Source organism: Hymenobacter sp., assembly GCF_036387835.1.
In the GTDB taxonomy this organism is placed as follows: Bacteria; Bacteroidota; Bacteroidia; order Cytophagales; family Hymenobacteraceae; genus Hymenobacter.
The window spans coordinates 1-57671 of sequence record NZ_DASVSY010000079.1 but is presented as its reverse complement, the minus strand read 5'-3'; the positions used below and the strand labels follow the sequence as shown (position 1 = coordinate 57671).

At 55.8% G+C, this 57671-nt stretch carries 40 protein-coding genes, 2 pseudogenes and 1 riboswitch (1 of these 43 running past the window's edge); of the genes and pseudogenes, 21 read left to right on the top strand and 21 right to left on the bottom strand.

Features of this window, described 5'->3' with window-relative positions:
- Together VF639_RS15445 and VF639_RS15440 are read right to left on the bottom strand one after the other, a co-directional pair.
- On the bottom strand, positions 1 to 3122 hold the 5' portion of the coding sequence (locus tag VF639_RS15445; protein ID WP_331146822.1) for a DUF7948 domain-containing protein. It extends 784 nt beyond the left edge of the window; only the first 3122 of its 3906 coding nucleotides appear in the window; its start codon is at positions 3120 to 3122; its stop codon lies off the left edge, out of view.
- Positions 3123 to 3240: 118 nt separating this feature from the next.
- Positions 3241 to 6759, bottom strand: coding sequence for a DUF7948 domain-containing protein (locus tag VF639_RS15440; protein ID WP_331146821.1), 3519 nt, complete (start codon positions 6757 to 6759; stop codon positions 3241 to 3243).
- Between the two features lie 182 nt (positions 6760 to 6941).
- Here VF639_RS15440 and VF639_RS15435 point away from each other — a divergent pair, with 182 nt between their 5' ends.
- From VF639_RS15435 to tssD, 5 genes are all read left to right on the top strand, one after another.
- The gene (locus tag VF639_RS15435) at positions 6942 to 8096 is read left to right on the top strand and encodes an endonuclease/exonuclease/phosphatase family protein (RefSeq protein ID WP_331146820.1); all 1155 of its coding nucleotides are present in this window, start codon (positions 6942 to 6944) and stop codon (positions 8094 to 8096) included.
- Between the two features lie 316 nt (positions 8097 to 8412).
- On the top strand, positions 8413 to 9918 hold the full coding sequence (gene cysS / locus VF639_RS15430; RefSeq protein ID WP_331146819.1) for a cysteine--tRNA ligase: 1506 nt from the start codon (positions 8413 to 8415) through the stop codon (positions 9916 to 9918).
- Positions 9919 to 10137: 219 nt separating this feature from the next.
- Positions 10138 to 11166: a M28 family peptidase gene (locus VF639_RS15425; RefSeq protein ID WP_331146818.1), complete on the top strand. Its 1029-nt coding sequence runs from the start codon at positions 10138 to 10140 to the stop codon at positions 11164 to 11166.
- A 74-nt stretch (positions 11167 to 11240) separates the two neighbouring features.
- Positions 11241 to 11636, top strand: a complete 396-nt coding sequence (locus VF639_RS15420; RefSeq protein ID WP_331146817.1) for a hypothetical protein — start codon at positions 11241 to 11243, stop codon at positions 11634 to 11636.
- Between the two features lie 64 nt (positions 11637 to 11700).
- Entirely contained in the window at positions 11701 to 12849 is a 1149-nt protein-coding gene (gene tssD, locus VF639_RS15415) for a type VI secretion system tube protein TssD (RefSeq protein WP_331146816.1), read from the top strand.
- A 629-nt stretch (positions 12850 to 13478) separates the two neighbouring features.
- On the opposite strand, the gene VF639_RS15410 is transcribed toward tssD, so the two are convergent.
- Both VF639_RS15410 and VF639_RS15405 read right to left on the bottom strand, forming a co-directional pair.
- Positions 13479 to 14384, bottom strand: coding sequence for a S66 peptidase family protein (locus VF639_RS15410; protein ID WP_331146815.1), 906 nt, complete (start codon positions 14382 to 14384; stop codon positions 13479 to 13481).
- A gap of 339 nt (positions 14385 to 14723) precedes the next feature.
- Positions 14724 to 15611: a hypothetical protein gene (locus tag VF639_RS15405; RefSeq protein WP_331146814.1), complete on the bottom strand. Its 888-nt coding sequence runs from the start codon at positions 15609 to 15611 to the stop codon at positions 14724 to 14726.
- A 586-nt stretch (positions 15612 to 16197) separates the two neighbouring features.
- Here VF639_RS15405 and VF639_RS15400 point away from each other — a divergent pair.
- Positions 16198 to 17442 carry an alpha/beta hydrolase fold domain-containing protein gene (locus VF639_RS15400; protein ID WP_331146813.1) on the top strand — a complete coding sequence of 415 codons (1245 nt, stop codon included), beginning with the start codon at positions 16198 to 16200 and terminating at the stop codon, positions 17440 to 17442.
- Between the two features lie 386 nt (positions 17443 to 17828).
- Here the strand turns inward: VF639_RS15400 and VF639_RS15395 are convergent, their stop codons facing one another.
- The 6 genes from VF639_RS15395 to VF639_RS15370 all read right to left on the bottom strand — a co-directional run bounded on the left by VF639_RS15395 (position 17829) and on the right by VF639_RS15370 (position 24853).
- Complete coding sequence (locus VF639_RS15395) at positions 17829 to 19067, bottom strand: homoserine dehydrogenase (protein ID WP_331146812.1); 1239 nt, start codon at positions 19065 to 19067, stop codon at positions 17829 to 17831.
- 103 nt (positions 19068 to 19170) lie between these two features.
- Complete coding sequence (locus VF639_RS15390; RefSeq protein ID WP_331146811.1) at positions 19171 to 19911, bottom strand: ABC transporter ATP-binding protein; 741 nt, start codon at positions 19909 to 19911, stop codon at positions 19171 to 19173.
- 102 nt (positions 19912 to 20013) lie between these two features.
- Positions 20014 to 20877, bottom strand: coding sequence for an ABC transporter permease (locus tag VF639_RS15385; RefSeq protein ID WP_331146810.1), 864 nt, complete (start codon positions 20875 to 20877; stop codon positions 20014 to 20016).
- A gap of 183 nt (positions 20878 to 21060) precedes the next feature.
- Positions 21061 to 22110 carry an aliphatic sulfonate ABC transporter substrate-binding protein gene (locus VF639_RS15380; protein ID WP_331146809.1) on the bottom strand — a complete coding sequence of 350 codons (1050 nt, stop codon included), beginning with the start codon at positions 22108 to 22110 and terminating at the stop codon, positions 21061 to 21063.
- Between the two features lie 55 nt (positions 22111 to 22165).
- Positions 22166 to 23197: a homoserine O-acetyltransferase MetX gene (gene metX, locus VF639_RS15375; protein WP_331146808.1), complete on the bottom strand. Its 1032-nt coding sequence runs from the start codon at positions 23195 to 23197 to the stop codon at positions 22166 to 22168.
- A 267-nt stretch (positions 23198 to 23464) separates the two neighbouring features.
- The gene (locus tag VF639_RS15370; RefSeq protein ID WP_331146807.1) at positions 23465 to 24853 is read right to left on the bottom strand and encodes an O-acetylhomoserine aminocarboxypropyltransferase/cysteine synthase family protein; all 1389 of its coding nucleotides are present in this window, start codon (positions 24851 to 24853) and stop codon (positions 23465 to 23467) included.
- A gap of 376 nt (positions 24854 to 25229) precedes the next feature.
- Positions 25230 to 25343: riboswitch (SAM riboswitch) on the bottom strand.
- Positions 25344 to 25424: 81 nt separating this feature from the next.
- On the opposite strand from VF639_RS15370, the gene VF639_RS15365 reads away from it, so the two are divergent.
- The gene (locus tag VF639_RS15365) at positions 25425 to 25703 is read left to right on the top strand and encodes a hypothetical protein (protein ID WP_331146806.1); all 279 of its coding nucleotides are present in this window, start codon (positions 25425 to 25427) and stop codon (positions 25701 to 25703) included.
- A 20-nt stretch (positions 25704 to 25723) separates the two neighbouring features.
- Here the strand turns inward: VF639_RS15365 and VF639_RS15360 are convergent, their stop codons facing one another.
- The gene (locus VF639_RS15360) at positions 25724 to 26032 is read right to left on the bottom strand and encodes a LysM peptidoglycan-binding domain-containing protein (protein WP_331146805.1); all 309 of its coding nucleotides are present in this window, start codon (positions 26030 to 26032) and stop codon (positions 25724 to 25726) included.
- Between the two features lie 225 nt (positions 26033 to 26257).
- Between VF639_RS15360 and VF639_RS15355 the strand changes: the two genes are divergently transcribed.
- The 3 genes from VF639_RS15355 (at position 26258) to VF639_RS15345 (ending at position 30041) form a co-directional block, all read left to right on the top strand.
- Positions 26258 to 26674, top strand: a complete 417-nt coding sequence (locus tag VF639_RS15355) for a lipocalin family protein (protein ID WP_331146804.1) — start codon at positions 26258 to 26260, stop codon at positions 26672 to 26674.
- A gap of 445 nt (positions 26675 to 27119) precedes the next feature.
- Complete coding sequence (locus VF639_RS15350) at positions 27120 to 28352, top strand: tRNA wybutosine-synthesizing protein 4 beta-propeller domain-containing protein (RefSeq protein WP_331146803.1); 1233 nt, start codon at positions 27120 to 27122, stop codon at positions 28350 to 28352.
- Positions 28353 to 28583: 231 nt separating this feature from the next.
- A complete protein-coding gene (locus tag VF639_RS15345) occupies positions 28584 to 30041 on the top strand; it encodes an aldehyde dehydrogenase family protein (protein ID WP_331146802.1) in 1458 nt (485 codons plus the stop codon).
- A 170-nt stretch (positions 30042 to 30211) separates the two neighbouring features.
- On the opposite strand, the gene VF639_RS15340 is transcribed toward VF639_RS15345, so the two are convergent.
- Entirely contained in the window at positions 30212 to 31300 is a 1089-nt protein-coding gene (locus VF639_RS15340; RefSeq protein ID WP_331146801.1) for a lysylphosphatidylglycerol synthase transmembrane domain-containing protein, read from the bottom strand.
- Between the two features lie 293 nt (positions 31301 to 31593).
- Here VF639_RS15340 and dxs point away from each other — a divergent pair, with 293 nt between their 5' ends.
- Together dxs and VF639_RS15330 are read left to right on the top strand one after the other, a co-directional pair.
- Positions 31594 to 33537 (top strand): 1-deoxy-D-xylulose-5-phosphate synthase, encoded by a 1944-nt coding sequence (gene dxs / locus VF639_RS15335; RefSeq protein ID WP_331146800.1) that lies wholly within the window; start codon positions 31594 to 31596, stop codon positions 33535 to 33537.
- A gap of 223 nt (positions 33538 to 33760) precedes the next feature.
- Complete coding sequence (locus tag VF639_RS15330; RefSeq protein WP_331146799.1) at positions 33761 to 34315, top strand: YceI family protein; 555 nt, start codon at positions 33761 to 33763, stop codon at positions 34313 to 34315.
- Positions 34316 to 34375: 60 nt separating this feature from the next.
- On the opposite strand, the gene VF639_RS15325 is transcribed toward VF639_RS15330, so the two are convergent.
- On the bottom strand, positions 34376 to 34507 hold the full coding sequence (locus VF639_RS15325) for a hypothetical protein (RefSeq protein ID WP_331146798.1): 132 nt from the start codon (positions 34505 to 34507) through the stop codon (positions 34376 to 34378).
- A gap of 134 nt (positions 34508 to 34641) precedes the next feature.
- Between VF639_RS15325 and VF639_RS15320 the strand changes: the two genes are divergently transcribed.
- Entirely contained in the window at positions 34642 to 35403 is a 762-nt protein-coding gene (locus VF639_RS15320; RefSeq protein ID WP_331146797.1) for an alpha/beta fold hydrolase, read from the top strand.
- A gap of 166 nt (positions 35404 to 35569) precedes the next feature.
- Here VF639_RS15320 and VF639_RS15315 read toward each other — a convergent pair.
- Positions 35570 to 36095: pseudogene (locus VF639_RS15315) on the bottom strand (Tn3 family transposase); the annotation flags it as partial.
- A gap of 180 nt (positions 36096 to 36275) precedes the next feature.
- A pseudogene (locus VF639_RS25395) lies at positions 36276 to 36470 on the bottom strand (DUF4158 domain-containing protein); the annotation flags it as partial.
- A 942-nt stretch (positions 36471 to 37412) separates the two neighbouring features.
- Here VF639_RS25395 and VF639_RS15310 point away from each other — a divergent pair.
- From VF639_RS15310 to VF639_RS15300, 3 genes are all read left to right on the top strand, one after another.
- Positions 37413 to 39050 carry a hypothetical protein gene (locus VF639_RS15310; protein WP_331146796.1) on the top strand — a complete coding sequence of 546 codons (1638 nt, stop codon included), beginning with the start codon at positions 37413 to 37415 and terminating at the stop codon, positions 39048 to 39050.
- 10 nt (positions 39051 to 39060) lie between these two features.
- Positions 39061 to 39690 (top strand): hypothetical protein, encoded by a 630-nt coding sequence (locus VF639_RS15305; RefSeq protein ID WP_331146795.1) that lies wholly within the window; start codon positions 39061 to 39063, stop codon positions 39688 to 39690.
- A gap of 158 nt (positions 39691 to 39848) precedes the next feature.
- Positions 39849 to 42047 (top strand): heparinase II/III domain-containing protein, encoded by a 2199-nt coding sequence (locus tag VF639_RS15300; protein WP_331146794.1) that lies wholly within the window; start codon positions 39849 to 39851, stop codon positions 42045 to 42047.
- Between the two features lie 534 nt (positions 42048 to 42581).
- On the opposite strand, the gene VF639_RS15295 is transcribed toward VF639_RS15300, so the two are convergent.
- Positions 42582 to 43730 carry a TonB family protein gene (locus VF639_RS15295; protein ID WP_331146793.1) on the bottom strand — a complete coding sequence of 383 codons (1149 nt, stop codon included), beginning with the start codon at positions 43728 to 43730 and terminating at the stop codon, positions 42582 to 42584.
- Between the two features lie 176 nt (positions 43731 to 43906).
- Entirely contained in the window at positions 43907 to 44920 is a 1014-nt protein-coding gene (locus VF639_RS15290) for an aspartate-semialdehyde dehydrogenase (protein WP_331146792.1), read from the bottom strand.
- A gap of 184 nt (positions 44921 to 45104) precedes the next feature.
- Here VF639_RS15290 and VF639_RS15285 point away from each other — a divergent pair, with 184 nt between their 5' ends.
- Positions 45105 to 47711 carry a lamin tail domain-containing protein gene (locus VF639_RS15285; RefSeq protein ID WP_331146791.1) on the top strand — a complete coding sequence of 869 codons (2607 nt, stop codon included), beginning with the start codon at positions 45105 to 45107 and terminating at the stop codon, positions 47709 to 47711.
- Positions 47712 to 47889: 178 nt separating this feature from the next.
- On the opposite strand, the gene VF639_RS15280 is transcribed toward VF639_RS15285, so the two are convergent.
- Positions 47890 to 48669 (bottom strand): DUF5672 family protein, encoded by a 780-nt coding sequence (locus VF639_RS15280; protein ID WP_331146790.1) that lies wholly within the window; start codon positions 48667 to 48669, stop codon positions 47890 to 47892.
- A gap of 120 nt (positions 48670 to 48789) precedes the next feature.
- On the opposite strand from VF639_RS15280, the gene VF639_RS15275 reads away from it, so the two are divergent.
- The 4 genes from VF639_RS15275 to VF639_RS15260 all read left to right on the top strand — a co-directional run bounded on the left by VF639_RS15275 (position 48790) and on the right by VF639_RS15260 (position 52830).
- Positions 48790 to 50355: a DUF1800 domain-containing protein gene (locus tag VF639_RS15275; RefSeq protein ID WP_331146789.1), complete on the top strand. Its 1566-nt coding sequence runs from the start codon at positions 48790 to 48792 to the stop codon at positions 50353 to 50355.
- A gap of 115 nt (positions 50356 to 50470) precedes the next feature.
- Positions 50471 to 51682 (top strand): DUF1501 domain-containing protein, encoded by a 1212-nt coding sequence (locus VF639_RS15270; RefSeq protein WP_331146788.1) that lies wholly within the window; start codon positions 50471 to 50473, stop codon positions 51680 to 51682.
- Between the two features lie 233 nt (positions 51683 to 51915).
- Positions 51916 to 52311 carry an SPW repeat domain-containing protein gene (locus VF639_RS15265; protein WP_331146787.1) on the top strand — a complete coding sequence of 132 codons (396 nt, stop codon included), beginning with the start codon at positions 51916 to 51918 and terminating at the stop codon, positions 52309 to 52311.
- Between the two features lie 141 nt (positions 52312 to 52452).
- Positions 52453 to 52830, top strand: coding sequence for an SPW repeat domain-containing protein (locus VF639_RS15260; protein ID WP_331146786.1), 378 nt, complete (start codon positions 52453 to 52455; stop codon positions 52828 to 52830).
- A gap of 152 nt (positions 52831 to 52982) precedes the next feature.
- On the opposite strand, the gene VF639_RS15255 is transcribed toward VF639_RS15260, so the two are convergent.
- The 3 genes from VF639_RS15255 to VF639_RS15245 all read right to left on the bottom strand — a co-directional run.
- On the bottom strand, positions 52983 to 53840 hold the full coding sequence (locus VF639_RS15255; RefSeq protein WP_331146785.1) for a transporter: 858 nt from the start codon (positions 53838 to 53840) through the stop codon (positions 52983 to 52985).
- A gap of 209 nt (positions 53841 to 54049) precedes the next feature.
- The gene (locus VF639_RS15250) at positions 54050 to 56644 is read right to left on the bottom strand and encodes a TonB-dependent receptor (protein ID WP_331146784.1); all 2595 of its coding nucleotides are present in this window, start codon (positions 56642 to 56644) and stop codon (positions 54050 to 54052) included.
- Between the two features lie 128 nt (positions 56645 to 56772).
- A partial coding sequence (locus VF639_RS15245; RefSeq protein WP_331146783.1) for an Nramp family divalent metal transporter occupies positions 56773 to 57671 on the bottom strand: 899 nt, incomplete at its 5' end.

Sequence of the window (57671 nt, the reverse complement as noted above, 5' to 3'; positions counted from 1 at the left end):
TAGCTCAGCACGAAAGAGCCAGCCCCGGCCAAGGACGGCGTGAATGTGAAGCCAGTGCCGGACGGACCGCGTACCCCCCGGCCACTCCACAGCACGCCGTTTGGCAAAGCTATAGGGGTGGTGGTAGTGGTGCAGTAAGCGGGTAGAGTTGGGGGCGTGAAGGTGGGATATTGTTGCACGGTGGCCGTGAGGGTGGCCGTGCTGGTGCAGCCGCTGGCTCCCGTAACAGTGTAGGTAAGCACCCGATTTCCTACCAGTACCGCCGTTGGTGTGAACACGAAGCCCGCTGCCACCGAGCCCGATACGCCCGGCCCCGTCCAGACGCCACCCGCTGGGGAACCTGTTAACGGTGTGGCCGCGCCATTGGAACAGACCGTGAAGGACGGGCTGGTAGAGGCTCGGATAACCGTCATCGTTTGCGTTGCCTGGAGCAGGCAGCCGCCGGCATTTACAGTGTAAGTCAGGGTATGGGAGCCGGGGCCAGCTACATTGGGATTGAACACGGTGCCCGTCATGCCCGGTCCGGAGAAGGTGCCGCCCGCTGGCGTAGCCGTCAGCGTGATGCTGGGCGCCGGAGTCGTGGGGTTCAAGCAAAACGAACTTTGGGTGGGCGCATTGAAAGTGGCAGTAGGCGAGGGCACTACCGTTAGGCGGAGTGTAGAGACGCCCCCGCACGGCCCGATGCCGGTAACGGTGTACGTAAGGGTCTGCACCCCGAGCAGGGCGGGAGTAGGCGTGAACACGAAGCCTGTGGCCACCGAGCCCGATACGCCCGGCCCCGTCCAGATACCACCCGCTGGTGACCCATTGAGTGGCTGGGGAGCCGAGGCTACGCACACGTTGCGGTCGGTGCCGGCCACTACGTTCACCGTTTCAAAATTGAGTTTGAAAGCGGCGTTGTTGCAATTCAGATTGCCGGATGTGACGGAATACGTGCCTGCGCCCGGCGGTATCGGGAAGCCGCTGCTGCCACCGCAGGCGCACACGGCCTGATACACTACTCCGCGTGGGTCGAAGCGCGAAGTGCCGCCGTCTACATGGTCGCCGCCACCGTTTCGTCCGAAGTACGTGGCATAATCAAGACGAGTGGCGTCGGGAGCCAACTGCATCAAATAAAAGTCATTGCCATCGGTGGTGCTTTGCACAGCGTTGGAGCTGACGGGCATAGTAAAGGTGTTGCCGTTGCCGAAAACACTGCTCTGGTTGTTGCTGCCGCCCCAACCGCTCACGTAAATACGGTTGCACTGATCGACCAGGAAAGCAGTGGGCGAAATGTCGATAGTGGGGCGGCCACTCCCGAACACAGTCGAGAAGTCGGTGATAGTAAGGTCGGGGTTGAGCTTGTGGATGAACTGCTTGCCGCCCGCATTTTGATAGCGTCCACTCGTGACGGGGTAATTACCCAAGGTCTGGCCTAGCACATACACTGCGCCGCTGCCATCGAGCTGCAGGAAATAGGTTTGATCGTAGGAATTAGTGCCTAGGTAAGTAGCGCGCTGCATCAGATTGCCAGCGCTGTTGATTTTTGCCACAAAGCCATCGACACCGCCCCTGGCCGTGGCATTAAGCGCGCCGGGAGTGGTGGGGAAGTTGGGGCTGGTGGTTCCGCCGCTCACGTAGAGACTACCAGCGGCATCAAGCTGTAAAGAATAGGCGGCATCGGCGCCGTTGCCGCCTACAAAACTGCTCCACACCAAGGTGCTGGCCGTAGGGTCGAGCTTGCACACCACGGCATCGTGGGTGCCGCCCCGGTAGGTGCCGCCAAGGCCGTTGACAGTGGGGAAATTGGTAGAGGTAGTGCTGGAGGCCAAGTAGATATTGCCGCTGGCGTCCAGCAGAATGTCGCCTCGAAAAGAGTCGCCGTAGTTGCGTACTAACGAGGTGAGGGCAATATCGAGCAGACCATCGTTGCCGGCGCCGCCCAGGTAAGTGGATCCTAGCAAGGTGCTGCCGTTGGCGCTGAGGCGCGTCACTACCAAGTCGGAGCCGCCGGGAATACTGCTGAAGCCTGAAGGAGCAATGGGAGTGCCCCCGTTGAAGCTCCGGTCGTAGGCTGCAGCGGAGGTAGGATAGTCGACAGAGGCTGTGGTGCCCAGCAAAGCTAATTCGCCTTGGCTGCTCACGACTAAACTGTGCGGAAAGTCAGCTTGCGAGCCACCCAAATAGGTGGCCCACACCCGGGCGGCCGGGCCGGTAGTAGTGGTGTTGTACTTGATGATACCAATGTCAATGATGCCGCCAAAGGTGGTGCGAAACGCGCCACTAGTAGCTGGATAGCCAGCCCCAAACACGATGCCGCCCGAGTACATATTGCCTTGCGCGTCGTAGGTGGCCGTGAAGCCCCAGTTGTCGGAGGTGGAGCCGGTATAGCTGGAAAATACCACCGTGGGGTCGATGGTGAGAGCTTGCTGCCGGTTGTAAGGGCCGAGCCGGAAATGTACGGTGCGGCCTTCGAGCACGTAGGCGCAGGGCACGGGCTGGCGGTGGCCAGCGGCATCGGTTTGCCAGGCTTTCGGAGCCAGCTCGCGTAGTACACCTACCGAAGTACGAATCTCCAAACTGCCTTCGGCGGTGAGTGTTAGCGCCTCGGCTCCGTCGTAGCGCAGTTGGATAGCGGCGGGGTTGGCCCCGGCGGCTAGCTCGAAGTCGTATTCCAGCTGTTGGCGTTTGTTTTCGTAGAAGTGAGCCCCGATGCCCGGCCATATTTCGGCGTAGCGCAACTGCCGAAACCCCGGCACGTTGTGCGCCCAGCGCTTGGGGTCGTTGCCACGGAGATAGTTGCGCACTTCGGTGGTCTGGGTTTCGGTACGCAGGGTGGGTTGTGCCGCGCCGCCTTCAAACAGCACCCGCAGCCCGTGCGCTTTTATTTCAGAGTCGGGCGCAGTTGACTCGGCCGCTTCCTGGGCGTGTGGGATGCCAGCCAGCAACGAATAAGTGAGGCCACCCGGCTCCAGAAACAACCGCCCACCCGGAATATCGGCCGTGTAGCGAACCAACTCAGGCCACTGCCCACGATTTTCCACAAACTCCAGACTCGGCGAAGCAGCCGATTCTGATTGTGCTTGAACCAAACGAGAAAGAGAGCCGCTAAGAGCCGCCAGAAGCAGTAGAGTTTTCCGCATATTACGCTATAGTGCTTGATAGAAATAAGGGCGCAAGTTAAGGTAAGGACGGCGCCTGCGATAAAGAAAAGCGCCCCGGTCCTGAAATAACTGGACCGGGGCGCTTACCGAAAACTTGCTACTGCTTTATCTCCAACCAGCCCTTGGCCCGTCGCTCGTCGGTGTCGCGCAGCAGGTAGTAGTACACGCCGTCGGGCAGGCCTTTGCCCCGCCAGTCGTTGTGGTAATCTTTGGTTTCATACACGAGCGTGCCCCAGCGGTTGAACACTTGCAGATGGGTAGGTTTGCAGCTGAAGCGGGGCTTGAACGAGTCGTTGAGAGAGTCGCCGTTGGGGGTAATGATGTTAGGAACGATCATGTCGCCGATTTCCACCGGGGCAAAACCCGTTTCCACCACGCAGTTAGCGTAGCGCGCTATCAGCTTCACCTTATAAGAGCCAGGGTGCTCGTAGAGGTGCGCTGGACCAGCTTCAGTGGAGTGCGCAGTGCCGTCGCCAAAATCCCAGTCGTAAGTGCCGCCGGCCAGCACCGGCTCGAACTGGCAATTGAACGGGGCCAAACCAGTGTAGCGCGGATTAGCCGAGCACTCGGGCAGGTTGAGCGGCGCATTAGCCGACGAAGCTGGAACCAGTACCACGGTGCAGGTGGCGGCGTTGGCGCAGCCATTTACCGAGTACGTGTAGCTCAATTGAAAAATACCGCCCCGGTTGTTGGTGCTAGGCGGTGTAAACAAGCCGCCGGCTGAAACTCCCGTACCGCTCCAGGTGCCGCCAGCCGGGGACATGCCGCGCATCTGGAATGCTCTGATTTGGTCGGCGCAAAGAGTGGTATCGGGGCTGGCTTTCACTTGTGGCAATACACTTACGGGCACCGTTTGTGTAATGGAACCGCAGCCGAGCGAGTCGGAGATAGAATACGTTAGGGTGTGGGTGCCGACCCCGGCCGTGAGCGGGTTAAAAGTGTTACCCGATACGCCCGGCCCGCTAAACGTGCCACCAGCAGGAGTCGCCGTCAGGGCAGTAGTGCCCGAGTTGAGACATCTTGACGCAACAGGCGCAAAGGTCATTTGCCGCTCGGGCGTTACGGTCATACGCAAAGGCCGGGAGCTAACGCAGGTGCCGGTAGCCGCCACCGAATACGTCAGAATAGTGACCCCGACCCGGGCCGGTGAAGGCGTAAACTGGTAGCCTCCGCCCGGCAGTGCCGACACGCCCAGTCCCGACCACGTACCCCCGGCCGGCGAACCACCCAATGTAATAGGCCCATTGTTTACGCATACATATCGGTTAGGACCAGGGTCGGCGGTAATGATGCCGAAGTCGATTTTAAACGCGGCGTTGTTGCAATTATCGCTGCGGTTGGTAGTTGAATAAGTGTTGGCGCCCGGTGGCACTGGAAAGCCAGAAGTGCCCCGACAGCCTCCGCACACAGCCTGATACACCACTCCTTTTTTGTCGAAGCGCGACGTGCCGCCGTCGACGTGCTCTCCGCTGCGGCCGCCCCGCTCACCGTAGAACGTGGCGTACTCCAAGGACTGCATGCCGGGCCGGAACTGCGCCAGGTAGAAGTCGGAGCCATCGGTAACCGACTGGATGGCATTGGCCGTGATGGGCAGCCCCGTAGTGCTTCCGTCCTGGTTGACCAAACCTCCCCAGCCACTAATGTAGATTCGCTCGCAGTCATCGACGAGGAAGGCAGTAAGCGAAATATCGGGGAAGAGCGTGCGCCCGCTGCCGATGCGGGTGCTGTAGAAACGGGTGTTGAGCGTAGGATTCAGCTTCTGAATAAACTGCCGGCCATTGGCTACGCCGTAGCAGCCGGCGCTGATAGGCATCTGGCCCTGGGTCTGGCCCAGTAGGTACACGTTGCTGGCCGCGTCAAGCTGCACAAAGAAAGCCTGATCGTAGGCACTGGTACCCACAAACGACGACTGCAGCAGCACGCTGCCCGTGTTGCTCAGGTGAGACACAAACCCATCAACGCCGCCCTGAAAACTGGCTTGTAAGCTTCCCGGAGTGGTAGGAAAATTGCTGCTCAGCGTACCACCGGCTACGTACACTCCACGGGTGGCATCAATTTGCAAGGAATACGCGGCTTCAGCGTTGCTTCCGCCCAGGTAGGTCGACCAGAGCAGGCCGCGCAGGTCGGCCGAGAGCTTCACTACTACGGCATCAAAAGCGCCCCCCTGAAAGCTGGTGCGGTAGCCGTTGGGCGTTGGAAAGTTGGGGCTATTAGTGACGGATGCCACGTAGATGTTGCCATCCCCGTCGGTTACCACGTCGCCCCGGAACTGGTCGCCATAGTTGATGACGGGCGAGCCGGGCAGGCCGTCAAGGGTAGCAGTGCCGCTTAGCCGCGATACTACGCCATCGGTACCGGAGCCGCCCAAAAGGGTGCTGCCGGTGAGTGTGCTGCCGTTGGCCGAGAGTTTAGCAACAAAGATATCGGCGCCGTTGTCGTACAGAAAAGGGTCGAATCCTTCGTCGGGAATAATGCGCGTCCCGCCATTGTGCGAGGTATCGTAGGCCCCGTTGGTAGTAGGAAAGTTCGTGGAGCCCGTAGACCCCATAATGACCAGTTCGCCCTGTGGATTTACCACCATGCTGTGCGGCGCATCCATGCTCCGGCCACCTATGTAAGTGGCATAAAGACGAGCGGCCGAGCCACTTACGGCAGTATTGTACTTGATAATACCAATGTCGGTAGTGCCATTGAACGAGGTGTCGAAGGCGCCGGGGCTGGTTGGGTAGCCCACATCAAACACAACGCCGCCCGAGTACATATTGCCCTGCGCGTCATAGGTGGCCGTAAAGCCCCAGTTGTCGGCCGTAGAACCCGTGAAGGACGAGAAGATAACCGTCGGGTCGATGGTGAGGGCATAGCGGGCGTCGTATTGGCCGGGCCGGAAGCTGACCGTACTGCCTTGTAGTTCAAAGGCGCAGGCCACGGGTACGCGCTGGCCTTTGATGTCTTGCCAAGCCTGGGGAGCCTGCTCGGTTACCTTGCCCACCGAGGTTTCAATGAGCAGGTTACCTTCCGAGGTAAGGGAAAGGCGGCTGGCGCCAGTGTAGCGGAGCCGAATAGCTGCCGGCTTGGCCCCGGGGTTCACCAGGAAGTCGTACTCCAAGTGTTGGCCGGCATTTTCATAAACCACGGCGCCGATGCCACGGTAAAGATTGGTGTAGCGCAGGCGCCGGAAGCCGTGGGCATTGCTGGCCCAGCGCTTGGGGTTGTTGCCCTGGAAATAGTTGTAGGGTGCGGGCGTACCTTCTTCCCCGGTTAAAACTGGGGCGCGGTTGGCACCCTCAAAAGTTACGGAGTAGGCATGGCCGTGCAGCACAGCAGAAGCGGGCGCTTGGGGAATGCCCTCGTCGTGGCCATGGTTTGAGCGATTACGCAGCGCCACCGGGTCAAGAAAGCTGTAGGTGAAACCAGTTAAACCCACAAACAAGCGGCCAGCCGGTAAGGAGGCCGCGTAGCGGGCCGAGCCATCCCATTGGCCCTTGTTTTCAACAAACTCCAGCGAGGCACTTTCCGAAGGCACTTGGCTGGCGGAAGGAGCAGCGGCTGCCAGTAGGCGCGGGGCCGTAAGCAGCAGTAAGCCGGAAAAGAAAAATCGTACTGTAAAAAGGAACATGTATTTGAATTGCTGATTGTTGAATTGCTGATTGTTGGATTGTTGAAGAATTGAAACGAGACCCTGACCCGGTTTTCAGCAATCAACAATTCAACAATCAGCTACCTGAAAGTACAACGAAATTCAAGCTTACTTCTTACGCCGTAAGCAAATCCGGGGCCTTGGGTGGTTACCCATTACCTTTGCTTGTCATTCGCGGCTCCGGAGCCGTATTTATTGCTGCTGTGCGTCGTTCGTTTGCTTTCACTTGCACCTTGCTTGTTATTGGGTGGCTGGTTGCAGCCATTGCTTGCGTGCAGGTACCCGCCTACACGTTCTGGCCCGCGGCTTTCGGGGCTCTTACGCTGCCCGTTGCCCTGCTGCTGAACCTGCTGGCGGTGCCATACTGGCTATTGCGCAACTGGCGGGTGGCGGCGCTGCCGTTGCTGGTGGCCGTGCTGACCTGGCCGCACTTGCAGCGCGGGGTGGCGCTGCACCCGTTGCGGGTGGCACCAACCGCCGATGCGCCGGGGCTGCGGGTGCGGGTGCTGTCGGCCAACGTGCGCATCTTCAATGTGTATCCGCAACTGCGCGACCCTGATTTGGAGTCGTCAAGGAAACTGATTCAATGGATAGCCGACAACCCGGCCGAACTTATTTGTTTACAAGAATTCTACAACGAGCCGCGCACGTCTACCAGCAAGGAAAAGGACGTTTTCAATAGCGTAGAGCGTATTGGGGTGCGTAGCGGCCGGCAAAGCTTTGTGTCACGGAGCCTGACCAACCGCGTGGGGGCCGAATTTGGAATGGCCATCTTCTCGCGCTATCCTATCCTGCGGCGGGGCACCATCAACTTTGGCAAGCTCACGCAGAACCACGCCATGTGGGCCGACCTGCGCCTGCCCAACAACGATACCGTTCGGGTATTCAATTTTCACTTGCAAAGCATGAGCCTCGATGAGCGTGACATCGTGGACAGCTACTCCAGCAAAGCCGGCTTCCGCAACAAAGCCCTCGGCTTGCTACGCCGCTTCAAGCGCGGCATGGTGTCGCGCAGCTGGCAGGTTGATACGCTCACCCGCCGCTTCGACCGGAGCCCGTATCCGCTGCTGCTCTGCGCCGACCTCAACGACCTGCCCTACAGCTACAGCTACGATCAGCTAGCCGACCGTTTTCAGAACGCCTGGGCTACCGTAGGCAACGGCGTTGGCCCAACCTACCATGGCCAGCTACCCTTTATTCGCATCGATAACCAATTCGCCAGCTCCCAATGGCTGGTTGATGATTTTTGGGTGCACTACGAAATTCCCTACTCCGATCATTACCCCACTACCGCCACCTACCGCCTTCAAAAGTGAAGCTGTGGAGAGCAACATTACCTGTTGGCCGTTTCATAAACGCACTCCGCTAATCAGGCCGAAGTGTACGTTGTTTTATACCTCAATTACAGTTTCTAAAACTACCAAATGAACTTTATATACTACTGACAAGAGGTTTTGTGCTTTTAGAGTCGAGTTATAGACTTAGTTGTGTGTGAAATCAGTTGATTTTCTAACGATTCGACCGTTGGAGCGCTTTTCTAACCTGCGCTGTTGCAGTTGATGCTTAAAGCGGAAACTCACGAAATCCGCGCAATCAAATAAAATCCGTTTAAATCCGTGATACTTTTGCCGAATGCTGCCTTCACTCTCGCTTTATAACACGCTTACCCGCCGCAAAGCTGCTTTTGAACCCCTGAACGCGCCTTTCGTGGGCGTCTACCTCTGCGGCCCAACCGTGTACAGCGAGGCGCACGTGGGCAATGCCCGGGGCCCGGTGGTTTTCGATGTACTAACGCGTTACCTGCGGCACTTAGGCTACACAGTCCGCTATGTCCGCAACATCACCGATGTTGGTCACCTGGAAAACGACGCCGACGAAGGGGAAGACAAAATATCGAGAAAAGCCCGGGCGCAGAAGTTGGAGCCCATGCAGGTAGCCGAACAATACGCCAACCTTTACCACCGCCACATGGAGGTGCTCGGCTGCTTGCCACCCGACATCGAGCCCCGCGCCAGCGGCCACATCACCGAGCAAATTCAGATGATTCAGGAAATCCTCGAAAATGGTTTTGCCTACGAGGTGAATGGGTCGGTTTACTTTGATGTGCCCGCCTACAACGCCGCTGGGCGCGGTTACGGTAAGCTGTCCAACCGCGTGGTGGAAGAGCTGCTAGCCGGCTCGCGCGACAACCTGGCCGGGCAGCAGGAAAAGCGCAGCCCCCTGGATTTCGCGCTTTGGAAACGGGCCGATGAGCGTCACCTCATGCGCTGGCCGTCGCCCTGGGGCGAAGGTTTTCCGGGCTGGCACCTGGAGTGCTCGGCCATGAGCCGCAAGTACCTCGGCGCGGAGTTTGATATCCACGGCGGCGGGCTGGATTTGATGTTTCCGCACCACGAGTGCGAAATAGCGCAAAGCCAGGCCTGCGCCCATCCCACCAACGAGGCGCAGGTGTGGATGCACAACAACATGATTACCGTGAACGGGGCCAAGATGAGCAAGTCGCTCGGCAACTTCATCACCATCACCGACTTGTTTGAGGGCCGCAACGCCACGCTGCCACAGGCCTACTCACCCATGACGGTGCGCTTCTTCCTGTTGCAGGCCCACTACCGCAGCACCATCGACATAACCGACGAAGCCCTGCAAGCCGCCCGCAAAGGCTACCGCAAGCTCATGAACGGCCTGCGTCAACTGGAAAAGCTAGCCCTGCCCGAAGGCACCGAGCGGGCCGCCGACACCGAAAAAACGGACGTGGAGCTGCGCAAGCTGGTAACGGACACCTTCATCGGCCTGAACGACGATCTGAACACGGCCCGCGCCATTGCCGGCTTGTTTAACCTGCTGCGCAAGTTTAATGGCTATGCCGCCAACCTAGCCACGCTGGCCCAAGTAAGCGAGGCTGCCCTGAGCGAAGCCATAACGGTCTACCGCACGTTGGTTGTAGATGTGTTAGGCCTCGTAGATGAGCCCCGCGCTAACGCCGAGCAGCTGCTGAATCTGACCTTGAACTTCTATTCCGAAGCCAAAGCCGCCAAGGCTTACGATAAGGTAGACGAAATCAGAGCCGCGCTCAAGGGCCAGGGTATCGTTATTAAAGATACCAAAGCCGGCGTCGAGTGGGCGTATAGTGAAGAGTAATGCAGCAGAAGCTTTAGCTTGTACCGCCAACTGTTGACTTTGCCAACGGTTGGCGGTACAAGTTTCGGCGAGTGTCTCGTTGAACAAGCGGAACTGTGCCCAACCAATACTTGTCGTTCACTTCAGCAACAACCCACTGAGCTAACGCTTCGTGGTACATCGTCTAACGAGGCGCGGAGTGGGAGCCACACGCCACTGCCTTACCTGTCTTTTCTTCGCATGAAACTCTTCCGTTTTGCTCCCGTCGTGCTGGCGGCTTTGCTGCTCACTGGCTGCTTCGACAACAAAAAAAGCACCACCGAAACTGCTTCGCCGGAGCAGGAAAAGCTACCTGCTGCCCCGGCCTTCAACGCCGACTCGGCCTATACCTACGTGGCCAAGCAAGTGGCTTTTGGTCCGCGGGTACCTAATTCGGCGGCGCACGTCAAGACCGGCGACTGGGTTATCGGCAAGTTCAAGCGCTACGGCCTGACGGTGCGCGAGCAGCCTTTCGAGGCGATGGCGTTTGATGGCAAGATGCTACGCAGCCGCAACATCATCGCGCAGTTTCAACCGCAAGCCGCCCGCCGCGTCACCGTCTTCACGCACTGGGACACACGCCCCTTCGCCGACAAAGACAAGGAAAAGAAGAACGCCCCTTTCGATGGTGCCTCCGACGGGGCTAGCGGAGTGGGTATAGCTCTGGAAATGGCCCGCATCCTGGCCGCCCAACCCGACAGCCTCACGCCGGCCGTGGGTGTCGACTTCATCTTGTTTGATTCCGAAGACTACGGTTACGATTCCAGCACGCAGTTCAACATCACCAACAAGCTGGCCAACCAAGAGGCGCAAGGTGGTTCGAGCTGGTGCTTGGGCTCGCAGTATTGGGCCAAGAACCTGATGCCGGCCAACTACAAATCCGAGTACGGCATCTTGCTTGATATGGTGGGGGCCAAAAACGGCAAGTTCAGCCGCGAAGATACGTCTCGCCAAAAAGCCCGCGACGTGGTAGATAAAGTTTGGAACGTGGCGGCCCAAATCGGTTACTCCGATTTCTTCTTGTTCCAGGATAGCCCCGGCATCACCGACGACCACGTTTTCACCAATAACGCGGGCGTGCGCACCATCGACATCATCGACCACCTGCCCGTCGGCGACGACTACTTCCCTGCTTACCACCACACCACCCAAGACAACCTGGCCAACATCGACAAACGTACACTGAAGGCAGTAGGCCAGGTGGTGTTGCAGACGATTTACGGCGAGTAGGTTCTTCGTGAAAAGGGAAGCCCGTTGTGATGATTCTAGCCAACCCCACGCCAAGGAAGGAAGTGGAGGAAGCTATGAAAAATGAATGGGATATGCTGGCGTACGTGCGCCAACAGCTAGCTGTGGGGGCCACGCTCGTAGAGTTTCGCTACGTCACGCCGGGGCTAACCGGGCCCGGCGGCCGCCCCGGCCGTGTAGCCAACGACAAAGGCACTGAATACGAAATAGGCCCCGACTTTCTGACGGGTGTCATTCCTGCCGTACGCGAGAATTATATTTCCTACTCCATCGACAACTGGAGTGGAGTGCTTGGCTTCGGCACCGAGCTGCGCCCCACGCCCACCAGCTATTTTATCAACGGTGAAGAAGTACCCGTCATCAATCTTACCCCCAATGGCCCCGTGCAACTGATCAGCCTGGACCTTAGGCCCGCTGACCCGCCACCACCCAAACCCGACGAAGAGGAATAGCCGCCAACCCACTCTATTGTTGACTGGAAAGCCGTAGTTTGCTAGTGCTTATCTCTATCCCTTTATGACTAAGGCTTCCTTCGATGGCACCTTGCACCTGCCTTCGCTGAATTTGCAGCTGCCAATTCAGCAAAGCCATTATCGGTGGCAGCAGCACCAGGACCATCGCGGCCGTCCCCGCAGTAAAGTGCGTTTCGGCTCGTTGCAAATCGAGGTGCTGGCTACCCAAGCGCAACTCACAGAACTCTCAGAACTAGCTGCTAATTCGTACGCCGTACTCGACGGCCACGCCGCCTACACCCACGCCGACGGCCAAGGTACATTCGTAACGGTCTGGTTCCGGCAGGCCCGCCTGCACCACTTCACCGAGCATTTCGACGCTACTGGTACCCGCGGCTCCGAGCCAAGTTGGGTGGTGCAGTTTGCTTTGGCACCGGAGGAAATGGGCCGCGAAAGTGGCACGTCCGGCGAGTTTGTGATGCCCGCACCCAGGGAGCATGGAAAGCCGGTGGCTGTTAGTAGAGTTGTCCCCAAACTTTTAGGCCAACTTGGTAGCGAGGCAGGAGATGCAGCTAAATCGGCTTCACAGACAGCGAGAGGATCTGTTTTTCCTGGTCCGCAGCGTTACAATAACTGTGGAGTACAATGTTGTCAACAGATTGTTCGTCAGGTGACAGGTATTAATTACGAAGAAGAGGAATTACTTGAAAAGGCCATTGCCAAGCCTGGTTGTTATGCATATGATGATAACATGGGGCCCTTTCACGGTTTAACGTCTGATGAGTCTATGCGAGATTTCCTGAATGTTCAGGGAATCCCTGCAACTGTATTCAAAACACCGACAAGGGTTAGTGTGGATGACAGGGCTGCAGGCAAAACTTTGAAGGAGTTCCAGATTACTAGTTTGACAAAAAAATTAACAGAAGCTTTAAAGGAGAATAAGGGGGTAATTGCCGCTGTAGACTCAGGCCAGCTTTGGCATAATTCGCCGACCGGAGATGGCCATGCAGTTTTGATTACTACAGGGTTGTTTGATGAAGAGGGACAATTAACTCATGTGCTACTTAATGACACAGCTGTTGCAAACATAGAGCACCAGCAAAATCGTCGTTTGTCTACCACAGAAATTCTATCAGCATTTACAGAGTTCAGAGATCTTGCTGGTAGAAATAACTCTTCTCTAATTATCACTAATGCGCCTATTTGGACGTGATTGGTAAAACTGATTTTCTTATATGACAGATTATTGGCTTGAAGAGGCGCTTGAAGATGCATTTGATGCTGTGCCTGCACATTTGCTATCTCCTCCTCGCATAAACACAGCAACTCTTACTACTTGTGTTATACCTCAAGTAATGGAAGAGCGCCAATACGTAGTAGTAGCCTATTGTGCTCGGGGGGGTGGTCGGGAGGGAGTGATACAAATGGTGTATCCACCTTTCGCAATTGTGCGTGTCTGCTATCCAGACAAGACGTACCAATGGGAGGATGTAACCTCTGAGACTCTGAACTTATCAGGGCTACCTCTTGACGAACAGCGTCGACCATACCTGGGAGAGTTGGAAAACTCGAAAGATTTTGGGACTCGGGGACGAAACGCTACTATCGAACTTTATAACCAGCTTGTTTCGCAGGTAATAGAACAAGAATGGTTGATAAAGTCGCATCACCCCACTGCTGAAGAGCAGGCTATAGCACGACAACTTCAAGATTGTGTTCGGCTTCTGTATATCAAACCATTGCTACCCTATTACCAGCACGTAGGGCGTGACTTCCTAGCTTGGATGGCCCACGCGGCACAGTAACCGTTGTTTGCGCGTGCATAAAGGAGGTGCAGGCTACCTACATATACGTCAGCTGTGCCCCTGCCTCGTGCACCGTCAGGCGTGCCTCACGTCCGCAAATCAGGGCCATATTCTGCGGCTCGTGCCCTACCGGGAAGTTGTGGGCAACCGGGAAGTTGTATTTGTTGGCGTAGTGCTGAATGATTTCGTTGGGCGTTTGGCCGTAAGGCACGGTGTTGTCCTGCGGGTTGGTGAAGTGGCCGACGAGCAGGCCCGCTAGATGACGCAGCTTGCCCGTGCGGTCGAGGTGCACCATCATCCGGTCGATGGAATAAAGATACTCGTCAATGTCTTCGAGGAAGAGGATGCGGCCGGCGGTGGGCACGTCGGAGTCGGTGCCGGTAAGGGTTTGGAGCAAACTCAGGTTGCCCCCGATTAGTTCGCCGGTGGCAGTGCCAGGGCGGTTGAGCGGATGTGGCGCCACCTCATACACAACCGGTTCGCCGAATAGCGCCCGGCGCAAACTTTCCAACGCTGCTTCCCCCCCTGGCTGGTGAAAGAGTAGCGGCATCACGCCATGAATGCTTTGATGGCCTAGCGCTAGCAAGTGGCAATTGAGGGCGGTAATGTCGGAGAAACCAGCTATCCATTTCGGGTCTTGGAGGAAGCGCGAAAAATCCAGCGAGTCGATGATGCGGGTGGTGCCGTAGCCGCCGCGGGCACTGAGGATAGCGCGGATGTTGGGGTTGTCGAGCTGTTGCTGCAAGTCGCGGCGGCGTAACTCGTCGTCGCCGCCGAATTGGTAATGCGTTACGTTGGTGCTTTCGCCTAGCACCACGCGCAGGCCCCAACTTTCGAGCACCGCCACGGCGGCGGCCAGTTCTTCGTGCGAGGCTTTACGGGCGGGACATACAACGGCAACTTGGTCGCCAGGACGGAGTGGCGCGGGGGCAGTGGTAGGCATACAGCGACTGATTCGGGAGGTGGCAAACTTAACGCTTGGCGAGATAAGTCCTTTAGATATTCTGCCCATTATGCTACTGCCGAAAAGGAACTCCGTAGACGCTGAAACCGCCAGTCAAGCGGCGCTTAACTGGCGGTTTCAGCGTCACGCATGAGGCTGTTCAATGCAGGCCATGTCATTCCGACATTCCGCGCCTCAAGCGGCGAGAGGAAGCTGGCTTACTTCGTTGAACAAGTTGATTCAGCTTCCTCTCGCCGCTTGAGGCGCGGAATGTCGGAATGACATGGCCTGCATTGCAGGTACTTGGTTTTTTTGAGTGCTGTGGGTGAATGATTCCGCTTACTTCAGCTTGGCTGCCAGCAGTTCCAGGGCCAGCTTCCACTGCTCACCTTCGCGCTGCCAAACGCGCAGGTAATGTCCTCGCTGCTGCTGAAAATCCAAATAGCCTAGGGTGTACCCCAACTCTCCCGAAGGAGCTACCGCCGTCTGAAAAGGCCGAAAAGCTACCGCCTGCGTTGATTCAGTGGCCAGGCGTTGCGCGGCAGGACCTACATACGGCACGGCTTCTTCGCGCAACAGGCGCAACTCGCTGCCTGACTTGGGCAGCACGGGTGCGTAAGCCTGCTGCAAACTGGTTTGCGCCCGCGCTGCAAAAGCTGTCTCGGTCTGCTGCAAAGCGTTGCGTAGAGCAACCGTATCAGCTAAAACCTGGAGCTTGGCCGGAAAAGTTTTGGGGTGAATGATTTCCGAGGCACTCGCAGGGGTGGCGTAGCTGATACCACCATCATATAGTACTTGCCAGGCACCAGCCGTATCCTTCTGCCACAGCGTTACAAAGTTGCCGTAGCCAACCGGCGGCTCGGCAGCGGTATTCGGATGAAATTCGGCCGGCCCTGTGGTCACGCCCCAATTGCCGCTGGCGGCTACGCGGGCGTAGGTGGGCCGCCAGGTCAGGCGGCCGGGCCGCTCCGATTGGGTTGCGTAAAATGGCCCGCCGCGCACGAATTTGTCTTCGCGGAATAAGTAAGCATCGGCCAGGAATTTACTGAAAGCATCCTTAACACTGTGCTGCCCGCCATAGGCTGCAAAGATGCGTTCTGCTTGTATGAGCGTGTGGTAATCGGTTGCTACGGTTTCCGAGCCAACAATTTGCGAGCCAGCAAGAGGCAGAACGCTACAAGTAACTGATAGCCATAAGACGGGCGAAAACCGAGAATGAAAGGGCATGATGAAATATAAAAATAGAAAGTCGGTTGAATATTACTTAAAAACTGGCTTCCATAAAAGAAGGTCTATCTAAATCAGCTGTGAATCCCTTTTGGGCTTGTTTTAAGCACATATTTAGAGCATTAAGTATAAACAAGGAGGCGTGATTAATTGCTTTTTAACGCCACTGCTTGTTTAAATTATTAGGAGTATGTAGAAACAGCTAAGCTCACTGGTGGAGACGCAAATGGAACCGCCGGGTACACTTGTAAGAAAACCCACCGACAAGCATACTGTTTTGCGAGTTAATCTTTCTAAGTGCGCGCTAGGGTCAAGGAATCAGCCCGTTGGTCGACTTTAACGCAGCACACTCTACCACTAGCCCTATCTTCGTTTACCGCCAGCGGGCACTCTACTGTTGTGCTGTCATACTTAGTGTAACAGTTAAGCGCAAGCCGGCTATAAGCTCTGAGCTGCGGGTGCTACGCCAGCAATAGTTTAGGAATCAATGAGTCATAAGGACAGATAAAGCAGACATAGTTCGGTAATAACTGTTCGATGAAGAAAGGCTTTCACTTAAATGCATGCAGCTTCAGGAACTCCGCGTATGAAAAAGCTTTGCCAAGTCACTGTAGTGCTGCTGCTGCTGCTAGCTCTCGGGCAGTCTGCCTTCGCCCAAATCGATACGACACGGGGCCGCTACTACCAGCCCATCTTTCCGAATGTCACCGTCACCAGCAGTGTGACCTATGGTTCGGCTGTCACGTTTTCAGGCGGCACCCAAACGCTGGCCATGGACATTTACCAACCAGCTGGCGACACGGTGAGCCGGCGCCCGGTTATTATTTTCGCGCACCAAGGTGGTTTCGTTTCCGGTTCGCGCACCGATCAATACATGGTTGATGTGTGCACCCGTCTGGCCCGTCTCGGCTACGTCACGGCTAGCATCGACTACCGCTTACTGTTCCTGCCTTACGACACTGTGAACATAGCCCGAGCAGCCGTTCGAGGTATGCAGGATATGCGGGCGGCCGTGCGTTTTTTCCGTCAAGATGCCGCTACCGTGCGTCTCTATCGTGTCAATCCGCGCTACATCGTGGTCGGGGGCTCGTCGGCTGGCGGCTTTATGGCGCTGCAAGTTGGCTACCTCGACAAAAACAGCGAGGTGCCCGGCTATGTTGATGTTGCCGCTTTGGGCGGGGTAGAAGGCGAAAGCGGCAACCCTGGCTACAGTAGTTCGGTGCTAGCCGTGCTCAACTTAAGCGGCGGCACCGAGAGTGAGAATTACATTGAGCCCGGCAACGCGCCCTTATGCAGCGTACACGGCACGGCCGATGCGGTAGTGCCGTATTTTAAAGGCAGAACAGGCGCTTCGCTGCCACCTAAGTACGTAGTGGGTAGTGGCTTGCTTAATCCGCGTGCTACTGCCGTAGGCGTCCGCAACACGCTTCGCACCCTACGCGGAGCCGGCCATATTCCGTTTGAAAGTACGGGTGCCAGCGGCCCGGCCTACGCGGATACTACTTTCTGGACAATCCGCGACTTTCTCCGACTTAGTCTGGGCCAGCCAGGTACCGTGCTAAGCACGGCAACTACCGCTGCGAATAGTAGTCGTGGCGGCACTGCTCCGCAGGTTTATCCAATGCCAGCCACCACCGAAATCTACCTCACTGTACCCGCCGGCATAGCGTTCAAGCCACAGCAGGCAGAACTATTAGACGCTACCGGGCGAGTGGTACGGCGTTTTCGGTGGGAAAGAGCCAACCAAGCAGTAACTCGCAACGACTTGAAGCCCGGTCTATATTTCCTGCGCAGTGAGAAGATGGGAAGCACCCGACTAGTATTCGAGTAGAAGAGTGCCCGCCGCCTAGCAGCGACGAGTTTTCAGATGCCTCTTATACCCATAATATCGTGTTAATTAAGGCGTTGAGGCGCAGAGAATCAGTTGAATTCCTCTAATTCGTCATGCCGAGCAAAGTTTGAGGCGGAGTCGATGCATCTCGCTAGTATGCTGATCACCACTCTATTGTCAGCACGCGAGATGCTTCGACTTTGGCTGCGCCTGCGCTTAGGATAACGGGCGACTAACTGCCTAAACGGCTTCCCTTCCTCAAGCTCTGCACCACAAACCTGGAGTTGTTAGGCAGTACTTCACAACTATCCTGATTCAAATAAAAAGCGCTACTGGAAGACCAACAGCGCTTTTGTTTCGCAAATAACTATTCCAATGCCGAGTTTCTACGCGCTGGCTTCGTGCGTCAGGGTAGAGGCCGTTGAGGTAAGGGGCCGTACTACGCCGGTGCGCACTACGAAGGCACCGAATTTGCGAATCAACTCTTTCACGCGCAGCAGGTTGGAAAGGGCCACGTAGCCTACCACGTAGCCATCTTCGTCGGCCTCCTCCGAGATTTCACTGAAATCCAGCGCATCAATCAGGCGGTCCTCGTCGGTGCGCAGGTAGATTTCCAGTTCCAGGTCGGTGGCGTAGGCAGGAGGGGAGACCGTGAGCTTTGGGTACTGGTAAGCGTAGCCCTGCCGGATAGCGGCCAAGTCGGCTAGCACGGCCGAGCCGGTCGGATGCCCACCCGCACCCCGGCCGCGCAGGAACTGCTCCCCGGCAAAGTCTGCCTCAATCAAGACGCCATTGAATTCGTGGTCGACAGAGTAGAGCGGCGACGAAGGTGCCACCAGCAGCGGCGTAACCAGGGCCGTAACGCGGCCATCGGGCAGACGCTGCAAGCCGGCTACCACCTTGATTTTGCGGCCTAATGTGGCGGCGAAGGCAATGTCAACGGCGTTGATGTCCTCGATGCCGAGGTTCAATACTTCCTCGGGTTGCAAGAAGGTGCCGTAGGCGTGCGCCGCCAGAATTACGGCCTTAGAGCGTGGGTCGAATGCGCCCATGTCCAAGGTAGGGTCGGTTTCGGCGAAGCCTTTGGCCTGCGCCTCCGCTAAGGCCGGCGCGTAGTCGGAGCCTTCCTCGCCCATGCGCGTCAGCACGTAGTTCGACGACCCGTTCAGAATACCCGTTACGCTCCGCAGCGGTTCCTCCGCGAAGTAAGCATCCAGGGTCCGGATAATCGGGATGCTGCCGCACACGGCCGCCTCGTACAGCAGCTTTCCATTGAATTCCTGCTGCAATTGCACCAACTCGGGCAAGTGGCGCGCCAGCATCGCCTTGTTGGCCGTGACTACGCGGCGGCCCTGGCGCAGGGCCTCACTCACCAGCCGAAAGGCTTCGGTCGGATCGTCAATCACTTCTACCAGCACGTCAAGCGTGGTATCTTGCAATAAGTCGTCGGCGTGGAAGTCGAACCGATTCAGGGGCAGGCTACGGGGCTTGGTAGGATTTTTTACGGCAATGCGTGCCACCTCGAACCCGGTTTCGGGGCGCTGTTCAAGTATATCGTAGAGGCCTTGCCCTACGCAGCCAAAACCAATTAGGCCAATGCGCAAGGTTTGTTTGTCAGCTGCCATTTCAGTTATGAGTTGTGAGTTGCGGGTTGCCAGTTGATAGTTTCTGTTGTTGGTCGTGCTTGATCTGGCGTTGGAAGGTGCCTGATGTTCTGACTTGCAACTATCAACTGGCAACCGGCAACTCATATGGGTCGAGTGCGTCGAGCAGGCGTTGTTTCCAGTGTTGAAAATCAGGGTCGGTGCGGCGGCGGGGGCGGGGCAGGTCCACCGTCAGCGTTTGGTGGATGCGGCCGGGGTGGCCGCGTAGCACCACCACCCGGTCGGAGAGAACCAGGGCTTCCTCGATATCGTGCGTCACCAGCAGCAGCGTGGGTTGGTCGTACGACCAGATTTCGAGCAGGTGGTCCTGGAGCTTCATCTTTGTGAAGGGGTCGAGGGCACTGAAGGGCTCATCGAGCAGCAGCAGCGACGGTTGCGCCACCAGGGCCCGCGCAATGGCTACCCGCTGCGCCATGCCACCGGAAAGCTGCCGGGGCAAAGCATCCGCAAATGACGTCAGACCCACTCGCTCCAGCACTGCCGCGGTGCGTTGTTCTTGCTCGGCGTTTGGCAAATCGGCAATGCCAAACCGCACGTTCTGGCGCACCGTCAGCCAGGGCATCAGGCGGGGCTCTTGAAAGATGACCCCCACGGCAGGGTGCGGCCCAGTAATGGGTTGATCGTCAATCAGCACCCGGCCCTGCGTCGGCGTATCCAGTCCCGCCACAATGCGCAGCAGTGTGCTTTTGCCGCAGCCGCTTGTGCCTACCAGCGTTACAATCTCGCCCGGCCGCACGTGCACATCAATGCCATCAAGCGCCACTACCGGCCCGAATTGCTTGCTTACGTGGTTGATACGGAGCATGTGGCGAATTTGTGAGGTGGTGAAGTTGTGAGATAGTAGATTTTGATTTCAGGAAGAGGTTCCTGGTACGAATGGCGCATAGTAGTTCACAACTTCACCACCTCACAAACTCACTCCGTGCGTGTCTTGCCAGCGGAGCAGGCGGCGGCTGAGGAGGGAAAGGAGGGCGTCGGTGAGTTGACCGAGCACGGCGAAGAGCAGGATGCTGGCCAAGATGGTTTGGGGGCGGCCGGTCATTTGGCCATCGACCAATAGAAAGCCAAGGCCTTTATTAGCTCCCATGATTTCGGCGGCCACCACAAACATCCACCCCAAGCCTAACCCGCTGCGCAAGCCCACGAAGTAGGCGGGTAATGTAGCCGGCATGAAGATGCGCCGCACCAGCTGCAACCCTGAGAGCCGGTACACCCGGCCCACTTCTATTAGCTTGCGGTCTACACCCTGAATGCCACTCATCAAGTTGAGGTACACCGGGAAAAACACGCCCACGGCAATCAGCACAACCTTCGACGTCTCGTAAATGCCCATCCACAAAATGAACAGCGGCACCCACGCCAACGATGGAATATTGCGGATGCCTTGCAGCAGCGGATCAAGCAATTGGTTTAGTGTGCGAGAATAGCCCGTCAGGGCTCCGAACACAGTAGCCAAAGCGCTGCCTAATAGGAAGCCAAGAGCCACGCGCCAGAGCGTGATACCCAAATGCTCCCACAACTCACCTGTAACCGCCATTTGCCAGATGGTAGCCAGCACGCGCGAAGGTGCCGGCAGCAGGTTAGGTGGCAATACGCCCACGTGGGCCAGCACTTCCCAAACCAGCAGCAACACCGCCGGTAGCACGGCCCCCCGCAGCCAGCCCCAACGGCCCGGCGTGCGCGACGCAACAGCTTGCTGCGTAGGCGCATCAACTACAGCTGGCGCTTGTGCGCTGCTGGACGAAGCGTAAATCGAAGATGATTCAAACATGGATCACTGATTTTTCGGATTAAACGCATTAGTCGGATTTTGTGGACGGCACGGGTTTGCACTGGCACGGACCATCGTGAGGTGGACTACGCTAGCGCGGAGCTTTAGCTTCGCGCACGAGTACAGCAATTATCTTCGAGGACCGTGCCGACTACAAAATCCGACCAATCCGGAAAATCCGCATTAATCCGTGAGCTTGGCGGTAGCTTTTGCTTTAGCCGTCGCGATTTTATCAGCAAACTGCGTGTCAATCAGGTTGCTGACGGTTTGGTTGATGTCTACGTTCTGGTCGACGGCGCCGCTCTTCTTGAGCACGTCGCCGGCAGCGGATATGGTGCTGCGTTGCTGAGGGCCGAAGCTGATGGTCGTGAAGTCGGTGCGCTCTAGTTGCTTGGCTGCTACGGCTTCGCTGAGCTTAGCCTCGGTGGCTAGCGTTTTCCTCAGTTCCTCGGGGTGCTCTACGGCCCACTGGCGGGCTTTTTCGTAGGCGGCCAGTACTTGGTCAACCAAAGCCGGGTTTTGCTTGGCAAACTCCTCGCGCACGTTCAGCACACCGTAGCTGTTGAAGTCGGCGTTGCGATAAAACAGTTTGGCGCCCGATTCTAGCTCGGCTTTGGCCATATGCGGATCGAGGCCGGCCCATGCGTCAACGTCGCCTTTTTCCAGGGCGGCGCGGCCGTCGGGATGTTGCAGCGGAATCAATTCGATGTCTTTCTCACTCAGCCCGGCCTGGTCGAGGGCACGCAGCAAGAAGATGTACGGGTCGGTGCCGCGGGTAGCTGCTACGCGCTTGCCTTTCAAATCGGCCACCGTCTTGATGCTAGATTTCGGCCCGGTGCACAGTGCCGTCCACTCTGGTTTCGAGTAGATATAGATGGATTTGAGGGGGTTGCCGTTGGCTTTGCCAATCAGGGCTGCCGCGCCGGCCGTAGAGCCGAAGTCGATGCTGCTGCCGTTCAGAAACTCCAGGGCCTTGTTGCTGCCCTGGCTGAGCACCCATTCTACCTTGATGTTTTGCTTGGCTAAATCCTGTTCCAGCCAGCCTTGCTGCTTCAGCACCAAACTCAAAGGGTTGTAATAAGCGTAGTCCAGACGGATGGTGTCTGGCTTTGTGTTTTTAGTCTCACTGCCAGCCCCTCCACATCCGGCCAGCAGCAAAAGCACCAACAACAGCGCCCCTACAAAGGAGTGCTGCCGGGTAGATAGAGGTGGATATGATGTGGTTGAGGTCATGATAAAGAGTTTGGTTTTAATGCTGTCAGCTAAAAGCTAACGGCTTTTGATGAGGTTAATGAGCGAAAGAGTAAGCGTGAAACCGTTCCAGAAAATGCGTGATATGCGCTGTTTCGATCAGAAAACCATCGTGGCCGAAGCGGGAATCCATTTCGGCGTACATGGCGCCCGGAATGTGGCGGGCCAGAAGTTGCTGCTCCGTAGGCGGAAACAGCACGTCCGAGGTGATGCCTAGTACTAGCGTGCGGGCACGCACCTGCTTTAAAGCTGCGGCCACCCCGCCCCGCCCGCGCCCTACGTTGTGCGAATCCATCGCTCGGGAAAGCGTCACGTAGGTGTAGGCATTGAAGCGGGCCACCAACTTGTCGCCTTGGTATTGCTGGTAAGCGCTGGCCCGGAAGTCGTCGATTTTGTCGTCGGTAGATTCCGCTTGGGTTTCGCCGTAGGCGCCGTAGCTGCGGTAGCTCAGCAAGGCCATAGCCCGCGCCGCCCGCAAACCCGTAGCGCCGCCCTCGGGCGTTGCTTGCTGGTAGGTAGGGTCGGCGAAGATGGCAAGCCGCTGCGCTTCGTTGAAGGCTATGCCCCACGGGGAGTGCTGCGCGTTGGTAGCCAGCAACACCAGATTCTCAAACACGGTTGGTTGCTGAATAGCCCATTCCAGCGCCTGTTGGCCGCCCAACGAGCCGCCAATCAGCGTGTGAATCTGCGTTAGACCGAGGTGTTGCCGCAGCGCTTCATGCGCCGTTACCAGGTCGCGAATAGTGAGCAGCGGAAACTGCTGGTACCAAGGCGTACCCGTTTCGGGTGCCACTGAAAGCGGGTTGGTGGAGCCGTAGCAGGAGCCAAGTACATTGGCGCACACCACAAACCAATCGACCGGATCGAAATAGCAGTCTGCCCCGAATAGGCCCGGCCACCAGCTCAGCACGTCGGAGTTAGCCGTCAGGGCATGGCATACCCACACCACATTGTCGCGGTCCGCGTTCAGCGTACCAAAGGTGTGGTAAGCTACCTCCGCGCCAGCTAGCACCTGCCCACTTTCCAGCGTGAGGGGTTCAGGTAGGAAGAAGCTTAGGTTGTCAGGCATTGATTAGTGGTAGTTGATTGCTAATTGTAAGTAGAACCATCATGCTGAGCGAGAGGCTTCGATTACGCCTGCACTCAGCCTGACGGTTAGATGAGGTTTAGTCGGTATAAACAGCCAACGGGCTGAGCCGGCGAACCAACTCAACCCGTGCTTGTGTGGGAAAAGCGGCTCCCTCTCTCACAAAAAAACCGCCTTTACCCACGAGCTGCACTTGCTGAAAGCAGCCCGGCCGCCCCTCTCACCGACCGGCCGGGCTAAGCTCTTTACCTATACTTCCAGCACGGCAGCGTGTTCAACTTCCTGCTCGGGCAGCGCCTCGCCGCTCGTTTCATCTGATTGCAGCGGTGCGGCGTTGCGCACGGCCTCAAACGCTTGTTGCAAGTCGGCCTGAATATCTTCGAAGTGCTCGATGCCTATCGACAAACGCAGCAGCGTAGGCGTTACGCCGGCAGCACGCTGCTCTGCTTCGGAAAGTTGCTGGTGCGTAGTAGCCGCCGGTTGAATAATCAGCGTTTTGGCATCACCTACGTTAGCCAAGTGGCTGACCAGCTTCAGGTTATCAATAAATTGCGTAGCCGTATCCTTGCTGCCTTTGATGGCGAAGGTTAAGACCCCACCGGCGCCGCGCTTCAGGTATTTCTGCGCCAAGGCGTTATAGGGGCTGCTCTTCAGGCCAGGATAGTTCACAGCTTCCACCTGCGGATGCTGCTCCAGCCAAGTGGCAATGCGCAAGGCATTTTCCACGGTGCGCTCCACGCGCAAGCTCAGCGTTTCGAGGCCTTGCAGCAGCAAGAAAGAGTTGAAAGGGCTCTGCGAAGGACCAAAGTCGCGCAACCCTTCCACCCGGGCCCGGATGATGAAGGCGATGTTGCCGAACGGCCCACCTACGCCGAATACGTCGTTGAACACGAGGCCGTGGTAGCCTTCGCTCGGCTCCGTGAACTGCGGGAACTTGCCGTTGCCGAAGTCGTACTTGCCGCCGTCCACAATCACGCCGCCGATGCTGGTGCCGTGGCCGCCAATCCACTTCGTGGCTGATTCCACTACGATGTGCGCGCCGTGCTCCAGGGGCCGGAACAAGTAACCGCCCGCCCCAAAGGTGTTATCCACTACCAGCGGCAAGTCGTGCTTTTCAGCAATAGCGGCAATCTTTTCGAAGTCCGGAATGCTGAAGCTCGGGTTGCCAATGGTTTCCAGGTAAATAGCCTTGGTCTTGTCGTCGATGAGGGTTTCGAAGCTTTCTGGCTGGTCGCCATCGACGAAGCGGGCCTCAATGCCCAAACGCTTGAAGGCTACCTTGAATTGGTTGTAGGTGCCGCCATACAAGTGTGCAGTGCTCACGAAGTTGTCGCCGGCTTGCAGGATGTTGTTGAGGGCAATGAACTGGGCCGCCTGTCCCGACGATACCGCCAGGGCGGCCACGCCACCTTCGAGGGCCGCAATGCGCTGCTCGAATACGTCGGTGGTGGGGTTCATCAAACGGGTATAGATGTTGCCGAACTCCTTAAGGGCAAACAAGTTGGCACCGTGCTCTGCGTTCTTGAAAACGTAGGAAGTGGTCTGATGAATCGGGACGGCACGCGAGCCGGTGGTGGGGTCAGGCTGTTGGCCGGCGTGGAGTTGAAGCGTCTCGAAGTGATGGGTTGAAGCAGACATGGTGCGACTGAGTTAAGGAATGTATGTGGGAAGAAAGAGTGTAGGTTGCTGTAAGCGAGGCCACAAGAAGTTGTGGCAGGTTGCGCCCGACGCCGGCCGGAACTCGGCGGTGCAGGTGGCGCGACACTCAGCGCGGGTGCCTAAGGCGTACCGGAGCAACTGAGCAGCAATAAGGGAAGGAGGAAAGAGAGTGCCGGAGCCGTCAGGGGGCTAACAACAGCAACAACAGGCGCTACAACAGCAGCGCATTCGCATTTGGGCGGCCGGAGCGGCAACAGTCGAAACGCGGAAACCCATCAGCAAACCAGCACGCGGCGAAGCGGCTAGAGCAGATGGGGAAGGAAAAGCAGAATTCAGGTTATTTTTCATGGTACTCAACTTATCTCTCCCGCCGATAAATATCGGAGCGGGTAGGAATTGGCACCTTTCGCGTCAACGAAGGTTGCCAGTGGGTCACGGAGCCTGTTCTCTCGCCACTTCTGTATAAATTCTGAAAAACTGTCCCACCGTAAGCGGGGAGTACCGGGTTGGTGATGCAAATGTAAAACCGGTTTTGATATTAGCAATACAAATGAAAAATATTTTTTGTTTTTGGGTAAAGCCACAAATTTTTTGTGGTGGTAGCAACAGCGTTGCTAACGGAGGCTTTTATAAGTATATGATATATATAGACTTAAGTCGTAGATATATACAAATATACATAGCACTATTCCATCGTTTAAGTTCAGAAAAAACTTGTCGAGCAGCTTCTATTGGTTCAATGATAGTAGTACCACAACCAAAAAAGCAGCGGCACCACTGCGGGTACGGCACGAAAAAAGCCGCCTCTGGTGTAGGGCGGCTTTTATAACGTTTTCAAGAGAAACCACTTTAGACGGTCGGCAGGGTCAACACTTGACCAACTTCAATGTGGTCGGGGTTAGAGCCAATGGTGGCTTTGTTGGCATCGTAAATCCGGTGCCACTTAGCGGCGTCGCCGTAGTGGTTTTTAGCAATTTTGGAAAGCGAGTCGCCGCTTACTACGGTGTAGCTCTGGCCTTGCGTAGCAGCGGGCTGCGTTGGCTGCGCGGGGTTGCCAAAAAAATCGGTGGCCCCACCGGCAGCAGCTGGGTTAGCAGCGGGTTGTGCCGGCTTTTTTTCGCCTTCGTTCGAGAGGAAATCAAACAGTCCCATGGTCATGCGTTGGTTTAGGGTGAAAGCAAAACGCAGCTCATCTCCATACTGTTGATGGCCACGGTGTCAGGCCTCATACGCTGACGTCGGTAAGAAGTTCAGCTATCAAAGGTCAACAGTAGAGAAGTTGAACATCTTGCGGAAGCCCGTCGTAAGAGGCGCATACTGTTGGGGCGTATGGCTGCCGGCGGTAACGTACTCTCTCCCATCTTCACATAATCTGTACATCTCATGAAAACGATGCCCGCTCCCTTTCGCTATGTAGCCAGCCTGCTCGTGCTGTTGGTATTGTTCACTTCTGCCTGTGGTAGCAAGGAAGGCAAAGTAGAAGGAGTTAATATGCTGTATGGCGCTCAAAGCAAGGTTTGGAAAACAGATAAAGAACTTAGCTCTGCCGGCGACAAAGTGAAGCAAACCGATGCTCAGGAAGACGAGCGTATCACCTTCTTCGCCAATGGCCAGTACAACATGACGGCCTCGGCCGGCGCCGTAAACGGTAAATACACGTTCGACCAGGCCGGCAAGAAAATCACGATGACGCCCGACGGTGCCCCCCAAAGCAACACCTTCGACGTGGTGACGCTGACGGATGATAAGCTGACCCTCAAGAGCCCCGAAGGTGCCGAGCTGCGCCTTGAAAAGGAATAACCAACTACCCCCTCTCAAATACCGGAAAGCTCTGCCCGTTAAACGGCAGGGCTTTTTTGTGTAGTACTTTCGGTCGTCATAGCCAAGGCAGAGCACGTAAGACTTCTCCCACAGCGAGTTGATGCTTTTATCAGAAGGGTCTGTCTGCAAGTAGGTATATGACAGTTTCTGGAACGGGGTAGAAACGCGCCACTTGGCTGCGCCGACCGTCGGTTCGCGTCTCCTCGTTGAACAACTGCGGCAAATGGCCCGGACGCGCAGATGCGAACCGACGGTTGGCGTAGCCAAGTTGTAGCATCTATGTACGCTGCGTGTATGGTTTGTGAAACTGCTATAATAGGCTGGTGGAATTTCAGTTATAACCTTAAAAAATAATATTAAGAATAACTAATATTAAACGAGGTGAAGTATCTTCCGCAGGTATCCAATCTTAGAGCGGCAGATCATGAAAACAACTTTACACTTTGTTATTCGGGCGGGCCTTGGGTGCGCCCTAAGTTTACTAGCCGAAGGTGTGCTAGGGCAGAATTCGCTCACCTTTGTCTCTCGTGCGGCGCTGCCCGTTGCGCACTATGGCATGGGCTACTGCAACGACCAGCAGAACATATATCAGGCCGGAGGCGGCAACCTGACGGCGGCCTACACCAGTGATGTATACCGCTACGAGTTGGCAACTAATACGTGGACGGTAGGGGCGGCGATGGTGACGCCGCAGCGGTTGGGTACGGCCGCCCTTCTGCCCTCCGGCAGCGGTACCAGCTTGGCGTACGTACTCAATGGCAGCGGGGCCAATGGCTTGAATATTCCAGTGCCGCAACTGGAATCGGTGCTGGCCGTGAGTGGCCAAAGTGGCCCTTCGTTCGCCAATCCACTCCCGACGGTTTCGGCCGGCGTGGCAGTCTGGAACGGGCTGCTCTACAGCTACGGCGGCATCAATGGTACCACGTACTCCAATGCGCTACGGTCCTGTAACCCTAATACCAATGCTTGGACTACGCTGGCGCCCATGCCCGTGGCCCGCACCATTGCCGGGGCCGCCGTAAACGGGAAAATCTATGTTTTCGGGGGGTACGATGGCGTAGTGAACTATAGCCGGGTGGACGCTTACGATATTGCTTCCAACCAGTGGCAGGCCCTGCCCGACCTGCCTACCACGGTTTCCAACCAGGCCGTAGCGGTGCAGGGCGAGTGGATTTGGCTGGTAGGCGACTTCACCAATCAAAACTATCTAGCTGCTTACAATACCCGCACCGCGCAACTGCGAACTTTCACGTCGAACTTGCCGCCGCGGCGCAATGCTGGCGCGGCCATTATCAACAACCAATTGTACGTGTGGGGTGGCAACACGGCGGCCGCCAACTCCTCGGCCTTAGCAGATATGTGGCGGGCCGATATTAGCTTTCTGGTGATGAGTGCCACCGCAGCCGCCCGGAAAAAGGTGCTTCAGGCGTACCCAAATCCATCGGTTTCGGGACGGTTTCGGGTGCTGCTGCCCGGCGCCAAAGATACCCGCCTGATTGTGCGTGATGCGCACGGGCGCGAAGTGCGCAACTTGCTCGTGCCACGCGGCCATGCGGCATACGAGCTGGATTTAGAGAACCAGCCAGTGGGATTGTATCTGGTTGAGGCACAAGAAGGCGGTCAGCCAGCTGGCCAGTGTCGGTTGGTGCGGCAGTAGGCAACACGCAGCGCTGAGCTTGGGCGAGGCAAACCAACGAGCGGCACCTCGGAGCTAAAAATTAACTGTTTAAAAAAGCCTTGTCAGAGCTCTGGCAAGGCTTTTTAAACTTTATGCAGCTCCTCAGGAAGGAAAGTTTTGCGGTAAATCCCGTTAAAGGAAGACAGTTTTCTTCTACCTGCGCCTAGCAGGGCAACTACCGTTCTGCTTTTCCGCACCCTTTCTCAATCCATGACACCCTACCAAGACCTCGACAAACAGTACATCAACGGCCGCTGGCAAGACGGCCGCGAAGACGACACCATCCAAGACATCAACCCCTTCGACAATTCGGTGCTGCTCGATATTAAGTGCGGCGGCCTGGCCGAACTAAACGAAGCCTACGACGCGGCCCATCAGGCCGCTAAAAGTTGGGGCGTCACGCTGCCTCAAGAGCGCCGGGATATTCTGCTGAAAGCGGCAACCATCTTGCTGGAGCGCAAAGACGAGTTTGCGGAGTGGATTGCCAAAGAAGCCGGCGGTGCCCACGCCAAAGGGGAGGTAGAGGTAATGCTGGCCCACGAAGTATTGCTGGAGGCCTCGTCTTTCCCGAACCGGCTGCACGGCAGCATTCTCAACTCCAGCACGCCGGGCAAGGAAAGCCGGGTGTACCGCAAGCCTTTGGGCGTAATCGGGATTATCAGCCCCTGGAACTTCCCGGTGCACCTTTCTATGCGCTCCATTGCGCCGGCTCTGGCCTGTGGCAACACCATCGTGGTGAAGCCCGCCTCCCAAACGCCCGCTACCGGCGGCACGCTGCTAGCCAAGCTGTTCGAGGAAGCGGGCCTGCCAGCCGGCGTGTTCAATGTAATCATGGGCAAGTCGTCGGTCATTGGCGACCCTTTCGTGAGCCACCCCATTCCGAAGATGATTTCCTTCACGGGCTCCACGCCCGTAGGCAAAGGCATCGGCAAGCTGGCCGGTGAAAACCTTAAGAAAGTAGCCCTGGAACTTGGCGGCAACAACGTGTTTATTGTGCTCGAAGACGCCGACATCGACCGCGCCGTGGCGGCTGGTATGATGGGCAAATTCATGCACCAAGGGCAGATCTGCATGGCCATCAACCGTTTCCTCGTCCACGAAAACGTCTACGACGAGTTCTGTGGCAAGCTGGTGGAGCGCACCAAAGCTCTGAAAGTCGGCAACCCGTTGGATCGGGAAACCGACATTGGACCGCTCATCGATGAAAAGCAGGTGCAGCGTATTCAAAAAGACATCGAAGAAAGTGTAGCTCAGGGTGCCAAAATCGAGTTTGGCGGCCAGGCCGAAGGTGCTGTGCAGTACCCCACGGTACTAACCAACGTCCGCAACGACATGCCCATCGCGCACAACGAGATTTTCGGTCCGGTTGCCTGTCTGATTCCCTTCAAAGACGACGCTGAAATGCTGCGCCTAGCCAACGAGCTGGATTTCGGCCTCAGCGGCGCCCTCCATACCCGCAACGTGGAACGCGGCGTACAACTCGCCCGCGAAGTGGAAACCGGCATGATTCACGTAAACGACCAAAGCGTAAACGACGAGCCCAATGCCCCTTTCGGCGGCGAAAAAGAATCAGGCATGGGCCGCTTCGGCGGCGAGTGGGTGATGGAGGAAATGACCCGCGTACAGTGGGTAAGCGTGCAGCACACCCCCCGCGAGTACCCGATATAGCGGGGCCGGCCGCTTTGGGAGAAGAGTGAATTTGTGAGAGGTGAAGTTGTGAGCAAATACCTACTCACTTTCAGCTGACACCTCTTTCTCGGGGCGGAGGCAATAATAACAAGGCTCATCCCAAGCGGGGTGAGCCTTGTTGTTTCATAGAGCTTAAGAAGGAAAATCTGCTAGGAATGCATAACTGCGGTTGCCTTGCGCGGACCGAATATCCGGGCTATCCAGCGGGGTAGGAAGATGGCGCCGAGTACCAGATACATATAATAAGTGACGAGGCGGTAAAGCAATACCATGAAGTTGGTCATGGTGGGCGTGCCGATGAACTTGCCGAAGAAAGTAGGGAAAGCACCCTCCGCAATGCCCGCGCCGCCGGGCGTAATAGCAATTAGCAGGATAACTTTGTAAGTGAGGTTACGGCCAAAAATCAGGCAGAATTCCGGCCACGTGACATCGATAAACGCAGAAATCAGACAGCCGATTACCAGGTAGCGGGCCGTCCAGACGAAGGCGGTGCTGAGGGAAGCGCGCAGCCAATAAACCCACCCGTTCCCGCGCAACTCGGCGGAAGCCAGCACCATTTCGTTGCCCATTTTGTAGGCTTTGCCGCGCAGGCGCCGCAGTCCACGCATCGAAAACAGCCGCACTAGCAGCCGCTTCACCGACCGTGGATTGATGAAGATGGCGTATAGCATGAGCAGTGCATAGATGGTCACGAACACGTAGCTCGCAATAAAGCCGATGCGCAACGTGGCCACCAAACCGCCCTGCAACGCCTCGTGCGGATACAGCGCATCACCTCCAATAAGCACTACCAGCGGCACCGCCAACACATAATACAAGTTGTCGAGCATGGCCGTGGCCATGATGTAAGCCACCGATTTGCCGAGCGGAATACCTTCTTTGTGGAGCAGAACGGGAGCTACAGCTGTGCCGCCCACTGCTGAGGGCAGCACGCACGACGAAAACTCCCAAATCATGATGACGTCGAGGGAGGCGCGCCAGGTGAGCACTTTTTGAGTGAGGTAGCGGATGCGGTAAACGTAGCCGGCGTCGCGGGCGACGAGCACGACTAGCATCAGCAGCAGCCAAAGCGGCTTGGCGTTGGCTAGGGGGGCCAGGTCGCCAGGCTTGTAGCTCCGCCAAAACATAAAACCAACAACACTCAGCCCAATCAGCACCGGCAAAACTATGCGCGAAGGCCGGAGCTTGTCCAGTAGTTGCTGGTCTTCAGTTTGTTGATCGGCAGAGGTCTGAGGCATGGGAATGCGCGGGTGGCGTAAATCAAAAGTAGGCATTCTGGCAGGTCAGGGCGTAAAAAAAGCGTTAATTAACAACGATTCAGATCGGGTACTTCGGCCCTGCACTGCCGGGGTGGTTACGGTTTTGGCTTGTTAATTGTGGAGAGGCGCCGGCTTACAAACGAGCTTTTCTCTGAACCGCCCGAACAGAAAACCCGTAACTTTGGGTGTCGTACGCAGCGGGCGACCAAGAGGTATAGTAACCTTTTCGGCCATTTAGCTGTTGCCTTTATCCCCATCTGCCTCTATTATACATGATTGTCGAACCCGGTGAATTGCTGGCGGCCATAGACTCGCCCGACGACCTGAAAAAGCTCAGCCAGGATCAATTGGTACAACTGAGCCAGGAGCTACGTCAGTTCATTATTGATACGGTTTCGATATACGGGGGGCACTTTGGCGCTTCACTTGGCGTCGTGGAACTGACGGTGGCGCTGCACTATGTCTTCAACACGCCCTACGACCAGCTGGTGTGGGATGTGGGTCACCAAGCGTACGGTCACAAGATTCTGACCGGCCGCCGCGACCGGTTCCCGACCAACCGCCGCTACAATGGCATGTCGGGCTTTCCGAAGCGCAAAGAAAGCGAGTACGACGCCTTCGGGGTAGGGCACAGCAGTACCAGCATCGGGGCCGCGCTCGGCATGGCCGTAGCGTCGGACTACAAAGGCGAGTTCGACCGGCAGCACATTGCCGTTATCGGCGATGGTGCTATGACGGCCGGTATGGCTTTCGAAGCCCTCAACCACGCCGGCGTTACGAACTCTAATCTGCTGGTTGTCTTGAATGATAACTGCATGAGCATCGACCCCAACGTGGGTGCGCTCAAGGAATACCTCACCGACATTACCACTTCCCGCACCTATAATAAAGTGCGCGACGAACTGTGGAACGTGCTAGGCAAGCTCTCGAAGTTTGGCCCCAACCCGCAGCAGATTGCCCGCAAAGTAGAGTCGGCCATGAAGGCGACCCTGCTCAAGCAAAGTAATCTGTTTGAGGCGCTGAAATTCCGTTATTTCGGCCCCGTAGATGGGCATGATGTGCAGCACCTGGCCACCATCCTCAACGACCTGAAAAGCATTCCGGGCCCCAAAATCCTGCACTGCGTGACGGTGAAGGGCAAAGGCTACGCGCTGGCCGAGAAAGACCAGACCCTGTGGCACGCTCCGGGCCTGTTCGACAAGGTAACCGGCGAAATCAGCAAGAAAACTTACTCTACCCCGCAGCCGCCCAAGTACCAGGATGTGTTCGGCCACACCATCATTGAGCTGGCCGAGTTGAACGACAAAATCATGGGCGTGACGCCGGCCATGCCCTCGGGTTCGTCGCTGAACTTGATGATGGCCGCCATGCCCAAGCGCGCTTTTGACGTGGGTATTGCCGAGCAGCATGCGGTGGTATTCTCGGCGGGCCTGGCTACGCAGGGACTGATTCCGTTCTGCAACATCTACTCCTCGTTTATGCAGCGCGCCTACGACCAGGTGCTGCACGATGTGGCGCTGCAAAACCTGCACGTAGTATTCTGCCTCGACCGCGCCGGTTTTGCCGGTGCCGACGGCCCCACCCACCACGGCTGCTACGACCTGGCCTACATGCGCTGCATCCCGAACATGGTGGTTTCGGCCCCGATGAACGAGGAGGAGTTGCGCAACCTGATGTACTCGGCCACGCTGCCCGAAAACGCCGGCCCATTTAGCATCCGCTACCCTCGGGGCGAGGGCGTGATGCCGGAGTGGCGCAAACCCCTCAAGAAAATCACGGTGGGCAAGGGCCGCGTGGTGCGCGCCGGTGAAGGTGTGGCGGTGCTCAGCATCGGCCACATCGGTAACTATGCCACCAAGGCCACCCAAAAACTAGCCACCGAAGGCCTCAACCCCGGCCACTACGACATGCGCTTCTGCAAGCCGCTGGACGAAGAGCTCCTCCATACCATCTGCCAGCAATACCAAGCCCTGGTAACCGTAGAAGACGGCTGCCTGCAAGGCGGCTTCGGCTCGGCGGTGCTGGAATTCATGGCCGACCATGGCTACCACCTCCCGGTCCGCCGCCTCGGCATCCCCGACCGAATAGTGGAGCACGGCACCCAAGACGAGTTATACAGAGAATGTGGTTTCGACGCCGACGGCATTGCCGCCGCCATGCGGGAATTAAGCGGCAAAGTAGTAGCCCAAGTTGCTATAGAAACGGTATTGCTGTAATTAGAAGCCGCAGTTCAAAGCTTATTTCATTGGAAGCCGGAGTAGCTAATGCTGCTTCGGCTTTCGTGTTTCTGCAGGTTTTAAACGGGTAGTATAGGGCAGGAAAAATATTTATTGATGTACGTACATCATTGTGAATAATGTTGCTACATTTGTTGCGTCATCTGAAAGGGCCGGAAGCCTATAAGGTGTATTCAAACTAACCCTATCAACGCTTACAATCATGGCAGCTACTCAATGGGTCCTCGACCCCATGCACTCCGAAGTACAGTTCAAAATCAAGCACCTCGTCATTTCGACGGTGACGGGTTCCTTCAAGAAATTTGCGGGCACCATTGAAGCAGATGGCGACTCGTTCGAGAATGCCAAAGTGCACATCACGCTCGACGTGAACAGTATCGATACCAACCAGGAGCAGCGCGACCAGCACTTGAAAGCGGACGACTTTTTCGCTGCCGCTACCTATCCCAATATCACGTTCGACTCAACCTCGTTTGTTAAAACGGGCAGCGATACGTACAAGGTCACGGGTAATATGACAATCAAAGATGTAACCAAACCCGTGACGTTGGATGTGGAATACGGTGGCTCAGCCGCCGACTTCTACGGCAACACCAAAGCCGGCTTCGAAATCAGCGGCAAAATCAACCGCAAAGAGTTTGGCCTGACGTGGGAAGGCATCACCGAAGCCGGCTCTATTGTGGTAGGTGAAGAAGTGAAGCTGTTAGCCAGCGTGCAGTTTGCCCAAGTGGTAGAAGCCCAGGCGCAAGAAGCTTAGAAAGCCCTATTTCGCTGGAAAAGAGCAAGCTCCTGTGATGGGGGGCTTGCTTTTTCTGTTTCAGGGTAGCATAGCTTGGTTCACTGCTGTTTCACAGCGCCGCTGGATTACGGTCAGAATGCGGCGTTGAATCTCGCTCATCACGTAGTCGGTCCAGAAGCCGGCGTAGGGATTGAGACGGGTTGTAGTCACGCAGGTAAAGCGAAGCATTGGCCGCTTATCATTGCCTGCTGACGACATGCGGATAACTCAAGGAAAGGACAAGCAAATGTGCGTAATTGTGCCGGTTCATCTGCTTAGCCGTTAGCCGAATGGCCTCACTCCTTATGTCTTCCCAACATCCTGCTATTCTTTTCCTACATGGCTTCGCCGAAAGCCGGGAAATATGGACTGATTTCACCCGCGAGTTTCCTGCTGGCTACCGGCTGCTTACGCTCAACCTGCTTGGGCACGGCACCAACGTGCACGACGTGCGCGACTACAGTATGGAAGCGCAGGCCCGCTACGTGGCCGAGCAGCTGCGTCAGAAAGGCGTAGAAAAGGCGTTGCTGGTGTGCCACAGCATGGGCGGCTACGTGGCCTTGGCTTTTGCCGAGCGTTATCCCGAGCAGGTGGCGGGCTTGGTGCTGTTCCACTCCACAGCCCTACCCGACACCGATGAGAAAAAGGTGAACCGCGACAAGAACATGGATTTTGTGCGTCGCCATGGCGTCGAAAAGTTTATGGAATCGTTTATCAGGCCGCTGTTTGCGCCGGTCAATCGGGAGCAGATGCGGGAGCAGCGCGAGTTTCTAGAGGAAATTGGCCGATCCACGCCCGAAGCCACGGTGCTAGGCGCGCTGGAAGCCATGCGCAACCGCCCCGACCGCACCAAGGTGCTGAAAGAGGCCGAGTTTCCAGTGCTCTTTATCGGGGGCCAAGACGATGTGGCCGTGCCGGTGGAAAGCCTACTGCCCCAATTAGCGCTGCCCACCGAAAGTCACGTCCTGCTCCTGAGCGACGTCGGCCACCTTGGCTATTTCGAAGCGCCCGCGCTAACGCGCCAGGCCGTGGTGAATTTTGCGAGCAGAGTTTATGAGGTAAAATAAGGGGTGCAAGTCGCTACTGAAGCTTTCTTACGATCAGGCGTTAATCAACCAGCCCGCTCTACCGGTAGAGACGCCTACTTAATGGCAAACGACACGGGCAAGATGTAGAACACTTTTACTGGCTTGTCTTGATGGGGTCTTCTCAGAAGACGGAAAAAATAGCACGTTAAGGCCTGAAAATGGGCCGTAGAGGATGAAATTCACCGGGTGCGCGTTTCGTACGCCACGAATAGTCCCCGGTCAGGTTAATGTGCTCCCAGCCCAACGGCGATAAATAGGGCAAAAGCGCTTCGTCCACGGACTGGCTGTGGGTGCGCAGGGCCTGCATGGTACGCTGGAGTTACACCGTGTTCCACAACACGATGGCGGCGGTGAGCAGATTCAAGCCACTGGCCCGGTAGCGCTGCTGCTCAAAGCCCCGGTCCCGGATTTCACCCAGCTGGTGGAAGAAGACGGCCCGGGCCAGCGCGTTGCGGGCTTCGCCTTTGTTGAGCCCGACCTGCACACGGCGGCGCAAGTCCACGCTTTGCAGCCAATCCAGGATGAATAGGCTCGCTCGATGCGGCCCGGTCGCGCAGGGCTATGGCCAGGCCATTCTGACGCGAGTAGCTGCCGAGCTTGCGCAACATAAGCGAGGCGGTCACGGTGCCCTGCTTGATGGACGTGGCTAGGCGTAATATTTCTTCCCAGTGAACCAGCATCTGCCGAGCCGTGGGGGCGGAGGGGACTTGCCGCAGCCACGCCAGCCTCGTCAGGGAACTGCCTTCGCGGCGGGTGAGCAGGTTTTCCAACGCTTGCCGGGTTTCCAAGATAAGGTCCTCGGTCAACAGTTGGTAGAGTTGGCGATTATCCCGCGTCAACGCCTCGGCGCTAAGGCGTTCGAGGACGGGGACTGCGGGCAATAAGATGCCCTGGCGGCGCAGGTGCCCCATCAGCGCCTGGAGCAGCACTACGCCTTTGTCTGTTTGCAGCGCGACTTCAGCGAGCCACGGTACAGCGGCCCGATAACGCGGCAAGCCAAACGTCTGGAACTCAAAGGCCTCTTGCAGTTCCAAGAGGTTCTCGATTCTATTTTGGTAGAAAGAAGTGAAAGTGCTTTTAGACGTGCTGAAGCCACTTCAGAAATTTCAAGTGCGTAAGCCTTCATGCCAGATGTGCTACAACGTCACTAGTCATGAAGTTGGCACGCCTACCACCGATACTATCCCATTCATTGTGGCCAAACACCACAACAGAGCTACCGACAAGCTAGTTGTTGCTTATGATTCGCGGTGGGGAGCCTTTCAGAATTTAGTCCGATAATGCACGTTACCCTCCTCTCGGTCATACTGAAGTCACCGTTGAACATGATCTGTCACGGGTGCGACTACTCCATCATGCATAAGTTGTGTCTCACGATATATTGTGATAATAAGAAATTGTTATGCCTTGCTTATATTCAATAAGGCTATTAGATTTAGGCATCTAAAGCTACGGGGCAGCTTTCGAGTTAGCCGCTATACCAGCCCTCCTACCTAGCGCAACTTTGAGATTGTAGAAGTAGCTGTCCCTCTTAAAGGACAGCTAGCCATACTGCGCCGATATACCAAGTCTCTTTTAACATACTCAGTTCTAACCTAGGTGTCTGGACTATCACGTGTGCTCCACTGCTTGGGCTTGGCGCGTAGTTTATTCACTGAACAACACAGAACAATTGTAAATAAATCAAGAATTGATTCATAGTTTAATTAAACACATTATGAACAACAGATACTACGTCTGACTACTCCTATGGAGTTGCTTTGCCTTACCGGCCGAAGCCCAACAAGGTTCAGATCATGAGAAAACAATTCCTGTTACTAAGCAGAGCGTCATCACTAGTTTTGAGGACCCGGCAGCTGATTCGTTATTAAATACTGTGCGCGTAGAGCGCTTATTGAGCCAAGACCTCGCCCGTACGGGGGGAAAACTCTTTGCTCCTGAATGGAACCGCGGGCAACTCTTATTTTACATTGTCAAAGTTGATTCCGGTGGTAGCCAACGAACAGGTGCATATTCAAACCTATGCCACCTACAGTCGAAAGCCGAGAAAAGTAGGAAATGTGCTGCCTATACTGGGAACTGGAGCCAACTATAGCCAACAACAAAAAACTAACGCAGTGTCTGAGGCAAGAGCGCTGGCTATTTCAAGGAGAACGTTTCCTTATGTAGGTGCTGGTATCGCACTTTCGCCTCATATGCGTAAACAGCAACAAGGACTGCCTAAAGCCTACTTGCAGTATATTCTATACGATGCTGACACCGCTTTTGTAAGGGCCGGAGTGAAGGGTATTGACCGCTCAGCGCGAGACAACTGGCAGGATCTAACAATGCTAATGACTGCCCCGAAAGACGGCTTTCTGCAAGTAGTTTTTATCAATGAAGGCAAGCAACAAGTTCGGGCCGATGATTTTTCTGTTCAGATCACGGAAGGACTCAATGATTTCAAGATAACGGGCGCATTTCCTGTACTTGGAAAAAGGAAAGTCACACCTTACAAGGGCGGCTTGGCGGACCGCTTGAATTTAAGCTCGTCCGGAGGCTGTGTAGAGATTTGTGGCCACAGAGAAAGGACGTTCTTATACTCGTCAGGAGGGTACAACTACTATCAGCTATGCACCTATACAATTGACTGTGCTACTGGTTTTCCAATGTCGGATAGGAATTGTTATGAGGAGTCTGAGCCGAGTGGGGGCGATAATCCTGGTGGGGGCGGTGGTCCTGGTGGGGGCGGTGGTCCTCCCACTGGGGGCGGCCCTCCTTGTCAAGGGTCTGCATACTTAGACAATTGTGGCAGATGCATTGGTGGTGACACTGGATGGTACGGTCAAACTTGGTACCAAGATTACGATGGAGATGGGTGGGGTACTAGAATCATGATATTTTGCGCGACTCCAGGGCCTGGCTGGACAACGCGATTCGGTGATCATAACGATAATTGCTATAATACTAATGATGATCCTGATCAGTGCGAATGCCTAAATCCACCTGTATCTAAAACCATTAGCCCTGATGCCTTTGCTCCTCCATTAACTCCTGATATATATGGGAGAGTTAGTACTGGAAATATCACTATACTAATTAGCGCTTGTCAAGATGGAAACACGTGGAAAGCAGTTTTATTAGCAGTCAATGGAAGCTACTATCGTCAAATATGGTTGCCTCCTCAAGTCACGGAGGTGACAGGGCCATATGGAAATACTACCGAAGCAAATTACTGTAAACAGGTAGAAGACTTATTTAATCTTGGCCTTAACGCTAATTGGTATATGATAAGCGCCGCCGCCGCACATGAGGATGTACATGTAGCACATATAGAACCTAGTTTACAATCAGTTTTGCCTGGAATAGAATCTGCTGTTGAAACGTTACGGATTCCGTATAACGGTCAAACCAAATCAGATGCAATCAATGAAATTCGTAATTCTACGGATTACAATGATATTATTACGGCAATTAATGTAATGTGGAATCGAGAATACGGGCGGCAATCAGCATCCGATCATGATAATAATGGCGCTATACCAAGCGTAGAGTTTCCTATAGTCAATACTATGATAAGCACCATATGTACTCATGCGAATAATTCTAATGTACAATGGACGCCTTGCTTTCTTTGTGGACGTTAATAAGTAACATATGAAAATTAAATCTGTCTTTTTGATTTCAATTCAAATCACGCTAAGCTTATGTCTTATAAGACCTGTTTATGGGCAAAAAACCATAAATAAAGAGCTTGTTGTAATTAGAAGTACAAATGAAAAATTAAATAGTGTTATTGTAACAACACAACTGGATACAGCTCAAAGATATTCAAAAAATGGCATATTATTTTTAATAAAAATTGAAAATAAATCTAAAGATACAATTGAAATTGTAAATCCTTTAGATTTTATAGATGTTAAATTAACCAATAAATCAGGAATTGACGTAGCCCTTCCACTCAGGAGTAGAATAACGGAACATTGGGTAAATCCAAAGTTATTTAGTTATGAATCATTCGTTGTTAACTACACTCAATTCAATGGCACAAAGATTATGGGCACTAGCTTAGCGCGTGAAATAACTCTTCCACCTAATGTACCACAAATCGTATCCATATCAATTGTTAATTCTTTGATGCAAAACCCTAAGTATGGAAGTGCAGGTAATGCTCATAGTCCGTTAATACCTGGCAAATATAAATTGCTACTGGCGGTATCGCTAGTAGAAGCCAAAGATATAAGCACATTGCTTTTAAAATCTATTCCTATAAGATATTACAAATAAATATAGGCCAAGATTTTGAATGTTAATTATTGCAACTTATTACAGCTTTTTAATTGAAAAATAAACTTGCTTATCCCGGTTAAATATTGACTAATTACTAATAATATTCCGTTAATAGGGTATCTATCATTTGTTAAAGTAGCAGTAATTTCTTTTCCATGGCGTTCATTAGTAAAGTAGGTATCTGGATGATATTGCTGTATTGCTTCATGTGCAATACAAAAGCAAATGCTGATCGATTGCCAACTATACCGGAGTATTCCGATGAACAGCATCCATTTCTTTTGACCACACCAGTTAAAATCAAGCAACTACGGCGTGCTATTCAAGATTCTTCCTGGCAATCGGCGAATTGGCTCCGGCTTAAAGCGCAGGCAGATAAATTGTTGGTTGAAGAAGTGGAATTGCCTCCTCGGGCCGGTAACTGGGAGGATTATTATATCGATACCATCTCCGGATCGGGCTTAAAAAGGGGCCGCCTGATTGGTGACTGGCAGTGGGAGCATCGTAACCCGGTAAGTGGTCAACTGATGCGGAGCTCTCCCAACATTCCTTCTCAGGATTACGATGGGGTGGTGCTAAGCTATATTCACGATGCGTGGGCACTAGGCGTCGTTCAGTTAGGTTTAGCTTATCAGCTCAGCCTTGATAAGCGCTATGCTGATAAAGCCCGCAAAATCTTACTGGCATACGCTCGTCTCTATCCGCAACTCCCTCTTACCAACACCTCTCGTTGCCGAAATCTTAATGACCAGGATTTCGGCAAAACGCACGTACAAACTCTGGATGAAGCTATATGGCTGATTGATTTGGTACAGGGAGCCGACTTGATTTGGCCTCTATTAACCAAGCAGGATCGTCAGCTGCTTCAGCGGCAGCTTTTTGTGCCGGCGGCCTACCTGGTTGCTCAGCCGGCACAGATTACGGTAAACATTGTCTGCTGGGAGAATGCCGCCGCCGGCATGGTTGGATTGCTCACACACAATCAGCACTTCATCGATCTTGCCCTCCACCACCCGACTCGCGGCTACACTGCGCAAGTGACAAAGAACATTACGTCTGACGGTTTTTGGGTGGAACGCTCCGCAACCTATCATTGCTATGCGCTCCAGGCCCTAATTACCTTAGGACAAGCAGCTACCAATGCTGGATACACCGTGGACTTGGCCCCACTTAAAAAAATGCTGGATGCTGCGCTCAACTTAGCTGGTTCAGAACTCACTTTGCCCGCTTTCAATGATGCTCACACCGTTTTCTTGCAAGAGAAAGAGTATCTATATGAGTGGGGATATGCTCAATTTCACGACCCCACTTACACAGCAGTTCTGAATTCGTCGAAGCGAGGAAAGACAGAAAGTAGAGGGGCATTATTTCTAGACTGGGCTTTCGTGTATGGAGAGCAAGCTTTACCGGCTGCTCTACCACGAACCGTTAAAAGCCTTAATTATCCTGTTGCTGGCTATGGGTTACTGGCCAAAGGGCAAGGTCATAACAGCACCCACTTGTATATGGAATATAGTCCTAATGCCAATGGTCATGCGCATCCGGATCAACTCAGTTTTGTCTTGTTCAAAGGGGCGGAAATGATTGCGGTTGATCCTGGAATCAACACGTATGGCGACCCGCGGCAGTGGAACTGGTATAGAAGTACTGCCGCTCACAACTCATTTATGCTTGATTATCAGCGGCAAAAGCCATCTTCTGCCTCCTGTTTGGAATTTGGCCAAGCAGCTGGAGCAGACTATTTGATGGTGCAAACCCGCACGGCATATGATTCGCTCCGCTTCATCCGTACGGCAGTTATGCTTACGGAAAATTTAATCTTGTTTGTGGACCAAGCGCAACTATATCAGCCAGCAAAATATGTGACGATTGCTTACCACCAAGTCGGTAAATGGCTTAATCTACCCGCAGCGGATTCTTTACTGGTGGCGCCGAAGAGCGGTTTTTTGGGATTGCAAAGTCCACAGGGCGGGCGCTGTCCAGATGGAGTTTCACTGCTTGGCATTCTGCCCTCGGGGCGTCAGGTCAGGGTTAGTACAGATGCTACGGTTTCGACCGATCTTATCACCGGACAAGCCCTTCGGACAGTTAACGGTCCGGTTGCGTCAGCATATTTTCAACGGCAGGCCAAGCCAATTATGACATGGGCGTGGTGCGTTGCATTGGATGGACAGCAAATCGCCGTACAAGTTGAGTCGCTGACAGATAATAATTTGGCTACTCGAAAAGCAAAGGCGCTTTTAATCAAGTTACGCTCGGCACAAGGAAAACAGTGGGAGATTGTAGTAAATCCTGATCAACAAGTTCTTCCATCACCAAGGCTTAGTTCACGACTATTAGTCGCTGAAAGATAAAGTATGGATGAGTATGCTGTTTCTTTATTAGGGGTTACACAGTTGCCGTTTGAAGCAGTTAAGTAGGCCGAACTAAGTTGGGGTTGCGTTAATAACTGCTATTACACAGGCCCTGCGCCTACTTGCTGGAAAGGCGTTGTGTAACATCAGGTAGTAAACTGTATCAGCAGGCCGCTTCCTGATGCACCCTGGCATTCGGTGTGCTGGTTTACTTAGAGGCTATCCGGAATGACAGCCCCTATTCAAATAGCCTCTTAACTGCCGTTATGCGCTACACCAACGAGTAGTCTTTCCTGCCACCGCAACTGTCTTGTTCGGAAGCGCAGAAGAAGCCGGTAACGCGAAGTTCAACTTCGCAAGGCTTTGCACGACCTAGCTGCGCGGTTTGGGCAGGCGTGCGCAGTTTGGGCAGGCGTCAGCACGCGCCTCGCGAAGTTGAACTTCGCGTTACCTCTTTTGCTACCTATACGGCATCGGCGGCTTGCCTGGAAAGGGCGTTGTAGAAGCGGAGAAGGAGGTATTGCGCAAGAGCAGCTACTTGATTTTGAACGTGAACGGTAGCACGTAGAACACTTTTACGGGCTTGCCTTTCAACTGCGCCGGTGTCAAGGCGGCGGACTGGCTGCGTACTGCTTCCAAAACGGCCTGATTCAGTTCCGCGCCGGCCGATCTTACCACTTGCATCTGCTCGAAGGCACCGGTTTCGTTGACGACAAAATACAGATAAACGGTGCCCTCCTGGCGGTTGCGTAAGGCTAGAGCGGGGTACTTCAGGCCGCGCCGGATGCTCGCTTGCACATCGTATTTGTCGGGCTGCGTATTGAACGTCGGCATCTGGTCGGCATACAGATACACCTTGTCTTTGGGGGCTGTTGCAGAGGGTGTCGGATTGAAAACGAGGGGCAGCACGAACAGGGCGCTTTCTACCGGCGTCCCGTTGACGTTGGCCGGGGTCCAGGCGGGCATGGCTTGAATCCATTCCGTGGCGGCTTGTTCCAGCGCCAGCTTTGCCGCGTCGATTACCTCCCGCGGCGGCGGAGTCGGTTGCGGCTTGCGCATGAGCGGACCGATGGTTTTGGCCCCTATCACCTTGCCCGCTTTGTCTATCTTGAACTCGATGAAAACCCGCGCATCTAGGGCCGCAGACCGGGCCGCTTCCGGATACGGAATGGCCGTCAGGTAGGCGAGCAGCGCCTCGGGGCCGCCCGGATATTTGGCGGTGGTAGTGGCGGTGGGCTCCGGGGCCGGCTGTTGAATAGCAAAGCTGATGGGTACCGTTAGGGCCACGGCCACGGGTTTGCCTTGCTGCTGCCCCGGCTGCCAGGCCGACATAGCCGATACCACCCGCAACGCCTCCTGGTCCAGCGCTGGATCAACTGGTTTTACCACCCGTACCTGTTCTACTTTTCCTTGTGCATTCACTACAAACGTAACGAACACCTTACCGCTGGCGCCGCTCTGAATGGCAGCGGCCGGGTAGCGCGTGCTACGCCGCAGATACGCTACGATGGAGTCGTTGCCGCCGCCGTTGTACTTGGGCATTTGCTCTACAAAGGTGTAAACCTGCGTGGCGTTTGGTGCCGGCGTGGCGGGCGGAGCAGTTTGGGCAAACAAGCTGGTAGCAACAACAAGCAGTAAGCCCGTCAGCGCACTGTAGGAGCTGGCTTTCTTGGTGGGGTTCATTCAGGTATGAACGGATAGGTAGAAAGGTTGAGTATTCAAGGTAGGCGTTTTCACTTACTATGTTTCTCTTGCTGCGTGCCGCTCACCAAGGCATAATTGGGTTGGAAATCGTACACCAAAAAAGCCTCCCAAACATAGTTTGAGAGGCTTCACGAAATCTATAACAGGAAACAAACTTAAACGGTAGCCGCTACTTCCTGAAGCAAACCCATTTTTAACATGGCCTCGGCAATTTGCACGGCGTTGGTAGCAGCCCCTTTGCGCAGGTTGTCGGCTACCACCCACATGTTGAGGGTGCGGGGCTGCGTTTCGTCGCGGCGAAGGCGGCCGACGAGCACGGCGTCGCGGCCGTGGGCGTCTTTGGGCATGGGGTAGCGGTTGTTGGCCACGTCGTCGACCACCTCCACGCCTTCGGTGTTGCGCAGGATGCGGAACACGTCTTCCATCTCAAATTCCAACTCGAACTCCACGTTCACCGATTCGGAGTGGCCGCCCATTACGGGAATCCGCACGGTGGTGGCCGTTACCCGGATGTTGTCGTCGCCCATGATTTTCTTGGTCTCCTTCACCATCTTCATTTCCTCTTTGGTGTAGCCGTTGTCTTCGAACACGTCGATGTGGGGCAGCACGTTCAGGTCGATGGGGTGGGGGTAGGCGGGGTTGCTGGCCGTTTGGCCGGCGCGTTCCTGCATCAGCTGGTCGACGGCTTTTTTACCGGTACCCGTTACGCTCTGGTAGGTGCTCACTACGATGCGCTGCACCTTGTAGGCCTCGTGCAACTTATTGAGGGCCACCACCATCTGAATAGTCGAGCAGTTGGGGTTGGCAATGATTTTATCGTCGGCCGTTATTTCCTTGGCGTTGATTTCGGGTACTACCAGCTTCTTGGTCGGGTCCATACGCCAGGCCGAGGAGTTGTCGATAACGACGGTGCCGACTTCGGCAAAGCGCGGCGCCTGCTCTTTCGACACGGAGCCACCCGCCGAGAAAATGGCAATGGCCGGCCGGGCCGCAATGGCGTCGTCCATGCTGACCACTTTGTATTTTTTGCCTTGGTACTCGATTTCCTGACCCACCGATTTTTCGGAGGCAACGGGCAGGAGTTCCGTGACCGGAAAATTACGTTCGGCCAACACTTTGAGCATCTCGCCACCGACCAAACCGGTGGCACCTACTACGGCTACTTTCATGGTTGTTAAGGTTTGGATACGGTAAATGTAAGACCAACAGCCAGTTTTATCGTTCTAGCGGCGCTTTGTAAAGAAAAAGTGCAGAGAACCGCGGTTTTGTTCAATAAATTAGCAGACTACTTGCCAACGCCTTACCGGGCTGCCTGGCAGTCAATACTATTGTTTCCGTGAAGTATCTGTATTTGTGAAAAAACTGCTACTCCTACTGTTGCTAGCGCCTTTCGCGGCGGTGGCACAGCTTGCCGATACGTTTGCCGACGGCAATTTCACCCAAAATCCTGCCTGGACCGGCGATGCTACCAGCTTTCAGGTAGCTAACCAGCAGCTCCAAAGCAACGGCCCTGCCGTTACGGGCACCATATTGCAGCTCGTAACGCCCGTGCAGGTGGCCGGCGCTACCACTTGGGAGTTTTGGGTTAACCTGCGGCTAGCTACCAGCAGTGGCAACTACGCCGACGTATGGCTGCTTTCCGAGTTGGCTGACCTGAAAGCTACCGGCAACCGCGGCTACTTCGTGCGTCTCGGTGGCACTACCGATGAAGTGGCCCTCTTTCGCAAAGATGCCACGGGCAGCCCGGTGTACGTGGTAAACGGCGCCGATGCCACGCTCAGCTCCACCACCAACAACCTGGTGCGCGTCCGGATAACCCGCTCGGCACAGGACTCCTGGACCCTGGAGCGCGACCTGACGGGCGGTACCACTTATGTGAGTGAAGGAACGGCTACCGATGCTACGCTGCGTCGTGGCGCGTATGTCGGCGTGTGCCTCGCGTATTCCTCGACCAACGGGCGGGCCTTTTTCTTCGATGATTTCCGGGTTACGGATACGGCGCCACCCGCCCCGCTGGCCGTTGCGGTTGCCGCCGCCCGGCAGCTTAATGTGACCTTCAACGAGCCGGTAACAGCCGCGCAGGCTGCCGCTAGCTACCGCCTAGCCGCTGCGGGTGCGCCCGCCGTGCTCAGCGCCCAACGCGACGCCACCGATGCCGCCGTGGTGCACCTGACCCTAGCCGCTGACTTGCCCTTGGGAACCAACACGCTGGAAGTTCGCAGCGTCACCGATTCGTACGGCAACACCGCTCCGGGGCCGATTACAGTAAGTTTCCAGAACAACGGGTTTGCCGTGGTGCCAACGCTAAACCAGCTGCTCGTTACCGAAATCTTTGCCGACGAAACGCCGGTAATTGGGTTGCCCGCGTCAGAGTACCTGGAGATTCATAATCCATCGGCTACGGCGGTGCTGGACCTCAGCGGCGTCCGGCTGCTCAAGCCAGGCAGTACCAGCAGCCCAGCCGTATTCCCAAGTGGCGCGGTGCTGCTGCCGGGCGAGTATGCCGTGGTGTGCGGCAGCACGCGTACCGCGCAGTTTGCCGCCTTCGGGAAGGTGTTCGGGTTAACCAACTTCCCGAGTTTGACCAACGCCGGCGACGAGCTGGTACTGCGCGGGCGCACTGGCCAGACGCTGTTCGAAATCGGCTACTCCGACACCTGGTACAAAGACAGTCGCAAGAAAGACGGCGGCTGGAGCCTGGAAATGGTAGATGTAACCAACCCCTGCGCCGGCATGGAAAACTGGACGGCCAGCACCGACGCCACCGGCGGTACGCCCGGCTGGGTTAACTCGGTGCGCGCCACCAACGCCGACCGTACCGCCCCTGCGCTACTGCGCGCCTTGGCCGTGAGTCCCACCACCGTCCGGCTGTTCTACGGGGAGAAACTCGATAGCACCGCCGCCGCAAATTCTGCCCTCTACACCCTGGCGCCGGCCACTGCCATTACCCGAGCAGCCCCCGTAAGCCCCGATTTCCGGACAGTGGATCTAACGCTCGGCGCGCCGTTGCAAGTCAACCAGCCCGTAACCGTGACTGTGCAGCGCGCCACCGACTGCGTAGGCAATGCGGCTGGCCCCGCCACGTCGGCCACGTTTGCCTTGCCCGCGCCGGTAGCTGCCGGCGACGTGGTAATCAACGAAATCCTGTTCAACCCGCGCACCAATGCCGTGGACTTTGTGGAGTTGCTCAACCGCTCTGCCAAGTACCTCGATGTGCAGGGTTGGCAACTCGGCCTCGAAAAACCCGACGGTACCACCGACCAGGAGCCCATAAGCAACAGCGCCTACGTGCTGGCGCCCGGCCAACTGCTGCTGCTCACCACCCGCCCCGACATCGTGCAAGCTCAGTACCCCACCAGTGCCGACCCCACCACCTTTCTGACTATGGCCGGTTTCCCCACCTACCCCGACGATGCCGGTACCGTGGTGGTGCGCGACGCCCAAAGCCGCGTCCTGGACCGGTACGCTTACCGCGACGAGCAACACCTGAAACTGCTCGACGACCTCAACGGCGTATCGTTGGAGCGGATTAGGGCCGAGGGGCCGAGTACGGCCAGTAACTTTCACTCGGCGGCTAGTGCCGTGGGGTATGCTACGCCGGGCCGCCGCAATTCGCAGCAGCAGGCCGACCCTGGCGGGGAGTTGCAGTTTAGCTTAGCGCCCGAAGTCTTCACGCCCGACGAGGATGGCCAGCAGGATTTCACTACCCTCAACTACACCCTCGACAGCCCCGGCTATGCCGCCAGCGTAACCATCTACGACGCGCAGGGCCGCCTGACGCGCCGCCTGGTACGCAACGAAACCTTGGCTACGAATGGATTTTTTCAATGGGACGGGCTCAACGACCGGGGCCAGAAAGCGGCTATCGGGTACTACGTGCTACGGATTGAGCTGTTCAAGCCCACCAGCGGCGAAAAACGAGACTACAAGAAAACGGTAGTGTTAGGGGCTCGTTTCTGAGTGAAGAATGACCGTCATGCTTGATCTAGCGTCCGCATGTGGCGCGTCAAGCCAGGGTGCGTAGCCGTAGTCGAAGCATCTTGCTAGGGTGGTAAACCCTTTACCGTGGCAACGGTTCGAGCGAGATGCTTCGACTTCGCTGCGCTCAGCATGACGGTCATTCTTCATTCGCAATTCCTCAAACGCTGTAGCCGAACTGCCGGATACTTGGCTTCCAGAATTCCGGGTGAAACTGAATCCAGCCGTGGACGCCGAAGGGCAAGCTGTTGATGTTCTGATTGGTGAAGGGCAAGTCTTGCTCTTCCCATACCACGTACTCGGCACCGAACTTTTGAGCTATTGCTTTGGTCGGGACTTTGAACTTAGAAAGCTTGGGGAAGTGCTGCATGACGAAAAGGTCTTCCAGCAACTGTTTTTTACGCCGCCTTCTGATCCAGTTATAAAGGTCGATGTAGAACTTATACCTCGACGTAATACGGTGGAACGTGTCGATTTTCTTGAGCGCAAAACCGCCGTTGCCGAAATATTCGGGCGCTCCGAATCCTATGGCCTTCCGGAAAGGATGGTCCACGATGGCCGTCCACTGCGGGTGGAAAATAACCGCGCTGATGAAGTCGTAGCCCAATAGGCACCATTTTTCTAGTTCATCCCGGAACACAAAGGAGTCCATGTGGTGAACCAGCATGTATTCGTACTTAGAGAAGCGCTTATATAGCTCGGGGCTAAGCAATAGCTGACCGTATGCTTCGTGGCCTTTCCAGTTGAACCGCTCGATATAAATGTTGGCTTTGCCCCGGCAATAGTCTTCGTACCACGTCGTGTCAAGGTCTGAGGGAGCCATGAACGTGATGGGGTGCTTATGCAGAACGGTAAGTATTTGGGAGAGCGAAATTTTTTCCAGCTCTGATGGTTCTTGCAAGTAGATAGGCACTACTACTGTAACTAATTTCTTTGCCATAGAAGAAATCTAAAATTTGTAGTAATAATACTATCAATTTGAGGCTCGGTCCAAGGATATTCTTATTTATCTAAGAAGTATACAGTTTAAACCCTCGCTAGTTGCCGACGTCCAAGCACCATGACGACGCAACAGCAAGTTCAGCATTTGTATTGGCGAGCGGGTTTTGGGCCACGGCCCGAAGACGTAGCCAGTGGCTTAAGTGTGCGCAAAGCGCTGCGCCAACTCCTGCGCGATTCCGAGAAAGTAGAGCTGCTCGATAGCCCGGAGATGCATTATCAGGAGCCTCTTACGCCGTTTATAGCCGTATCGCGCGGCGCCGGGACGCCGCAGGCCGCTATGGTAACCACGCCCGACCAAACCGCTATAAGCTCAGGCATGGAGCAGCCGGCGCCCGTCGCGCCGCTGTCGGGAAGGTCGGCGGTGCAGCGGGGCCGCAACCAACCGCCGCTACTGCGCCGGCAGGACATGACGCCGCAGCAGCGCAAGATGCAGAACAATGGTATCCGGCAGTCGTTTTACGCCATGAACACGGGCTGGATGCGGCAGATGGCTACGTCGCCGGCGCAGCTGCGGGAGAAACTAACGTTTTTCTGGCATGGCCACTTTGCGTGCCGCGTGCGGCGACCCGATGCGGCCCTGCACCTCAACAACACCATCCGGCAACTGGCGCTCGGTAAGTTCGGCGCTTTGCTGCTGGCCGTGAGCAAGGAGCCAGCCATGTTGCAGTTCCTCAACAATCAGCAAAACCGCAAGCAGCATCCCAACGAAAACTTCGCCCGCGAGGTGATGGAGCTGTTCACGATGGGCCGCGGCAACTACACCGAAAAGGACGTGAAAGAGGCGGCCCGGGCCTTCACCGGGTGGGGCTACAATGGGCGGGGCGAGTTTGTGTTCCGGGACAAAGACCACGACGAAGGTTCTAAAACCTTCCTCGGCCGCACCGGCAACTTCAACGGCGAGCAGGTCCTGAGCATTATTCTCGAGCAGCCCCGCACCGCCGAGTTTATCACGACCAAGCTGTACCGCTTCTTTGTGAACGATACGCCCAATCCGGCCCACATTCAACCGCTGGCGCAGGCTTTCTTCAAGAGCAACTACGACATCAGCGCCCTGGTAGAGCAAATGTTTTCGGCCGATTGGTTTTACGACGCCGCCAATGTGGGCACGCGCATCAAGTCGCCCATTGAGCTGCTGGCCGGTATCAAGCGCACCATAGGCTTGCAGCTGGTAGACGATAAGCCGCTTATCGTGTTTCAGAAGGCCTTGGGGCAGACCTTGTTCGAGCCGCCGAACGTGGCGGGTTGGGTTGGTGGGCGCAACTGGATTGACTCGTCGTCGTTGCTGTATCGGCTGCAATTGCCTTCCGTGCTACTCCGAAATGCCGAGTTCAACGTGGCGCTGAAAGAAGACGAAAACGACATTGCGCCCCAAGTATCCAAGGCCGACCGCACGTTTCGGCAGCAAGTGAAAACCACCGTGCGCCTGGCGCCGGTGCAAGCTATGTTAGCCAAAACGCCCGCTGCGCAGCAAGCCGCTAAACTCAGCGAGTTTGTGTTGCAGGCCCCCATCCGCCCCGACAACCTGGCCCTGATCCAGAAAGCCGCCGACAACGCCCCCGCCGAAGGGCGCCTACGGGCCATGGTAACCAGCTTGCTGAGTTTGCCAGAGTATCAGCTGATGTAAACTAGAATGCCATTCCGACGACGGCGGAATTTGGATACTGTAATTGGACAAGCTAATTCAGATTTCTCTCGCCGCTTCAGGCGCGGAATGTCGGAATGACAAAAGAAACTAACCTATGCCTACTTCCCGCCGCGACTTTCTAAAGACTTCCGTGCTGGCCAGCAGCTTGCTGTTTGTGCCGAAATTTCTGCACGCGCTAGACCGCCAGGGCCTCCAGAAGCTGGCCGATGCCAACGGCCGCCGGCTGGTGGTGGTGCAGCTTGGGGGCGGCAACGATGGCCTGAACACCATCATCCCGTTCCGCAACGACCTGTACTACAAAGCCCGCCCCACGCTTGGTATCAAAGAGCAAAGCGGCGTGCTGGCCCTCGACAAAGACCTTGGCTTCAACCCGGCCATGACGGGCCTCAAGAACCTCTACGACCAGGGCCACGTGGCCGTGCTCAACTCAGTGGGCTACCCCAATCCCGACCGGTCGCACTTCCGCTCCATGGATATTTGGCAGAGCGGCTCGGCCTCCGACCAGTACCTGAGCACCGGCTGGCTCGGCCGTTATCTCGACTCGAACTGCCCCGCCTGCCAGGTGCCCTACAATGGCCTCGAAGTAGACGATACGCTGAGCTTGGCCATGAAAGGCGAGCTGCGCAAAGGCTTGGCGCTGAAGAATCCCGAGAAGTTTCACCAGATTACGCAGAACCGTTTCATTGCGCAGGTAAGCGGCGAAAAACCCGCTGGTGCCGTATCGGAGCTGGATTATTTGTACAAGACTTTGGCCGAAACCTCATCGTCGGCCGACTATCTGTACCAAACGTCTAAGGTGTATAAGTCGAGTGTCACGTACCCGACCACTGAGTTTGGCCGCAACCTGAAAACCACGGCCGAGCTAATTAACTCGGGCATCGACACGCGGGTGTTTTATGTGTCGCTCAGCGGCTTCGATACCCACGTGCGGCAGCAGGAGCAGCAAGGCCGGCTACTAGGCGACTTGTCGAACGGCCTAGCGTCGTTTGCGGAAGACCTGCAGAAAGCCGGCACTTTCAACGACACGCTGGTGCTGGTATTCTCGGAATTTGGCCGCCGCGTCACCCAAAACGCCAGCAACGGCACCGACCACGGCACCGCCAACAACGTGCTGCTGCTCGGCGGAGGCCTCCGGCAGAAAGGCGTCCTCAACAATGCCCCCGATCTGTCAACCCTCCTCGATGGTGACCTGCGCCACCAACTCGACTTCCGCAGCCTCTACGCCACCGTCCTCCACGACTGGCTGCAAGCCGACGACAAGGTTATCTTGGGACGGGAGTTCGAGCGTTTGCAAGGCTTGGTGTAAGCACCAGTTCAACCAAGGCGTTGTAATTACGACATTACTATAGCCGCGGGAGGCGCGGAATGTCGGAATGACAACGCCTTGGTTGGATAATTTCCAAGCACAACACTAGCTTAAAATTTCGGATGCAGCGGTATGAAATAAGAGTTAAAAAGCAGCAGCTCAACAATATCCTTTGTATTTGGCGGGCGTAAAAAGTGGCATAACAAGTTTTCCCACTTAACCACGACCAAGCTATGAAAGTAATATCACCCCGCGTGCACGGCATGCTCGACTACGGCACCATCGCCCTGTTTGCCCTTGCGCCCACCATCTTCGGTTTTGAAGGTACCTACGCTACTGTTTGTTACATACTGGCTGCTGGCTACCTCGTTATCACGCTCCTAACCGATTTCCCAATGGGCGTGGCCCGTATGATTCCCTTCCCCGTGCACGGCGGACTAGAGCTGGTAAGTGGTCTGGCCCTGCTGGCCGCCCCCTTCCTGTTCGGCTTCGCCGATGACAGCCATACAGCCCGCAATTTCTTTATGGGCATGGGCATCTTGTTCCTTGGTTCGTGGATGCTCACCGACTGGCGCGGCGTCACGCACAACCAAACGCAAAACTCCATGATGCCTAATCACCAGCACTAAACAAAGCGGCAACTACTCCAAAGCCTGGCTGCCTATAGCAGTCAGGCTTTTTTATAGGTAGTGCCCGCAACAAAGTCGATAATATCCTTGGGCTTTAGCAGCCGTACCAAGGAGCATGGTTTAAATAATACAATGCCTGCTATGAAAATCCTGTCACCTACCGCCCACGGTGTAGTAGACGTAATGTTTATCACCGTTCTGGCCATGGCGCCCATCGTCTTCGATTTAGAGCCTGCCGTTGATACCGCCTGTTTCGTAATGGCCGCGGGCTATTTAGGGCTCACCTTGCTCACCGATTTCAAGTTCGGCCTGATCCGCGTAATACCATTGCCGGTTCACGGTTGGCTTGACCTGTTAACGGGGGTGGCCCTGCTGGCGGCGCCCTTTCTATTTCATTTTCCGCAAGGCAGCGCCGAACGCAATCTGTCATGGGCGCTCGGCGTCGTGTCCGTCGTCACCTGGTTCATCACCGACTGGAAAGCTCACAGCCGCTCCCTTATGACCGACAACTCGCGGTAATTAAGCACGGTGTGATACGAAAGAGAGCAGCCCGTGGCAAGAGTTTGCCACGGGCTGCTCTCTTTTCCAGATGCGTAACGAAGCTCGGTATTTCTAGGCGAGGTGAAGTTGTGAGCAATACGAGACGCAACTTCACCTCGCCTAAAGGCGCGTCAGCGACGAAAGGTGAAGCCTACGAAAAATTCCCGGTCGGTTTCCCGGCTTAGGGCTAGGTGGGTGCCGAAGTCGAACTGAAGATTTTCGTTGACCGAGAAAATGGGCGCTATGTTCACCGAGGAGCGCCAGCCAGCGTGCTTGGTATCCCATTGGGTTACGCCTTCAATCAGGAAAGAGAAGACGTCGTTGAATTCGTGGTCGAGGGCGATGGAAGGCATCAGCTGCACGTAGCGGCGGCTTAGGTCCCGGTCGTATTCCAAGTCTGATTCCAGTTGCAGGTCGAGGTTGAATTTGTGCGGCAGCTCGATGTTGACGGGCACAATCAAACCGTATTCGGCGGCGCCGCTGCCCGTCTGGCCGCCGGTGGGAAAGCGCACGTAGCCTACCACCGACACGGCAATCGGGCCTTCCTGGTCGTCGCCGAGAAAGTTGTGCTTCACCCGCAGGGCCATATCGCCGAAACCGGTATGACGCTCCCAATCAGATTCGCTGGCGGTGCGCTCTTTGTCTATTTTGTAGAGCGGTACTTCCAGCTGAATGTCGGTGCGGCGACTTAGGCCAAGCTTCAGGTTACTATAAGCCGCCTTAAATTCACGGCCGCGTTGGTCGTCGTCGCGGCTGTTGATGAGGCGCAGGGCGTCCATTTCCACTTGAAAGTGGCCGGCATCCACCGTAAAAGGGCTTTCCGTAACGCCGGGGCGGTCGGGCCGCAGGGGCCGCAGGCGAGTGCGCGGCACCGGATGAAACAGGTCGAAGTGAGCAGAATCGTAGACGCAAGGCGCGCTGGACGGTTTCTGCGCCTCGGCCGAGAAGCCTGCCAGTAGCAAGCCCAACAGCAAGTAGCGGTAGTGCATATGTAAGTGTGGTAGTGAGGAGGCGGTCCGCCTTCTACGCTAAGTGGTATTTTTTGGCTGCTTTAACTCGCTTAGCTGTTAGCTACCGGCTATTGGCTGATAGCTTCTGTCGTTTAGTAAGACCGTCCTGCTTGATTTGGCATCCGCTTGCCGAAGCATCTGGCGTGCTGACGCGGGAGTAGGAATAAGCGCAAAAAGCTAACAGCTAACTAAAAAGGCACCACAACTTTCAAGCTCAGGTTGCGCCCTTGGTTGTAGATGCCTTGGCGGCCGTTGGGCGAAGCGGCATAGTACTCGAAGTATTTCAGCCGGTTCAGGTGCGACTGATAAAGCGTATTGAAGGCGTTGTCGAGCTGCATAAATACTTGCAGGACTTCGCGCTTGGTGGGGCCGCTCGTGAAGGTGGTGCCCGCCCCAAATCCTACCAAAGCATAGCCAGCTGTGCGGGTTTCGGTGTTATCGACGGCATAAAAGCGGTTTTGCGGAGCGTTGTAATCCAGCACGGCGCGGATATAGGTGTTGGTCAGTGGCCCCCATGCTGGCTGGCTAGTTAGGCGGACCTCGGAGCGGGTGCGCAGGGGCGGAATGAAGGGCAGGTATTTGGCCGCCGCGCCGTTGGTTTCCAACAGGCTAGCTTCCTTGTTGAGCCCCGTTACATAAGCCAAGCTGTTGTTGAAAGCCAGCATCGGCAGGGTTTTCGGGTGCAGGTTCACGGTTACTTCGGCCCCGTACAGCCGCGCCCGGCCCTGCTGGTACTGGTAGGTGGTGTTGCCGGGCACGATAACTACGGGCTGCCCGTCGGGGCCGTTGAGGCGGGCCTGGTAGATGTAGTTGGCTATGGCATTGTTGAACCCGCTGACGCTGATTTCCGCGTCGGGTAGGTAGGCGCTCAAACCCAAGTCCTGCTGCAAGCTGAACTCCGGCCCGAAGCTGCGGTTGCCCAAATACACGATGTGCGCGCCGGGGTCGAGGCCGTTGGAGCCTACTTCCGTGATGTTGGGCGCTCGATAACCCCGCGCCACATTAGCCCGCAGCAACAGCCGCTCCGACAAGTTGTACGTCGCGCCTAAGCTTGCCGAAATGCCTTGGTAGCGGGTGCGGAAAGCGGCAAACTGCGGTTCGGCTCCGTTGGCTTCGGCGGCACTCAACTGGCGAGTGAAGCTGGTGGTGGAGTCGGTGCCCACGTAGAAGTTGGCCCACCTTAGTTGGCGCGTATCGTAGCGTATGCCCCCTGAAAGATCGAGCTTGCCGAAGGTTTTCTTGCCGTAAACGTAGCCGCCCACATCGGCTAGCGAGTAGTCGGGAATGGGGAAGTCGGTGGCGGCGCGGTTGTGGTTGGTTTGGTACATGCCGTTCAAGCCCAAGGTGGTTTCCAGTCCGAGCCAGGTAGCGGCGTAGCGCAAATCGTAGTTGTAGGTATTGAGCGCAACTGCCAGGCCGGCTTGCGCGGGCGCGGTGGGGTGATTGTACTCGCGGCGCACGTTTTGCTGCGCGCCAAGCAGCGCCTGTAGCTCGCCAGCTTTGAGTTTGAAGCGGCTCCGGCTGAGCAGCCGGTAGTGCTGAATGCGCTGGTGCAACGCATTGATGCGGTAGGTGCTTAGGTCGGCGGTGGGCACCAACGGGCGGTTTTTAAGGTCGTCCTGCTCGCCCTCGGCTATTTGCCGCGTGAACTGCCGGCTTAGCGAATCGCGGCTGCCGTCTGGTATTTCCTGGCGGTTGTCGTAGAGCGTGGCGTAGAGGTGCGTGGAACCCCACGGTTTTTCCACTCCGGCCATCGTGGTCAGGTTCAGCTCCCGAAAAGCGGTGCCGTATACGCGGCCTTCCAGGGCGTTGCGGTAGGCCTGCGCCATTCGGTAAGAGCCCCGCGCTGCGTACTGCCAGCCCCTTTGGTTGTAGTGCAGCCCTACCGAGTTACCAACAAGGTTGTTGTTGGTTTGGTATTCGGTTAGGGCGTCGCCGTGGAGCTGCCCGGTTGGGCCGTTGGGCAAGCGCGGCAGCATGTTGATAACGCCGGCCACGGCATCGGAGCCGTAAATCAAGCTGGCCGGACCCTTCACCACTTCTATCCGGTCGATGTCGTACTGGTCGATTTCGATGCCGTGCTCGTCGCCCCACTGCTGGCCTTCCTGGCGTAGGCCGTTGTACATGGTCAGCACCCGGTTGTAGCCCAAGCCCCGGATAAACGGCTTGGAAATATTCGGCCCCGTCGTGACGGCGCTGAGGCCCGGCACGCCTTTCACGGCCGCATCTATCAGGTTGCCGTTGCTGTTAAGGTTCACTTCGCGCTTGCTGAGCACGACAATAGGCACCGGACTTTTGCGGATTTCAGTTGCCCGGCTCACACCCGTTACCACCACTTCGGACAGCGCCGCAGGTACGGCCGCGAGTTGAGCATTGGCTTCCGTAGTCTGGCCGGCTACCACGGTTAGCTGCCGCCGCTGAAGCTGATACCCCACGCTAGAGAAAACAACGGTATGCGTTCCGGCAGGTACTGCCCGCAGCTCATAACGGCCCTGCGCATCCGTAGAAGTGCCAGTCGTAGTGCCTGGCAACGCTACCGTCGCCAGCTCCAGACCTTTCCCTTCTGCCAGCACCCGTCCCCGAACAACACCCGTTGGCGCTTGGGCAGGAGCCGTCAGAGCAGTAGTCAGCAGCAATAATGTGTGGATAAGGTAGGCGAGCTTCATAAAAGATTCTGTGAAAAGGCGTAACCCCACGCCTTTCGGCAGAGGGGAAGTGGTGAAAGGCGAAGGGTGGGGCGTGAAGAGGTGAAAGAAGCAAGCAGTGAATAGAGCACGTTTCATCTTTCACCACTTCACCTTCCCCAAAGGGTGTAACGCCTTTAAGGTGGGTTAAAAAAATATTTAGATGAGTCTAAAAGTACGGTCAAAAAAATACGTGGGAGGTAAGTAACTCCCACGTATTGTAAGGTCTAGCCGAAGAAAGTCTCGAACAGCAAATACACGTTCAGCGCGATGATGATGCCGGATACCACCCACGCCGTCAGTTGAATCCAGGGCCGGTTCACGAACACGCCCATCTTGTCTTTGTTGCCGGTGAAGAGCACCAACGGCACCACCGCGAAGCTTAGCTGCAAGCTCAGAATCACTTGGCTGAGCACCAGCAGCTGCCCGGTGCCTTTCTCCCCGTACAGTATGGTTACAATCAGGGCGGGTACCACGGCAATGCCGCGCGTAATGAGCCGGCGCAGCCAGGGTTTCAGCTTGAGATTAAGGAAGCCTTCCATCACAATCTGGCCGGCCAGCGTGCCCGTCAGCGTCGAGTTCTGGCCCGAAGCCAGCAACGCCACCGCAAACACCGCACTGGCTGCGCCCGCACCAAGCACCGGCGCCAGTAGTTTATGCGCGTCGCTGATGTCGGCCACGTTTTGGTGACCATTGCGGTGAAAAGCTGCCGCGGCAGTAATGAGAATAGCCGCATTCACGAAAAATGCCATAAACAATGCCATCGTCGAGTCGATGGTGGCAAACTTGATGGCCATGCGCTTGCCAGGTTCTGTCTGTTCGATGGCGCGCGTCTGCACGATGCTGGAGTGCAGATACAAGTTGTGCGGCATCACAGTAGCGCCCAAGATGCCGATGGCAATGTAGAGCATCTTGGGGTTGGTCACCACCTGTGGCTGCGGAACAAGCCCGCCCAAAATGCCAAACCAATCGGGCTTCGACACAATAATCTCGTACAAAAAGCAGCCGAAAATAACCACGATCAGCCCGGCCACTATGCTTTCCAGCACGCGGAACCCGCGGCTCTGAAACAGGAGCACCACAAACACATCCAGAATAGTAAGCGCCACGCCCCACGTCAGCGGGA

Coding starts and splice junctions, on each gene's coding strand:
- VF639_RS15320 (WP_331146797.1), top strand. CDS start 34,642: ATGTCTTCCCAACATCCTGCTATTCTTTTCCTACATGGCTTCGCCGAA.
- VF639_RS15385 (WP_331146810.1), bottom strand. CDS start 20,877: ATGTTTGAATCATCTTCGATTTACGCTTCGTCCAGCAGCGCACAAGCG.
- VF639_RS15340 (WP_331146801.1), bottom strand. CDS start 31,300: ATGCCTCAGACCTCTGCCGATCAACAAACTGAAGACCAGCAACTACTG.
- cysS (WP_331146819.1), top strand. CDS start 8,413: ATGCTGCCTTCACTCTCGCTTTATAACACGCTTACCCGCCGCAAAGCT.
- VF639_RS15355 (WP_331146804.1), top strand. CDS start 26,258: ATGAAAACGATGCCCGCTCCCTTTCGCTATGTAGCCAGCCTGCTCGTG.
- VF639_RS15330 (WP_331146799.1), top strand. CDS start 33,761: ATGGCAGCTACTCAATGGGTCCTCGACCCCATGCACTCCGAAGTACAG.
- VF639_RS15405 (WP_331146814.1), bottom strand. CDS start 15,611: ATGCCCTTTCATTCTCGGTTTTCGCCCGTCTTATGGCTATCAGTTACT.
- VF639_RS15425 (WP_331146818.1), top strand. CDS start 10,138: ATGAAACTCTTCCGTTTTGCTCCCGTCGTGCTGGCGGCTTTGCTGCTC.
- tssD (WP_331146816.1), top strand. CDS start 11,701: ATGACTAAGGCTTCCTTCGATGGCACCTTGCACCTGCCTTCGCTGAAT.
- VF639_RS15290 (WP_331146792.1), bottom strand. CDS start 44,920: ATGAAAGTAGCCGTAGTAGGTGCCACCGGTTTGGTCGGTGGCGAGATG.
- VF639_RS15345 (WP_331146802.1), top strand. CDS start 28,584: ATGACACCCTACCAAGACCTCGACAAACAGTACATCAACGGCCGCTGG.
- VF639_RS15275 (WP_331146789.1), top strand. CDS start 48,790: ATGACGACGCAACAGCAAGTTCAGCATTTGTATTGGCGAGCGGGTTTT.
- VF639_RS15295 (WP_331146793.1), bottom strand. CDS start 43,730: ATGAACCCCACCAAGAAAGCCAGCTCCTACAGTGCGCTGACGGGCTTA.
- VF639_RS15420 (WP_331146817.1), top strand. CDS start 11,241: ATGAAAAATGAATGGGATATGCTGGCGTACGTGCGCCAACAGCTAGCT.
- VF639_RS15390 (WP_331146811.1), bottom strand. CDS start 19,911: ATGCTCCGTATCAACCACGTAAGCAAGCAATTCGGGCCGGTAGTGGCG.
- VF639_RS15395 (WP_331146812.1), bottom strand. CDS start 19,067: ATGGCAGCTGACAAACAAACCTTGCGCATTGGCCTAATTGGTTTTGGC.
- metX (WP_331146808.1), bottom strand. CDS start 23,197: ATGCCTGACAACCTAAGCTTCTTCCTACCTGAACCCCTCACGCTGGAA.
- dxs (WP_331146800.1), top strand. CDS start 31,594: ATGATTGTCGAACCCGGTGAATTGCTGGCGGCCATAGACTCGCCCGAC.
- VF639_RS15280 (WP_331146790.1), bottom strand. CDS start 48,669: ATGGCAAAGAAATTAGTTACAGTAGTAGTGCCTATCTACTTGCAAGAA.
- VF639_RS15400 (WP_331146813.1), top strand. CDS start 16,198: ATGAAAAAGCTTTGCCAAGTCACTGTAGTGCTGCTGCTGCTGCTAGCT.
- VF639_RS15250 (WP_331146784.1), bottom strand. CDS start 56,644: ATGAAACGTGCTCTATTCACTGCTTGCTTCTTTCACCTCTTCACGCCC.
- VF639_RS15300 (WP_331146794.1), top strand. CDS start 39,849: ATGGCGTTCATTAGTAAAGTAGGTATCTGGATGATATTGCTGTATTGC.
- VF639_RS15380 (WP_331146809.1), bottom strand. CDS start 22,110: ATGACCTCAACCACATCATATCCACCTCTATCTACCCGGCAGCACTCC.
- VF639_RS15440 (WP_331146821.1), bottom strand. CDS start 6,759: ATGTTCCTTTTTACAGTACGATTTTTCTTTTCCGGCTTACTGCTGCTT.
- VF639_RS15365 (WP_331146806.1), top strand. CDS start 25,425: ATGAAAAATATTTTTTGTTTTTGGGTAAAGCCACAAATTTTTTGTGGT.
- VF639_RS15270 (WP_331146788.1), top strand. CDS start 50,471: ATGCCTACTTCCCGCCGCGACTTTCTAAAGACTTCCGTGCTGGCCAGC.
- VF639_RS15260 (WP_331146786.1), top strand. CDS start 52,453: ATGAAAATCCTGTCACCTACCGCCCACGGTGTAGTAGACGTAATGTTT.
- VF639_RS15305 (WP_331146795.1), top strand. CDS start 39,061: ATGAAAATTAAATCTGTCTTTTTGATTTCAATTCAAATCACGCTAAGC.
- VF639_RS15255 (WP_331146785.1), bottom strand. CDS start 53,840: ATGCACTACCGCTACTTGCTGTTGGGCTTGCTACTGGCAGGCTTCTCG.
- VF639_RS15370 (WP_331146807.1), bottom strand. CDS start 24,853: ATGTCTGCTTCAACCCATCACTTCGAGACGCTTCAACTCCACGCCGGC.
- VF639_RS15410 (WP_331146815.1), bottom strand. CDS start 14,384: ATGCCTACCACTGCCCCCGCGCCACTCCGTCCTGGCGACCAAGTTGCC.
- VF639_RS15360 (WP_331146805.1), bottom strand. CDS start 26,032: ATGACCATGGGACTGTTTGATTTCCTCTCGAACGAAGGCGAAAAAAAG.
- VF639_RS15350 (WP_331146803.1), top strand. CDS start 27,120: ATGAAAACAACTTTACACTTTGTTATTCGGGCGGGCCTTGGGTGCGCC.
- VF639_RS15265 (WP_331146787.1), top strand. CDS start 51,916: ATGAAAGTAATATCACCCCGCGTGCACGGCATGCTCGACTACGGCACC.